59 protein-coding genes (1 of these 59 running past the window's edge) are annotated in these 55,442 nt (G+C 53.4%); 27 read left to right on the top strand and 32 right to left on the bottom strand.

What is annotated here, in order from left to right:
- Window positions 1–916, top strand: the 3' portion of a protein-coding gene (gene mfnA, locus F7C11_RS02020) for a tyrosine decarboxylase MfnA (RefSeq protein WP_297090429.1). The gene continues 245 nt to the left of window position 1, outside the view; 916 of the gene's 1,161 nt are visible here — the last part of the coding sequence; its start codon lies off the left edge, out of view; the stop codon is at window positions 914–916.
- Here mfnA and F7C11_RS02015 read toward each other — a convergent pair.
- Both F7C11_RS02015 and F7C11_RS02010 read right to left on the bottom strand, forming a co-directional pair.
- Window positions 906–1,766, bottom strand: a complete 861-nt coding sequence (locus tag F7C11_RS02015; RefSeq protein ID WP_297090427.1) for a cation diffusion facilitator family transporter — start codon at window positions 1,764–1,766, stop codon at window positions 906–908. The genes mfnA and F7C11_RS02015 overlap by 11 nt on opposite strands.
- Window positions 1,767–2,233: 467 nt before the next feature.
- The gene (locus tag F7C11_RS02010) at window positions 2,234–3,220 is read right to left on the bottom strand and encodes a sulfotransferase (protein ID WP_297090425.1); all 987 of its coding nucleotides are present in this window, start codon (window positions 3,218–3,220) and stop codon (window positions 2,234–2,236) included.
- A gap of 115 nt (window positions 3,221–3,335) precedes the next feature.
- Between F7C11_RS02010 and F7C11_RS02005 the strand changes: the two genes are divergently transcribed.
- Together F7C11_RS02005 and F7C11_RS02000 are read left to right on the top strand one after the other, a co-directional pair.
- Complete coding sequence (locus tag F7C11_RS02005; RefSeq protein WP_297090423.1) at window positions 3,336–4,343, top strand: glycosyltransferase family 2 protein; 1,008 nt, start codon at window positions 3,336–3,338, stop codon at window positions 4,341–4,343.
- Window positions 4,344–5,210, top strand: a complete 867-nt coding sequence (locus tag F7C11_RS02000; protein WP_297090421.1) for an alkaline phosphatase family protein — start codon at window positions 4,344–4,346, stop codon at window positions 5,208–5,210.
- On the opposite strand, the gene F7C11_RS01995 is transcribed toward F7C11_RS02000, so the two are convergent.
- Window positions 5,175–6,101 (bottom strand): glycosyltransferase family 2 protein, encoded by a 927-nt coding sequence (locus F7C11_RS01995; RefSeq protein ID WP_297090462.1) that lies wholly within the window; start codon window positions 6,099–6,101, stop codon window positions 5,175–5,177. The two genes, F7C11_RS02000 and F7C11_RS01995, sit on opposite strands and share 36 nt — an antisense overlap.
- Before the next feature lie 69 nt (window positions 6,102–6,170).
- Between F7C11_RS01995 and F7C11_RS01990 the strand changes: the two genes are divergently transcribed.
- From F7C11_RS01990 to F7C11_RS01970, 5 genes are read left to right on the top strand one after another with little or no spacing between them, the layout of a single operon-like run.
- Window positions 6,171–7,454 carry a UDP-glucose/GDP-mannose dehydrogenase family protein gene (locus F7C11_RS01990; protein ID WP_297090419.1) on the top strand — a complete coding sequence of 428 codons (1,284 nt, stop codon included), beginning with the start codon at window positions 6,171–6,173 and terminating at the stop codon, window positions 7,452–7,454.
- Window positions 7,451–8,329 carry a UTP--glucose-1-phosphate uridylyltransferase GalU gene (gene galU, locus F7C11_RS01985; RefSeq protein ID WP_297090417.1) on the top strand — a complete coding sequence of 293 codons (879 nt, stop codon included), beginning with the start codon at window positions 7,451–7,453 and terminating at the stop codon, window positions 8,327–8,329. Before F7C11_RS01990 ends, galU begins: the two co-directional genes overlap by 4 nt.
- The gene (locus F7C11_RS01980) at window positions 8,322–9,224 is read left to right on the top strand and encodes a glycosyltransferase (RefSeq protein ID WP_297090415.1); all 903 of its coding nucleotides are present in this window, start codon (window positions 8,322–8,324) and stop codon (window positions 9,222–9,224) included. The genes galU and F7C11_RS01980 overlap by 8 nt, the downstream gene beginning before the upstream one ends.
- A gap of 50 nt (window positions 9,225–9,274) precedes the next feature.
- On the top strand, window positions 9,275–10,408 hold the full coding sequence (locus F7C11_RS01975; protein ID WP_297090413.1) for a site-2 protease family protein: 1,134 nt from the start codon (window positions 9,275–9,277) through the stop codon (window positions 10,406–10,408).
- Between the two features lie 47 nt (window positions 10,409–10,455).
- A complete protein-coding gene (locus F7C11_RS01970) occupies window positions 10,456–11,424 on the top strand; it encodes a TIGR00269 family protein (protein ID WP_297090411.1) in 969 nt (322 codons plus the stop codon).
- Here F7C11_RS01970 and F7C11_RS01965 read toward each other — a convergent pair.
- The gene (locus F7C11_RS01965; RefSeq protein ID WP_297090409.1) at window positions 11,392–12,138 is read right to left on the bottom strand and encodes a hypothetical protein; all 747 of its coding nucleotides are present in this window, start codon (window positions 12,136–12,138) and stop codon (window positions 11,392–11,394) included. The two genes, F7C11_RS01970 and F7C11_RS01965, sit on opposite strands and share 33 nt — an antisense overlap.
- A gap of 147 nt (window positions 12,139–12,285) precedes the next feature.
- On the opposite strand from F7C11_RS01965, the gene F7C11_RS01960 reads away from it, so the two are divergent.
- The gene (locus F7C11_RS01960; protein ID WP_297090407.1) at window positions 12,286–12,900 is read left to right on the top strand and encodes a hypothetical protein; all 615 of its coding nucleotides are present in this window, start codon (window positions 12,286–12,288) and stop codon (window positions 12,898–12,900) included.
- Between the two features lie 4 nt (window positions 12,901–12,904).
- Window positions 12,905–13,201, top strand: coding sequence for a transcriptional regulator (locus F7C11_RS01955; RefSeq protein ID WP_297090405.1), 297 nt, complete (start codon window positions 12,905–12,907; stop codon window positions 13,199–13,201).
- On the opposite strand, the gene F7C11_RS01950 is transcribed toward F7C11_RS01955, so the two are convergent.
- The 3 genes from F7C11_RS01950 to pcp form a co-directional block, all read right to left on the bottom strand.
- Complete coding sequence (locus F7C11_RS01950; RefSeq protein ID WP_297090403.1) at window positions 13,198–13,806, bottom strand: hypothetical protein; 609 nt, start codon at window positions 13,804–13,806, stop codon at window positions 13,198–13,200. The genes F7C11_RS01955 and F7C11_RS01950 overlap by 4 nt on opposite strands.
- Before the next feature lie 27 nt (window positions 13,807–13,833).
- On the bottom strand, window positions 13,834–15,798 hold the full coding sequence (locus F7C11_RS01945) for a DUF460 domain-containing protein (protein ID WP_394354835.1): 1,965 nt from the start codon (window positions 15,796–15,798) through the stop codon (window positions 13,834–13,836).
- Window positions 15,799–15,876: 78 nt separating this feature from the next.
- A complete protein-coding gene (gene pcp, locus F7C11_RS01940) occupies window positions 15,877–16,479 on the bottom strand; it encodes a pyroglutamyl-peptidase I (protein WP_297090401.1) in 603 nt (200 codons plus the stop codon).
- Between the two features lie 60 nt (window positions 16,480–16,539).
- Between pcp and F7C11_RS01935 the strand changes: the two genes are divergently transcribed.
- Both F7C11_RS01935 and F7C11_RS01930 read left to right on the top strand, forming a co-directional pair.
- Window positions 16,540–17,652 (top strand): NAD(P)/FAD-dependent oxidoreductase, encoded by a 1,113-nt coding sequence (locus tag F7C11_RS01935; protein WP_297090399.1) that lies wholly within the window; start codon window positions 16,540–16,542, stop codon window positions 17,650–17,652.
- 9 nt (window positions 17,653–17,661) lie between these two features.
- Window positions 17,662–18,012 (top strand): ASCH domain-containing protein, encoded by a 351-nt coding sequence (locus F7C11_RS01930; RefSeq protein ID WP_297090397.1) that lies wholly within the window; start codon window positions 17,662–17,664, stop codon window positions 18,010–18,012.
- A gap of 165 nt (window positions 18,013–18,177) precedes the next feature.
- Here the strand turns inward: F7C11_RS01930 and F7C11_RS01925 are convergent, their stop codons facing one another.
- Window positions 18,178–19,674 carry a carboxypeptidase M32 gene (locus F7C11_RS01925; protein ID WP_297090395.1) on the bottom strand — a complete coding sequence of 499 codons (1,497 nt, stop codon included), beginning with the start codon at window positions 19,672–19,674 and terminating at the stop codon, window positions 18,178–18,180.
- Window positions 19,675–19,832: 158 nt separating this feature from the next.
- On the opposite strand from F7C11_RS01925, the gene F7C11_RS01920 reads away from it, so the two are divergent.
- The gene (locus F7C11_RS01920; protein ID WP_297090459.1) at window positions 19,833–20,666 is read left to right on the top strand and encodes a carbohydrate kinase family protein; all 834 of its coding nucleotides are present in this window, start codon (window positions 19,833–19,835) and stop codon (window positions 20,664–20,666) included.
- Here the strand turns inward: F7C11_RS01920 and F7C11_RS01915 are convergent.
- The 5 genes from F7C11_RS01915 to F7C11_RS01895 form a co-directional block, all read right to left on the bottom strand.
- Entirely contained in the window at window positions 20,663–21,085 is a 423-nt protein-coding gene (locus F7C11_RS01915) for a hypothetical protein (RefSeq protein WP_297090393.1), read from the bottom strand. The two genes, F7C11_RS01920 and F7C11_RS01915, sit on opposite strands and share 4 nt — an antisense overlap.
- Window positions 21,082–22,308: a DUF58 domain-containing protein gene (locus F7C11_RS01910; RefSeq protein WP_297090457.1), complete on the bottom strand. Its 1,227-nt coding sequence runs from the start codon at window positions 22,306–22,308 to the stop codon at window positions 21,082–21,084. The genes F7C11_RS01915 and F7C11_RS01910 overlap by 4 nt, the downstream gene beginning before the upstream one ends.
- A gap of 78 nt (window positions 22,309–22,386) precedes the next feature.
- On the bottom strand, window positions 22,387–23,340 hold the full coding sequence (locus F7C11_RS01905) for a MoxR family ATPase (RefSeq protein WP_297090391.1): 954 nt from the start codon (window positions 23,338–23,340) through the stop codon (window positions 22,387–22,389).
- Entirely contained in the window at window positions 23,309–23,758 is a 450-nt protein-coding gene (locus F7C11_RS01900; protein ID WP_297090388.1) for a hypothetical protein, read from the bottom strand. The genes F7C11_RS01905 and F7C11_RS01900 overlap by 32 nt, the downstream gene beginning before the upstream one ends.
- Window positions 23,748–24,608 carry a DUF4129 domain-containing protein gene (locus F7C11_RS01895; RefSeq protein ID WP_297090386.1) on the bottom strand — a complete coding sequence of 287 codons (861 nt, stop codon included), beginning with the start codon at window positions 24,606–24,608 and terminating at the stop codon, window positions 23,748–23,750. The genes F7C11_RS01900 and F7C11_RS01895 overlap by 11 nt, the downstream gene beginning before the upstream one ends.
- A 69-nt stretch (window positions 24,609–24,677) precedes the next feature.
- Between F7C11_RS01895 and F7C11_RS01890 the strand changes: the two genes are divergently transcribed.
- Window positions 24,678–25,172: a DUF2118 family protein gene (locus F7C11_RS01890; protein WP_297090455.1), complete on the top strand. Its 495-nt coding sequence runs from the start codon at window positions 24,678–24,680 to the stop codon at window positions 25,170–25,172.
- A 9-nt stretch (window positions 25,173–25,181) separates the two neighbouring features.
- On the opposite strand, the gene F7C11_RS01885 is transcribed toward F7C11_RS01890, so the two are convergent.
- Complete coding sequence (locus tag F7C11_RS01885) at window positions 25,182–25,475, bottom strand: hypothetical protein (RefSeq protein WP_297090384.1); 294 nt, start codon at window positions 25,473–25,475, stop codon at window positions 25,182–25,184.
- A 134-nt stretch (window positions 25,476–25,609) separates the two neighbouring features.
- Here F7C11_RS01885 and F7C11_RS01880 point away from each other — a divergent pair, with 134 nt between their 5' ends.
- Window positions 25,610–26,107: a peptidylprolyl isomerase gene (locus F7C11_RS01880; protein WP_297090453.1), complete on the top strand. Its 498-nt coding sequence runs from the start codon at window positions 25,610–25,612 to the stop codon at window positions 26,105–26,107.
- Here F7C11_RS01880 and F7C11_RS01875 read toward each other — a convergent pair.
- From F7C11_RS01875 to F7C11_RS01855, 5 genes are read right to left on the bottom strand one after another with little or no spacing between them, the layout of a single operon-like run.
- Window positions 26,084–26,986, bottom strand: coding sequence for a type II secretion system F family protein (locus tag F7C11_RS01875; RefSeq protein WP_297090382.1), 903 nt, complete (start codon window positions 26,984–26,986; stop codon window positions 26,084–26,086). The two genes, F7C11_RS01880 and F7C11_RS01875, sit on opposite strands and share 24 nt — an antisense overlap.
- 5 nt (window positions 26,987–26,991) lie before the next feature.
- On the bottom strand, window positions 26,992–28,056 hold the full coding sequence (locus F7C11_RS01870) for a type II secretion system F family protein (RefSeq protein ID WP_297090380.1): 1,065 nt from the start codon (window positions 28,054–28,056) through the stop codon (window positions 26,992–26,994).
- 10 nt (window positions 28,057–28,066) lie between these two features.
- Window positions 28,067–29,929 carry a CpaF family protein gene (locus F7C11_RS01865; RefSeq protein ID WP_297090379.1) on the bottom strand — a complete coding sequence of 621 codons (1,863 nt, stop codon included), beginning with the start codon at window positions 29,927–29,929 and terminating at the stop codon, window positions 28,067–28,069.
- A gap of 6 nt (window positions 29,930–29,935) precedes the next feature.
- Window positions 29,936–30,916, bottom strand: a complete 981-nt coding sequence (locus F7C11_RS01860; protein ID WP_297090377.1) for a hypothetical protein — start codon at window positions 30,914–30,916, stop codon at window positions 29,936–29,938.
- A gap of 10 nt (window positions 30,917–30,926) precedes the next feature.
- A complete protein-coding gene (locus tag F7C11_RS01855) occupies window positions 30,927–32,378 on the bottom strand; it encodes a DUF515 domain-containing protein (RefSeq protein WP_297090375.1) in 1,452 nt (483 codons plus the stop codon).
- A 77-nt stretch (window positions 32,379–32,455) separates the two neighbouring features.
- On the opposite strand from F7C11_RS01855, the gene F7C11_RS01850 reads away from it, so the two are divergent.
- Genes F7C11_RS01850 through trm14 form a run of 3 tightly spaced genes read left to right on the top strand, consistent with a single transcriptional unit; the run spans window position 32,456 to window position 34,922 of the window.
- Complete coding sequence (locus F7C11_RS01850) at window positions 32,456–32,788, top strand: TIGR04076 family protein (protein WP_297090373.1); 333 nt, start codon at window positions 32,456–32,458, stop codon at window positions 32,786–32,788.
- Window positions 32,745–33,818: a GTPase gene (locus F7C11_RS01845; protein ID WP_297090371.1), complete on the top strand. Its 1,074-nt coding sequence runs from the start codon at window positions 32,745–32,747 to the stop codon at window positions 33,816–33,818. The genes F7C11_RS01850 and F7C11_RS01845 overlap by 44 nt, the downstream gene beginning before the upstream one ends.
- Window positions 33,819–33,824: 6 nt before the next feature.
- Window positions 33,825–34,922: a tRNA (guanine(6)-N2)-methyltransferase gene (trm14, locus tag F7C11_RS01840; protein ID WP_297090369.1), complete on the top strand. Its 1,098-nt coding sequence runs from the start codon at window positions 33,825–33,827 to the stop codon at window positions 34,920–34,922.
- 30 nt (window positions 34,923–34,952) lie between these two features.
- On the opposite strand, the gene F7C11_RS01835 is transcribed toward trm14, so the two are convergent.
- The 4 genes from F7C11_RS01835 to F7C11_RS01820 all read right to left on the bottom strand — a co-directional run bounded on the left by F7C11_RS01835 (window position 34,953) and on the right by F7C11_RS01820 (window position 38,643).
- Window positions 34,953–35,471, bottom strand: coding sequence for a cell division protein (locus F7C11_RS01835; RefSeq protein WP_297090367.1), 519 nt, complete (start codon window positions 35,469–35,471; stop codon window positions 34,953–34,955).
- A 4-nt stretch (window positions 35,472–35,475) separates the two neighbouring features.
- A complete protein-coding gene (locus tag F7C11_RS01830; RefSeq protein ID WP_297090365.1) occupies window positions 35,476–37,227 on the bottom strand; it encodes an OPT family oligopeptide transporter in 1,752 nt (583 codons plus the stop codon).
- Between the two features lie 348 nt (window positions 37,228–37,575).
- Window positions 37,576–37,920 carry a hypothetical protein gene (locus F7C11_RS01825; protein WP_297090363.1) on the bottom strand — a complete coding sequence of 115 codons (345 nt, stop codon included), beginning with the start codon at window positions 37,918–37,920 and terminating at the stop codon, window positions 37,576–37,578.
- A 45-nt stretch (window positions 37,921–37,965) separates the two neighbouring features.
- A complete protein-coding gene (locus F7C11_RS01820; protein ID WP_297090451.1) occupies window positions 37,966–38,643 on the bottom strand; it encodes a fumarylacetoacetate hydrolase family protein in 678 nt (225 codons plus the stop codon).
- A gap of 90 nt (window positions 38,644–38,733) precedes the next feature.
- Between F7C11_RS01820 and F7C11_RS01815 the strand changes: the two genes are divergently transcribed.
- The gene (locus F7C11_RS01815; RefSeq protein WP_297090449.1) at window positions 38,734–39,696 is read left to right on the top strand and encodes a hypothetical protein; all 963 of its coding nucleotides are present in this window, start codon (window positions 38,734–38,736) and stop codon (window positions 39,694–39,696) included.
- Between the two features lie 3 nt (window positions 39,697–39,699).
- Here F7C11_RS01815 and F7C11_RS01810 read toward each other — a convergent pair whose 3' ends face one another.
- Together F7C11_RS01810 and F7C11_RS01805 are read right to left on the bottom strand one after the other, a co-directional pair.
- On the bottom strand, window positions 39,700–41,448 hold the full coding sequence (locus F7C11_RS01810; RefSeq protein ID WP_297090361.1) for a M1 family aminopeptidase: 1,749 nt from the start codon (window positions 41,446–41,448) through the stop codon (window positions 39,700–39,702).
- Between the two features lie 131 nt (window positions 41,449–41,579).
- Window positions 41,580–42,686, bottom strand: coding sequence for a hypothetical protein (locus F7C11_RS01805; protein ID WP_297070526.1), 1,107 nt, complete (start codon window positions 42,684–42,686; stop codon window positions 41,580–41,582).
- A 116-nt stretch (window positions 42,687–42,802) separates the two neighbouring features.
- On the opposite strand from F7C11_RS01805, the gene F7C11_RS01800 reads away from it, so the two are divergent.
- Complete coding sequence (locus F7C11_RS01800; RefSeq protein WP_297090358.1) at window positions 42,803–43,045, top strand: hypothetical protein; 243 nt, start codon at window positions 42,803–42,805, stop codon at window positions 43,043–43,045.
- A gap of 63 nt (window positions 43,046–43,108) precedes the next feature.
- Here F7C11_RS01800 and F7C11_RS01795 read toward each other — a convergent pair whose 3' ends face one another.
- The gene (locus tag F7C11_RS01795) at window positions 43,109–44,263 is read right to left on the bottom strand and encodes a tryptophan--tRNA ligase (RefSeq protein WP_297090356.1); all 1,155 of its coding nucleotides are present in this window, start codon (window positions 44,261–44,263) and stop codon (window positions 43,109–43,111) included.
- A 254-nt stretch (window positions 44,264–44,517) separates the two neighbouring features.
- Here F7C11_RS01795 and F7C11_RS01790 point away from each other — a divergent pair, with 254 nt between their 5' ends.
- Window positions 44,518–44,670 carry a hypothetical protein gene (locus F7C11_RS01790; RefSeq protein WP_297090354.1) on the top strand — a complete coding sequence of 51 codons (153 nt, stop codon included), beginning with the start codon at window positions 44,518–44,520 and terminating at the stop codon, window positions 44,668–44,670.
- An 11-nt stretch (window positions 44,671–44,681) separates the two neighbouring features.
- Here F7C11_RS01790 and F7C11_RS01785 read toward each other — a convergent pair whose 3' ends face one another.
- Entirely contained in the window at window positions 44,682–46,094 is a 1,413-nt protein-coding gene (locus tag F7C11_RS01785) for an acetate--CoA ligase family protein (protein ID WP_297090447.1), read from the bottom strand.
- A gap of 202 nt (window positions 46,095–46,296) precedes the next feature.
- On the opposite strand from F7C11_RS01785, the gene F7C11_RS01780 reads away from it, so the two are divergent.
- The 5 genes from F7C11_RS01780 (at window position 46,297) to F7C11_RS01760 (ending at window position 50,643) form a co-directional block, all read left to right on the top strand.
- Window positions 46,297–46,872 carry a winged helix-turn-helix domain-containing protein gene (locus F7C11_RS01780; RefSeq protein ID WP_297090445.1) on the top strand — a complete coding sequence of 192 codons (576 nt, stop codon included), beginning with the start codon at window positions 46,297–46,299 and terminating at the stop codon, window positions 46,870–46,872.
- A gap of 24 nt (window positions 46,873–46,896) precedes the next feature.
- Window positions 46,897–47,202 carry a DUF211 domain-containing protein gene (locus tag F7C11_RS01775; protein ID WP_014788876.1) on the top strand — a complete coding sequence of 102 codons (306 nt, stop codon included), beginning with the start codon at window positions 46,897–46,899 and terminating at the stop codon, window positions 47,200–47,202.
- A 1-nt stretch (window position 47,203) separates the two neighbouring features.
- The gene (locus F7C11_RS01770; RefSeq protein ID WP_297090351.1) at window positions 47,204–47,761 is read left to right on the top strand and encodes a transcriptional regulator; all 558 of its coding nucleotides are present in this window, start codon (window positions 47,204–47,206) and stop codon (window positions 47,759–47,761) included.
- 145 nt (window positions 47,762–47,906) lie between these two features.
- Window positions 47,907–49,280 (top strand): alpha-amylase, encoded by a 1,374-nt coding sequence (locus tag F7C11_RS01765; RefSeq protein WP_297090349.1) that lies wholly within the window; start codon window positions 47,907–47,909, stop codon window positions 49,278–49,280.
- Between the two features lie 187 nt (window positions 49,281–49,467).
- Window positions 49,468–50,643 (top strand): hypothetical protein, encoded by a 1,176-nt coding sequence (locus F7C11_RS01760; RefSeq protein ID WP_297090347.1) that lies wholly within the window; start codon window positions 49,468–49,470, stop codon window positions 50,641–50,643.
- Here F7C11_RS01760 and F7C11_RS01755 read toward each other — a convergent pair whose 3' ends face one another.
- The 4 genes from F7C11_RS01755 to F7C11_RS01740 form a co-directional block, all read right to left on the bottom strand.
- Entirely contained in the window at window positions 50,644–52,086 is a 1,443-nt protein-coding gene (locus F7C11_RS01755) for an NAD(P)H-hydrate dehydratase (RefSeq protein ID WP_297090444.1), read from the bottom strand.
- Between the two features lie 32 nt (window positions 52,087–52,118).
- Window positions 52,119–52,508 (bottom strand): hypothetical protein, encoded by a 390-nt coding sequence (locus F7C11_RS01750; protein WP_297090345.1) that lies wholly within the window; start codon window positions 52,506–52,508, stop codon window positions 52,119–52,121.
- A gap of 44 nt (window positions 52,509–52,552) precedes the next feature.
- Complete coding sequence (locus tag F7C11_RS01745) at window positions 52,553–52,810, bottom strand: hypothetical protein (protein WP_297090343.1); 258 nt, start codon at window positions 52,808–52,810, stop codon at window positions 52,553–52,555.
- Between the two features lie 75 nt (window positions 52,811–52,885).
- Window positions 52,886–53,437: a [protein ADP-ribosylglutamate] hydrolase gene (locus tag F7C11_RS01740; RefSeq protein WP_297090442.1), complete on the bottom strand. Its 552-nt coding sequence runs from the start codon at window positions 53,435–53,437 to the stop codon at window positions 52,886–52,888.
- A 137-nt stretch (window positions 53,438–53,574) separates the two neighbouring features.
- Here F7C11_RS01740 and F7C11_RS01735 point away from each other — a divergent pair, with 137 nt between their 5' ends.
- Window positions 53,575–54,399, top strand: a complete 825-nt coding sequence (locus F7C11_RS01735; protein WP_297090341.1) for a hypothetical protein — start codon at window positions 53,575–53,577, stop codon at window positions 54,397–54,399.
- On the opposite strand, the gene F7C11_RS01730 is transcribed toward F7C11_RS01735, so the two are convergent.
- Window positions 54,396–55,442 (bottom strand): amidohydrolase family protein (locus F7C11_RS01730; protein WP_297090339.1); only part of this gene is annotated, 1,047 nt, incomplete at its 5' end. The two genes, F7C11_RS01735 and F7C11_RS01730, sit on opposite strands and share 4 nt — an antisense overlap.

Here is a 55,442-nt window from a genome sequence, read left to right as displayed (position 1 = left end):
GAAAGGCTACGGGCACATAGTCTCCGGTGGCACTGAGGCCAACATCCTGGCGGTGCGGGCCTTTCGGAACATCGCCGGGACCGAGAACCCCGAGCTGATACTCCCTGAGAGCGCCCACTTCTCCTTCCTGAAGGCGAGCGAGATGCTGGGGGTAAAACTCGTCTGGGCGGGGCTGAGGAAGGACTATTCGGTCGATGTTAAGGACGTCGAGGCCAAAATCACTGACAACACCATAGGAATCGTCGGCATCGCCGGCACCACCGGGCTGGGCGTCGTCGACGACATTCCAGCTTTGAGTGACCTGGCCATCGACTATGGCCTTCCGCTTCACGTGGATGCTGCCTTCGGGGGGTTCGTGATACCTTTTGCGAAGGAGCTCGGCTACGATCTTCCCGACTTTGACTTCAGGCTGAAGGGCGTGAAGAGCATAACCATAGACCCCCACAAGATGGGGATGGTGCCCATTCCTGCAGGGGGAATAATATTCCGGGAAAAGAAATTCCTTGAGGCGATAAGTGTCCCCGCCCCCTACCTGGCCGGCGGAAAGGTGTGGCAGGCGACGATAACCGGAACCAGACCGGGAGCAAGTGCTTTGGCTGTCTGGGCGATGATAAAGCACCTCGGGTTCGAAGGCTACAAGGAGGTCGTGGGAAAAGCGATGGGGCTGAGCAGATGGTTCGCCGGGGAACTGAAAAAGATACCCGGCGTTTATCTCATCAGAGAGCCCGTTCTCAACATAGTGTCCTTTGGAACCAAAAACCTTGAGGAGGTTGAGGAGGAGCTGAAGAGGCGCGGCTGGGGCATAAGCGCCCACAGGGGCTACATAAGGATAGTCATGATGCCCCATGTGAAGAGGGAGCATCTGGAAGAGTTCTTGGAGGATTTGAGGGCGACTATTGAAGGAATTACTTCGTGACCCCCTTGATGTCCACGTGGACGAAGGCGACCTCCACCTCGGGCAGCCTCTCTATGCGCTTCTTCACATCCTCGCTGATGTCGTGGGCCTCCTTCAGCGTGAGCTCGGGTGGAACCTCGATGTGGAGCTCAACGTGGAGCTTATTTCCAACGTAGTGCGCCCTTAAATCGTGGACTCCGAGGACATTCGGGACACTTAAGGCGGTCTTCTTTATCCTCTCACACACCTCAAAGGGCGGAGCCTGCCCGGTCAGGTAGCCGAGGTTTGTCAGGATTATATCCAGTGCGACCTTCACAAGAAACAGGGCCACAACGAGGCCTGCCAGGGAATCCCCGTAGCCAAACCCAAACCTCTGGGCCACAAGCCCCACGAGAACGGCCACGCTGCTCAGCGCGTCGCTCCTGTGGTGGTATGCGTCCGCTATGAGTATCTGGCTGTTGAGCTTCTTTCCAACGTAGACGGAATACCTGAACATGGCCTCCTTGGAGAGGATGGACAGAACCGTGACGCCCAGCATCAAGGAATTGACCTGGATAGTGCCTCCGTGGAGGATACGGTAGACGGCGTCCCTTCCTATCTCGTAGGCGACTATGAGGAGCGCCTCGCCGATTAAGAACGCCACCAGAGGCTCGAAGCGGGAGTGGCCGAAGGGGTGACTCCTGTCCGGCGGTTTGGAGGATATCCTTATTCCGGCGTAGCCTATGACGCTCGTTATGACGTCGCTGAGAGAGTGGACTCCATCAGAGATTAAGGCTATGCTGGAATACATTAGTCCCACGATGACCTTGATGATAGAGAGCACCACGTTCCCCATTATGCTGACCCATATCGGCCTGTATATCTCCTCCACTGTATCACCACTATTTTGTGCATATGCACATAATATTTAAACCTTGCTGTCTCCCCTTCAGGTCTTTAACTTTATTAGGTTTTCCAATTTTGTTAGGCTAATCTAATTCAAGGGACATAAAAATGAGCGGAGCGGTCAGTCCGTCACTCCATCATCACGAGCCTCAGGCAAGGCTGAAGTCATCATCCCGGAAAAGGTAGGGGATGGGCCTTAAAAGGGTTGCTCAGCGATCACCTTTCCTTCCTCATCAATCGGTTCGCCCATCACTCATCATCGCAGGGGGAGATTGGAAGAGGGGCTTAAAACGGTTTCCAAAGCTTCCGATCGGAGCTCATGATTGGACTTTCTCATATACTATCTTGGAGTGGCTTTGAAAAAAGACATAACTTTCGATACTATCAGGGGAAGTCCAGGTATAAACCTGGGACAATTAAGAAAGTGCTATCCTGTTTTGCTTTGTAATTTGCCTAGATTTTTACTCCCCATGATGCAAGAGAATCGTAATCAGGTTCAGGATGCTCGTCGTAGAAATCCAAGCCAAACCAGGAGATAATCTCGAGTATTCCCCTGACTTGCCTCTCACTAAGCTTTTCGCGCCATTTTATAAGCTGCCTGGGAGTACCTATGTAATCCTTTCCATAGGTCTTCCTAGTTACTTTGCTGGGCGTTTTTATCCGCTTTACGGCCTCCTCTGGCACTTCCTCTCCGATGTACCCAAAAATTGCCCCCAGCTCCTCCTCTGGATTCACAACGAGACGCTCATAGATCACAGTGTACCATGGATACGGCTTCTTAGAGGCCAGAGGAATGTAGTTTTCAAAGGCCCAGATAGCGGCCAGACGCTCTATCTGGGAATTGATCCCTCTCAGACGCGTGACAAGCTCCTCATTCTCCGCAAGCTCTGGAACCTTGTTAACCTCATTCAGGAGCTGATCCACGGTTATCTTCGAGAAGAAGCCCGTGGCGAGCTGGGAAGCTATCGTGGCGCAGGGATGTCTGATTATGAAGTAGGTAGCCCGCAGATTGAACGTGTTTGCTATCCATGGAAGCATTGTGTTTGCTCTAACAAACTTAACAACGAGCTTGGATGCCTTGAAACGGCGGATTATGGTCCCCAATCTAAGGTACTGCCTGTGGGGGAATTGGGCTCCCACCCGACCGGTAAAAACCTTCCCCAAATATGCCCTCAGCTTCGGGTAGTCCTCCTGTGTGGGAACGTAGGGGTCGTAGGGTATGCCAAGCTTCCTGAACTCGGGATACCATGAGGGGTGAAATGGCTCGAAGATGGATTTATATTCTGGAATGGACTCTAGAAGCTCCATAAGCCACGTGGAACCAGAACGGCGAGTTCCAGAGATTACTATGGTGTCCTCGATTCTAAAATCGTGTAGGTGCGCGGTGATTAAATCGAGGGTGTAATTGGTTCTAGAGGCGAGGAACGAGAGCGGTCCCATCAGCTTTTTCCCTCCGATACACTCGAAACATGCGTTAACGGGGGTTACTTAAATAGTTTGCGACATCCGCTTAGCTATCTTTTTAAATTGTTCCAAGGTTCTCATTTTGATAGTGATGTCCATGTCCGTATCAGTTATCATATCAACACTCTACAAACGTCCCAGAGAGTTCAAAGAGTGCCTCGAGTCCATAATTGAACAGACAGTCCGCCCCACAGAGGTTATCATCATCAACGGTAGCTTCGATGGTTCATGGGAGAAGATGAGGGAGGAGTTCGAGGACATCTTCAAGAAAATGCGAGACGCCGGAATCGCCGTGAAGCATATTCCCCTCCCGGGTGCCAGCCTACCCCATGCCAGGAACACGGGAGCAAAGCTCGGAAAGGGAGAGATACTTCTCTTCCTCGACGACGACGTCGTTCTTGAGAGAGACTACATAGAGAACCTCATCAAGGTATATGAAAAATACTCAAACGCCATGGGTGTTCAGGGTTTTATAACCAATAGAATACGCCCAAACAACCTGCTCATCAGGTTTGGTTTTCTGAAGTTCCTCTGGTGGCTCCTCCAGCGCGGCTACTACGAGGTCGATGTTCACAAACAACTCCCTTCAATCTTTGAGGTTCTCCCCCACCGTGTTACCAAAGTGATAGGGCGAGAGAGCTTCAGCGGAACGAACATGTCCTATCGGAGAGAAGTCTTTAAAACTCTCGAATTCGACGAGCGCCTCAAGAGGTATGCAATAGGAGAAGACAAAGACTTCTCATACCGAGTTCACAAGCTATTTCCGGGTTCGCTCTACCAAACCCCTCACGCAAGGCTAGTGCATCAAGAAGCTCCAGCGGGAAGGCTCCCATCAAAGCAGTTTGAAACTATGAAACAGGTTTATCACCTCTATCTGTTCTACAAGCTCTTTGAGCAGAACCCCAAAAACAAGATTATTTATATTCTTGGCAGGATTGGAGATCTCCTGCTTCATTCTATACTCTTCATGAGTTCCGACTTCAAGAAGGAGAAAGCTCTCAAGAGTATTTACATGATTGAAGCTATGTGGATTGCCCTCTCAAACCGAAATAGGATTAAGAAGGGGGATATAAACTTCTGGTGGAAGGAGGCAAGTTAAATGGAGAGGATAATCATACTGGGAATAGACGGACTGGAATATAAGTTTGTAAAAGAGTGGGATTTACAACACATCAAACAGACAACATATTCAAAAACTGATCTTTCTGATTTTGAAGTGATAGTAACACCGCCAATATGGGCCGCAATGCTTACTGGAAGAAAAATACCTGAGATCGAAGAGCCGTTTGTAAAAAGAGAGAAAATGATAGCAAAAGAGAGCAATATATCAAAAGTTAAACCCCCGTGGTATGTAAAACTCGGAGCCAAAATCCTCCCCCTCCCGATACGAAAGAGGCTCGGAGACCTCATGGCACCCAATCCATTTGAAAAGACATACGACTACCTCCTCAGGACGAAGAAGTACAGAACCATGTTCGACTACTTTGACAAGACTTGGACAAACGGCATCCCATCCTACGGAAGGAACGTTTCAACCCCAGAGGTAAAGGCAGCGATGGCGGAAGCCGTTAAGGGCAATCTAAAGCCTCTCGTGGAATACGCGATGGAGACATATGAGCAGGATAGAAAGGCCCTCTTTGAGGCGCTTGAAGGAGATTACGAGCTTATTTTCTGGTACACCCCCTTCCTTGACGAGATTTCTCACTTCTACATCAGGAAAAAGCTGAAGCTGATGAACATATACTTTGACGTGAACAAGCTTGTCAGAGATGTCTCAGAGAAGCTGGACGAAGGTGATGTGCTCTATATAATTTCAGATCACGGGATGGAGCCCATACCAGGGGATCCACGCGGTGGGGACCACTCTGACCACGGCTTTTTCAGCAGCAATACTGGGGAGGTTATAAAGAAGCCTCAGGATCTTTTCAAGTTAGTAGTCAGCAAGTCCAAAATACATCATCCCTAAGACCTTCCGGATATTACTACACACACTCATATCTTTCCTCGCAAATTCCCTTATTTTTTTTGAAATCATGGGGTTCTCGTGTTGAGAAAATGCTGAAAAATATCCTACAAGCAACCCACTAGCCTTTGTGGGATTATCAAAGAGAGCCATAAACAACGCTCGAAATAGAATAGATACGGGTTCAACACCAAGATGATAATTGGCTCGGCCCTGGCGGAGGTATGCTCGAAAGAAACCGCCTCTACTCTGGGTGGGTCTTAGCTGGACAGCTATAGCATCTATAACCTGGCCAATTTCCCACCCGTTGAGCCGCGCAAGATAATTTGAGACAACGTCGGGAGTATAAAACCGGCGGTATCCACCCACATCGTTGAAACACTCTCTTCGAAACAGCCGGGGACTACCCCTTGGGTGCTTTGGGTTAGTTTTCTCCCAAAAAATTCGCTTTCCATCAGGGCTTTTTAGGTAAACTCCCCCACTGGCTATTCCCATGGAGGGATTCTCATGAAACTTGATCATGAGTTTTTCAAAAAACCTTCTCTCAAGAATAAAATCCGCATCTACCACACCAATATAGCCGTAGGGAATGCCGTTCTCACGTGCAAGCCTCTGGACAACGTTAAAACCTGCCCTTACAACTTCGGAATATCTCATGGTAGGGTCATATTCGTGAAAAGAATCCCCCATAGTATGGCCAACTATCCACTCGTACTCATGTTCCAACTGTTTGATAATCTCGGGAGTTTTATCGATACTATTATCATTAACAATAACCCACAGGCGAGGTTGGATGGTCTGATTAATAACACTCCTGGCAAGCAGAGGAAGGTTTTTTTCCTCATTTTTCGCCGGTGTTACCAGTATGTAGCTTCGAGTTTTCATGCTTCTCATGCTCAATCAGAAAAAGAAAGCGCATGAAGTTTATAAGGTTCACTTTCCCTATTCTCGTGGTGGTCATTGATGAGAATTTCCATCATAGGCTCCGGTTACGTGGGCCTCGTCACTGGCATGGGCTTCGTCAAGCTTGGGAATGAAGTCATTTTCGTGGACGTTGACGAAAGAAAAGTTAAAATGATAAACAATGCTAAACCCCCAATCTACGAGGAAGGCCTCGAAGAACTCATGAAAGAGTTCAAAGGCAAGTACCACGCTACCATGGGCTATCATGAGGCTATCTTAAACTCGGACGTGACGTTTATAGCAGTCGGGACACCCTCCAGAGAGGACGGTTCAATCGACCTCAAATACGTTAAAGAAGCGAGCAAATCAATTGGAGAAGCCCTTCAAGAGAAGGAAGACTATCACGTGATCGTCGTCAAGAGCACTGTCCTTCCGGGCACTACAGAAGAGATTGTAAAACCTATTCTCGAAGAGTATTCAGGGAAAAAATCCTTCGAGGACTTTGGTCTGGCGATGAATCCCGAATTCCTGCGCGAGGGAGTAGCGTTGAAGGACTTTCTCAACCCAGACAGGGTTGTAATCGGAGTCGAGGATGCAAAAACGAGAGGAATTCTTGATGAGCTTTACGCCCCAATTAACGCCCCAAAACTCTTCACTGACATTAAAACCGCCGAAATGATTAAGTATGCTTCAAACGCTTTCCTAGCGACAAAGATAAGCTTCGCGAACGAGATTGGGAACATCTGCAAGAAACTTGGAATCGACTCGTGGAGGGTCTTTGAGGGGGTTGGACTTGACCATAGGATTAGCCCGCACTTCTTCAAAACAGGAATCGGCTGGGGTGGCTCGTGCTTCCCAAAGGATATGAGGGCACTAATCAGAAAGGCTGAGGAACTGGGAGAAGAACCACTCATTCTCAAGGCGGTTGTAGGGGTCAACGAAAGACAGCCACTCAAGCTGATAGAACTCCTGAAAAAGCATGTTCCAAACCTGAAGGGAAGAAAAATTGGAGTCCTTGGTCTGGCATTCAAGCCAAATACTGACGACGTGAGGGAAACGAGAGCCTATGTCATTATCAAGAAACTACTTGACGAAGGGGCTGAAGTAATAGCCTACGATCCTCAAGCAATGGAGAACTTTAGGCGATTCTATCCTGATGTTGGCGAGAAAATCGAGTACGTCAACTCCTCCGATGATGTCCTCAGGGATACTGACGCTGTTCTGATAGTCACAGAGTGGAGTGAGTTCGAGGAGCTTGATTACTCGGAGAAGATTGTCATCGATGGTCGCCGGGTGAAAGCTGCAGAGAAGGGTGCAAAAATTTACGAGGGGGTGTGCTGGTGAAGGTTAAGAAGGCGGTCATTCCTGCCGCTGGCCTGGGAACAAGAATGCTCCCAATAACAAAGTCGATGCCCAAAGAAATGCTCCCCATAGTTGACCGTCCCGTTATTCATTACGTTGTCGAGGAAGCTATCAAGTCAGGAATCGATGATATCCTCATAATTACCGGGAAAGGCAAACGCGCAATTGAGGACTACTTTGATAGAAGCTTTGAGTTGGAGTACTACCTCAGAGAAAAGGGAAAAATCGAGGAACTGAGGCAGATTGAAGAAATCGGTGAAATGGCAGACATTCACTATGTCCGCCAGAAGAAGCCGCTAGGACTTGGAGACGCTATACTCCACGCCGAGAAACACGTGAACGGAGAACCCTTCGCTGTTCTCCTTGGAGATGATATCATAATAAGCAACAAACCCGCGATAAGGCAGCTGATTGAAGTCGCAGAAAAGAAGGACTCACCGGTTGTAGGGGTAGAACACGTCCCTCACGAGCTCGTTGGTAAATATGGAATCCTTGATGGGGAAAAGATCGGGAATGATCTCTACAGGATAAAGGATCTTGTGGAAAAACCCGCTCCGGAAGAAGCACCAAGCAACATTGCGATAATCGGTAGGTACGTTTTAACACCAGATGTGTTTGATGCTCTTAGAGAGACGGCCCCCGGGAAAGGGGGTGAAATACAACTTACCGATGCTCTCAGAACCCTTTTAAATGAAAAAGAGATGTTCGCAAGGATGATAGCGGGGAAAAGATATGACGTTGGGAGTAAGGTGGGATTCATAAGGGCCAATATCGAATTAAGCCTCACAAGGAAAGAGCTGCGGGATAAGATAATCGGACTCATGGAAAGCATTCTCCAGGAGGTTCGGGATGAGTAGGCCGGAGGTCTCGGTAATAATCCCGACGTACAATCGGGCCCATCTGCTCAAAAGGGCTATAAAAAGCGTTCTCAGACAGAGCTTCGATGATTTTGAGCTGATAGTGGTAGATGACGCGTCCCCAGATAACACGCCGGAGGTTGTCGAGAGCATAGACGATGGGAGGATCAGGTACGTACGTCTCAAAAAGAATTCTGGGGGTCCCGTGGCAAGGAACACTGGCATTAAAAAGGCCCGGGGGAGATTCATTGCCCTTCTCGACGACGACGATGAGTGGCTTCCCCATAGATTGGAAGTTCAGATCAAAAAGTTCGAAGAACTCGGGAGAGAATTTGGGGTGGTTTACGGCGGCTTCTACTACATATCCCAGCAAGACGGACGGATACTTGGGAAGAGGCTGCCGCAGTTTCGGGGGGACGTTTACAAGCAATTTCTGAAGGAAAATTTCGTGGGGAGTCCAACCCTTCTCATAAGACGAGAATGCTTCAAGAGGGCAGGGCTCTTTGATCCTAAGCTCACAAGCTCCCAGGACTGGGATATGTGGCTCAGGATAGCTAAACACTACAAGTTCGACTATGTAGATGAGATAGTTGCAAAGTACTACGTGCACGGGAGGCAGATATCGTTTAACATGAAAAAATACATACCCGGGAGAGAGAGGTTCATCCACAAGCATCCTGACATCAGATGGAATCCAAGGATACTGAGCATTCACCTGAGCCAGATGGGGTTGTTGCTTATCCTCGGAGGAAGCCCTGGTAAAGGGTTGGAATACTTAATACAATCTTTTGCAATGTCACCTCTAAACCTGGATAACTACAGAAAACTTACAGAGTTGGCTATTGACTCACGTTCCATTGAGTATATAAAGAGGATACTACACTTCAGTAGGTAGCGCACTACATTTTTAAACCCCCACCAAAAAGGCTCTATTAGGTGACCCAAATGAACAGTACCCTCATCACAGTAATCATTGGTATCGCGGCGTTCTGGATCGTTCTCTACGCCCTCTTCGGGAGAAGGGAAGAGAAGGAAGAGGGCTTGACGGTTGACCTATTCGTCGCCATGTGGCGCACAAAACGTCTTCTAGGCTTTATAGATAGCATCGCAGGGAAGGCCAGGCGCTTCTGGAGGGCTTACGGTGATGTGGGAATAGTCCTGGGCTTCGCGGGAATGGCCTACGTATTTTATGCCCTCCTCAAAACTGCCATGAAGACCGTTCAAACAGGGGGAGAAAGCAGTGGCGTTCAGCTGGTAATCCCCGGGGTAACGATACCCCTCTGGTACGGCCTCATTGGGCTTGCCGTCGTTATGGTCGTCCACGAACTGAGCCACGGGATCGTTGCGAGGGCAGAAAACCTGCCCCTCAAATCCGTCGGTCTGGTTCTCCTCGCCGTAATACCCGGGGCATTCGTAGAACCGGATGAGGAAGAACTTGAAAGGGCGTCCCTTCGCTCAAGGCTTCGCGTTTATGGGGCGGGTTCGCTGGCAAACGTCGTAACAGCCATCCTTGCGCTCCTCATAATAAACTTCGCAATAACCCCAGTTCTCCAGCCAGCGGGGATACTCGTCTCCGGCGTTCTTGAGGACAGCCCGGCCTTCGGCGTCCTCCAGCAGGGCGACGTTATAATAGCCATGGACGGAGAGCAGATAACCGACATGGAGAGCTTCATAAACTTCATGAACACGACCAAACCCGGGCAGCTCGTGACGCTCACGGTGCTCAGAAACGGGGAGGAGATAAACCTCCAGCTGAAACTGGGGGCCCACCCCGAGGACCCGGAGAAGGGCTACATCGGGATATACCCCGCACAGCACGTGGTCTCAAAGATAGGCTATGAGAACGTGGTGCTGCCGCTGTTCTTCGCATTCTACTGGATATACGTGCTCAACCTGGGGATAGGGCTGATGAACCTCTTCCCGCTGGTGCCCCTCGACGGAGGCAGGATGCTCGACGACGTCGTCAAGACCTACCTTCCGGAGAGGATTGCCAAGCCGGTGAGGTACTTCACAATAGGTGTCGGGCTGTTCCTTTTGGCACTCAACCTGTGGCCAGCACTGGTCAATCTTGTGGGCTGAGCCCAACTTTTTTAACCCCTCTTTTTCCGGCCTAAATGGGTGAGCGGATGAAGTGCTCAAAGTGCGGAAGGTCAGCCGTCTACCACGCACGCTACACCGGCAGGTACTACTGCAGGAAACACTTCAACGAGATGGTGGAGAAAAAGTTCAAGGAGACCGTTAAAAAGTACCGGCTCATAGAGAAAGGCGAGAGGATAGCCGTCGGTGTGAGCGGCGGAAAGGACAGCGTCGTCCTCATGCACCTTCTCGCGAAGCTCCGCGAGAAGTTCCCCTTCGAGCTGGTCGCGATAACGATCGATGAGGGGATAGCAGGCTACAGGCCCCCGAGCGTTGAGATAGCAAGGAGGAACGCGGAGAAGCTGGAGATAGAACACCGGATATATTCGTTTAAGAACCACATCGGATTTTCCCTGGATGAAACGGTCGAGATAATGGGAAGCTTTGAGAAGGGCGAGAGGGTCGGTGCATGCTCCTACTGCGGCGTCTGGAGGAGGTGGCTGCTCAACTACGCGGCGAAGGACGTAGGAGCGGACAAGCTGGCCGTCGGCCACAACTTGGATGACGAGGTTCAGATGTTTTTGATGAACATCATGAGAGGAGACATAGCGCGCCTGGGGAGAACTGGCCCATACTACGAGGAGATTCACCCGGAGCTAGTTCCAAGGATAAAGCCCCTGCGCGAGATTCCCGAGAAGGAGATAGTCCTCTACGCTATCCTCAACGGCATAGAGGTCGATTTCAGTGAGTGCCCCTACGCGGTGGAAGCTTTTAGGGCCGAGATCCGGGACTGGATAAATGAGATGGAGGAGAGGCACCCGGGGACGAAATATCAGATACTGAGGAGCTACGATAAGCTCTTCCCGCTCATAGCGAAGACCTACACGAAGAAAACGAGCGAGCTCAACAGGTGCAGAATCTGCGGACAGCCCACAACGGGCGAGATATGCAAGGCCTGCCAGTTCAAACTGCAGGTGGAGGAAAAATCAGAGAGGCATAAGCACCACGCGTCCCCCTAAAATCCTGAACCGGTACTGGCTCTTCAGCGGGTTGAAGTCGGGCAGGGGGGATTTTCTTATCACCATTCTCTCCTCAAAGGGAGCATCGGGGGAAACGAACTCGATCACGTACTGACTGTACAGCGATACCCAAGAGACCAGCTTTTCGGAGGCCCTGCCCTTGTTCAAGAGAAAGATATTGAGGGGCCTCTTTCTTCTCTCGGTGATCCTTGCCCTCTCCTTCTCGGCCATGAGTCTCTGAAACGTCGAGATGAAGTTCTCCGTGCCGAGCAGGAAGGCGAGCCCATCGATGGTGACATCGATTCCGACGGGACGTCTGTCTCCAATACGCTCCCCCAGAAGTCTGCGGTACACCCGTTCATACTTTGGAAGAAACGTCCCGGGATCCATGTTAGAGGTGTAAATAAACCCCTGAGAATATTCCACCCCATAGAAGGAAGAGAACAGGTCTACAATGGCAAGATTTCCCCCTTTTCCTTCAGCTTCCACGTCAAAATTGACCGCCTTCAGTTCCATAGCCAGTGCCGAAAATGGGAGAACCGAATCGATGATGACCCCGAAGTCTCCCAGCGCTATGCGGTTTTTTAGTATCTCAAAAGCCAGAGCCCAGCCCTTTGAGTACCTATCGTAGACGATGAGGAGATTGCTGTCCTCCAAAAGGCCGCCCCCAAGCGCCTCGTCAAGAACCTGGATTCCCGTGCTGAGAAGCTCCATAGCATCACCACCAATCCAAGATAAACGGTTACCCTGTATTTAATAGTATCTTCACATCCCGGCATCAAAGGTACCGAATGATTCTGAAACCCAGAGAAACCCCACCCTATAAATAATCCGCCGCCATATTCTTGGAGGGTGGAAAGTATGGAGGAAGTTAGGGAGCTGAAGGACGTGCTGGAGAGGGTTGAAGGCAAGCTGATAGCGGCCGGAAAGATGTACGGGGCGATGAACTTTGGGGCATGGCTTTCTGTGATGCTGTTCTACTACACCATCATAGGCGTGTTCAAGCCTTCCTGGCAGTTCAACCTTGTATACTGGCCCGTTGCCTTCATCGCCGCCATGGGGTTTACCGGAAAGGTATGGAGGCGGCTCCAGAGGCTCGGACGGATTACGGGGAGGAAAGCAGAGGTCTCGACAACTGGAGGGATTCTGATAACCCTGGCCTGGATCACGGGAATAGTCCTCGGGTGGGGAGTTATACCCGGAATGCACCTCGGGGTCAACGCAGAGGCGAGCATGGCCGTTGGGTTCCTGAGTTTCATAGCATTCTCGGTCTTCGCGATGTGGCTGGTCTTTGCCAAATACGGAGGAATCGAGCGTGAGATAGTCCCAGCGTTCCTCATTCCGGCCATGGGGGTACCCGTCGCCAGGGGCATGGAGTCCGGGGCAATGGCGTGGGCAGGCTTCCTCGTTGGTCTGGGGTTCTCGCTGGCCGTGTTGCTCTACATCTACTCGGCCTTCAAAGCGATAGAGCGGTGAGACCATGGAGGCCATCAGGGAGCTGACGAAGAACCACACTCTGGGCAATCCAATAAGGCTCGCCATAATGCTCTACCTCCTGCCCAGGGAGAGGGTGCTCTTCAGGGACCTCCTCGGAGTTCTCGACGTCACCCCCGGCAACCTGGATTCCCACCTTAAAACCCTTGAAAGGGCCGGCTACGTTGAAATCTACAAGGTTATAGCCGACAGGCCCAGAACCGCAGTGAGGATAACGGAGAAAGGGGCCGGGGAAACGGCTGAGTACCTCCGGACCCTCAGGGAGATCCTGAGCAGGGTCTAATCAGACAGCTCAAACGGGTACCCTTTTCTCGCCACCAGCCAGAGGCCAGAGAAAGCCCCCAGAGTGTCCATGACGACGTCCCTGAGCTTGTTGAGTGTGCTCTCTTGTATGAAACCTATACTGCCCTCGCTGAGCTTTTCTGCGATTTCCCACCCAAGGGCAAGGCCGTAGAATATCAAGAAGGAGTAGAGGATCACCTCCCTCCGGGATATTCCAAAGCCCTCCCTTGAGAGACCGCTGAGAACCTCTGCTATCATCAGCCAGAGGACCAACCCTCCGAGGAAGTGGCTTATCATGTCGGCGTTTCTCCACTCCCTGTGAAACAGGTCGTAGTGGGTGAAGGGGACGTTCACGAGGCTCACATGAACGGCCAGGAATATCGCCAGTATCATGACGGTCCTGACGTTGAACAGGGGCCCCAAAAGGGCTCCGATGACGCCCCGGGGAGGCTTAAAAGTGCGCTGAACCAGCATTAAGCCCACAAGAAGCCCCATAGTCCACAGGGTTCTGAGTACGTGATCCACCCTCCGGTAGTAGAGCCCGGTAAGGAATCCCACGAAGATGATGCCCGTGGCAGTCAGGGTCACCTTAACCTCGGTCTCCATGTAACATCAACTCCAGAAGGAGGCCGGTCAGGGCTTCCGGCTCTCCTCCGCCGCCTTCCTTTTCAGCTCCTTCAACCTTTCCAGCCTGTACTCCTCAATGAGCCTCAGGAACTTCTCGGCCTCTTTTTCCCGGTCCTCCTTCTCCCACTCCGCCAGAAGCGTCTCTATGGCCCGCTCAAGGGTCTCCCGTTCGACAACAGCGAACTCATCAACACGTTTGACGTCGAGTTCATCGCCCGTGAAGAATGGGACGTGCGCTTCCCTGAGAACCTCTCTGACGGACTCGGGCAGTGGCTTTTCCGTTATCAGCGCCCGGATTCCCTTCTCAACCAGCTCCTCCGCTATGGCCCTCCCCGCACCGGCGGGGTTCACCACGAACAGAACATCGCCCCGCTTTACGCCTATCTCGCGCTCCAGCTTTTCGAGCTCGCGCCAGCTGAGGACGTTCATGACCTTCAGGGGGACGGCAGAGCCCCTTATCTCCACCACGTTCATCCTCTTCACGTGGACAAGGTCCCTGCTCAGGCGCTCTATGACGGCCTTGGCCTCGCGGAGCTGCTTCTCAAGAACCTCTATGCGCTTAACCTTCGCCTCAAGCTCCCTCTCGCGGAGAACCTTCTTCCTGACCTCCTCGTCGTAGTCAGCTATGCGTCTCTCAAGCCTACCTATCGTCCTCCTCTGCTCCTTTATTATCTCTCTCAGTTCGGCGTTTTCCCTCTCAAGGAACTCTACCCTCCTCTCCAGCTCGCGGATGCGCTTTATGTAGGGCGTGACATCGACACTCGGCCTCTCCTCTGGTGCCTCTTCCTCCTTTGGCCTTTCGCGCAGTGTAACTTTCTGCATGGCCTCCCCGAGGTTGTAACCCTGAATGACCAGAGCTTTTATCTCGTCGGCTTTTCTCGTGAGTCCCGCCTCGCGGAGTTTGGAATCAACGTGCTCCAGCTTGGGCTTCAGGCGGAGATAGGCCTTGTAGGCCGCCGCCAGAGCATCCCTCTGGTGGTCGTCGTCAACGCTTACCCCGAGGTTCCGCAGGAGTTCGTTCTTCTCCTCAACGCGGAGGCTTTCCCTGGGGACAAAGAGGTTGGCCTTGAAGGAGCGGGCTATTTTTTCGACGAACCCCGGGGCGGGGTTTACATCGGTGGCAACGATGACCGGATGGCCAACGTCGCTTATGAACCTAAAGACCTCGCCGACAGGCATGTTTCTCTCGCTGTGGAGCGCCACTATGCGACCGCTCAGGTCTATCGCCGCTATACCGACCGTTATCCCCGGGTCTATGCCCACTATGATGCTCCTCCTCTCGTGTATAGCCTCCTCACCCCTCAGGGGAGTGAACCCGAGCTCGGCCCTTTCAACCGGCTGAATTCTCACCTCGACGTCCCCGCCGCGCGCGGGCTTTATCAGCCCCATGAGCTCCTCCCTGCTGGCATAGACCCTGAACTCCCCCTTGGCCAGACCGTAGTCTTTCTCCTCAACTTCCAGGTCGAAGGGAATGTTAGCCCTCCGCAACCTGTCCTCTATCTCCCGCACCTTGTCCCTTACAAGGTTGTGGACGCGCTTTCTATAGCGATCCTGGCTCCAGCCGCCCTTGCCGTGGCTCCTTCCCCGGGTGACCTTGATAACCACCTCGTCCTCGAAGGCAAGAACCTCGTAGCCAACCCCTTTGCTGGCCAGCAGGGCAGAAAGCTTGGCCTCCTCGTAGGGGTCGAACCTGTCTGTTGTCCTTATCCCGTGCTCCCTCGCGAGGCTCTGGAGGCTTCTCTGCTCACCCGGCCTTCCAGTCACCTGGACGAGCTTCGTTCCGCCCGGAAGGGCCCGAAGGAACTTCCTGAGGTCGTCACCGAGCTCGGTAACGCTGTCCATGGCCACGATGTCCGGCCTCTTGCTCTGGATGAAACGGATCAGCCTGTAGAGGGTGAACTCACCCTTTCTCTCAAGCCGTCCATTGAACCAACTCACGACGGCAAACCTTTTGGGGTTCTCGCTTATTATGTCCACTCCGAGGATTAGAATAGGCCTCACCCTCTGGGGGTTCTGTAGGAAGGTTGGAGGGGCCACTTAAAAAGCTTATCAGCCCCTCAGGGAAGTCTCAATGGCGACCTCGATGGCCTTCCTTATCGTTTCAACGGCCATTGAAGGCCGCGGCTTTTCAAGAGCCTGCTCGTGGCTGAAGGGAACGTGGATGAAGCCCGACCTGGTCTCCATTCCGGCGACGGCTATCGTGTGGAGCGCCGTGAACATAGCTGCATTGCAGACGTAGGTTCCCGCGGTGTTGGAAACCCCAGCGGGTATTTTCGCGCCCCTCAAAGCCCTCACGATTGTCTTTATCGGAAGCGTTGCAAAGTACGCCGCAGGAGCGTCCTCAAAGACCGGCTCGTCCTCAGGAGCAAAGCCCTCGTTGTCGGGCGTTTTGCTATCCATGACGTTTATCGCAACGCGTTCGACGGTTATGTTCGGCCTCCCGCCGGCCTGCCCGGTCAGGATAACCACTTCGGGCCTCTCCCCAACGATGAGCCGGGGGAGTATCCTTCTGACGCCGTTGAAGGTCACCGGGAGCTGGTGCTTTACTATCTCGGCCCCACCAATCTCGTCCGGAAGCCCTGAAACAGCTTCCCAGGAGGGGTTTATCTCCTCGCCGCCAAAGGGCTCAAATCCCGTCACGAGCACTTTCATGGTACCACCGGAAAGGTTAGGTTTTTAGGTTTTAAAACGCACTCCCCCCGGTGGGTGAGAATGAGGTACGACGTTCTTATCATCGGGGCCGGGCCGGTTGGCAGCTACCTCGCCAACCTGCTCGCGAGGGAATTTAGTGTGGCGGTTGTGGAGAGAAAGGGCTCCTTGGGGGGAAAGGCCTGCACCGGCATAATAGGGGCCGAGAACTACGAGAGGCTTGGCCTTCCGGAGAGCGCAGTTTTAAACAAGCTCCGCGGGGCGGTTTTCTACTCCAGGATACAGAGCTTTGAGATAGAGAGAAAATCGCCCCAGGCATACCTCGTGGACAGGAAAGCCCTTGAGAGGTGGCTGGCAGAGAGAGCCGTCAAAAAGGGTGTGGACTACTATATGGCGACCACATTCCAGGGATTCAAAAATGGAAAGGCCGTCCTCCAGAGGCTCGGAGAGAGGATCGAGATGGAGGCGGATTTCTACATCGGGGCCGACGGCGTGAACAGCACTGTGGCGAAGGCGATAGGGGCTCAAACGAAGGCGGAGTTTCTGAGCGGTTATGAGACCGAGGTGGTTGGGGAATTCAAGAGGGACTTCGTCGAGGTCTGGGTGAACAGGGACATAAACCCCGAGTTCTTCTTCTGGGTGGCTCCTGTTAGCGAGAGCGTAGCCAGGGTAGGGACGTTCGGAAGCCTCGACGCCTTCCACAGGTTCCTGAAGATAAGGATGCTGAAGCCAACCTCGATAGTCGAGTTCAAGAGCGGAAGCGTCGGCTTCGGGGTGAGGAAGCCCTGGGTTAAGGGCAACGTTGCGCTAGTCGGCGATGCGGCGCTTCAGATAAAGCCCACCACCGCGGGGGGAATAGTGTACGGGATGTACTGCGCCCACGTCCTCCGGAGGGCTCTCCTCGATGGAAGGCTCCGGGACTATGAGAAGGGCTGTTCCTTCGTCAGGAAGCAGGTGGGCTTCGGGCTCCGCTTCAGGAGGGTGTTCCTCGGCATGAGCCAGGACGACATCGAAAAGGTCTTCGAAGTCCTTGGAAGTCCTGAGGCGAGAGAGATAATAGAAACCCAAGCGGATTTCGATGACCACGTGAAGACCGCGAAGGCAATACTTAAGAGGCCAAAGCTCCTCGCAAGGCTGATAAAGATAAGCCCCGCCATAGTCAGAACCCTCCTGTGAGGTGGTTGGATGGCAACGTGGAAGATGGGTCTCCAAGAGGAGTATCTTAAGGCCATAGCGGAGGGAAGAAAGAAGGTCGAGGGTCGCTTGTACGACGAGAAGAGGCAGGGGATAAGGCCCGGAGACACGATAATCTTCGAGAACAAGCTCATGTGCGTGGTGAAGGACGTCCGCGTCTACTCATCTTTCAGGGAGATGCTGGAGAAAGAGGGTCTTGGGAACGTTTTGCCGGGTGTGGAGAGCATAGAAGAGGGCGTGAAAGTTTACAGGCGGTTCTACAGCGAGGAGAAAGAAAAGAAGTACGGCGTTGCGGCGATAGAGGTCGAACCGGTGGGGTGGGTGGGGGAGCCGCTCACCTAGCGAACCCCTCAAACTCCCTCTCAATCTCATCGATACGCTTTTTGGCCGCCATGTATTCCCCCTAGTCATGTATCCCGAAGATAACATCAAAGCGTAGCCGTTGTCCGCGTTGAACCTCGGTTTATCTTTCTTCACTAAACGAACCACCCAAAAAGGAAGGAAAATTCAGAGGTACCTCTCCTTCACCCAGCGGATGAAGTAGCTCGGGTCGAGTTCCTCGCCGATGGAGTTCTTCAGGAGCTCCTTCGGTGGATAGATCGAGCCGTACCTGTGGATCTTCTCGCGGAGCCAGGCCTTCATCGGCCCGAAGTCCGCACTGGCGATGTGCTCTTCCACGTTAATATCCTTCTTCATGTGGTAGTAGAGCTGGGCCGAGAGGAGCGTTCCTATGCTGTAGGTCGGGAAGTAGCCGACGGTTCCATGCGCCCAGTGGATGTCCTGCAGAATTCCCTCGGCGTAGCTCTTCGGCCTTATGCCGAGGAGGCTCTCCATCTCTTCGTTCCAGAGCTCGGGTAAATCCCTCGCCTTGACGCCCTCGTTGAGCATCATCCTTTCGAGCTTGAAGCGGAGCAGGATGTGGAAGTTGTAGGTGACGACGTCTGACTCGGTCCTGATGAAGTCCGGGCGAACCATGTTGAAGTACAGGTAGACGTCCTCAGGAGTGTAGTTCGCCATGAAGGGCAGGTTCTCCCTGAGAACGGGGTGTATGAGCTCCGCGAACTCCATGCTCCTTCCAACGATGTTCTCCCAGAAGCGGCTCTGGCTCTCGTGGATTCCGAGGGAGACGCCGCCGGCAATCGGACTGAACATGAACCTCTCGTCCTGCTGAAGCTCGTAGAGCGCGTGACCGAATTCGTGGACGGTGCTCAGTATAGTTCTCCTGAAGTCGTAGCCCTCATACCTGGTGGTTATCCTGACATCGCGGATACCGAACTCCGTCGTGAACGGGTGGGCAGAGACGTCCAGTCTCGCGCGAACCCCAAGCGGATAGCCAAACTTCTGGAGTATCCATACGTTTACGCGCTCCATCCACTCCCTCTCGTACTTCTCCTTCTCAAGCGGGTGGCTCCGGGGAACCTTACCCTCCTCCATTATCCTCTCAAGGAGGGGTTTGAGCTCCCTCTCAAGCCTGTCAAACATCCTCTCAACTTCTTTGGTCGTCAGTCCTTCCTCGAACATGTCGAGGAGCGCATCGTAGGGCTCGTCCTCGTATCCGAGGTAATCAGCCGCCCTCTTGGCGAGGTCTATGATCCTGTCCAGCCAGGGCTCAAACTTGGAGTAGTCGTCGCTCCTCTTGGCCTCCTCCCATGCTTTGGTCGCCTGGCTCGTTACCTCACTCATCTCCCTGAGGAACTCCGGCGGGAACGAGCGGCTTATCCTTATCGAGCGGTCGAGAACCCTGACAACGCCCCTCTCGTACTCGTTGAGGCCTTCTATGGATTTAGCCTTCTCCACCAGCTCGACGAACTCCGGCTTGAGGAGGAACTCCTGGCTCAGGACGGAAAGCTCGCCCTGGGCGACGCTCCTCTCAAGTATCCCCTCCTTGGGCATGTTGACCTCCATGTCCCAGCCGAGGACGCTCTGGGCGTGGCCTATGGCCCAGATGCGGCGGTATCTCGTAAGTATCTCCCTGACTGTCTCGTTCTGGAAGACGCTTTCCATGGAAATCACCCCGTTTTCTTTGATAAAATCTCCCTCTTCGGCGCTTTTAACCTTTTCGATGTTCATCTAAACGTGTGGGTAGAAGCCGATTACTCAGACCGGAAATTGCTTAAAGGGGTTGGCACAAGTCTGTGAAAAAGCAGGTGTTGGTGATAATCATGAAGCTTGACCTGGCGGTGCTCGGTCACGTCTCAATAGACCACATCAGGTTTCCGGGAAGGGATGAGATAATCTACCCAGGGGGTGCGGCCGCGGCCGTGGCTACATCCGCCGCTTTAGCGGGAGCGAGGGTCGGCCTGATAACCAAGGTGGGCGAGGACTTCCCAAAGGAATGGCTCAAAAAGCTCTCGTCCGTTCTTGACGTCAGGGGCGTTCAAATCCTGCCCGGCAAAACGATTCACATATACATGATTTACCACGAGGACGGGAGCGTTGACGCGCCCGTTGAGATGGGTGTTGCCCGGAACATGGGCGAGACCCCAATTCCCGAGGAGTACATGGATGCGGGCCTGTTCCATATAGCCCCGATTCCACCGGAAGAACAGCTCAAGGCCCTAAAAAGACTGGAAGGTAAGATGGTAAGCCTCGATTTTAACCCTACCTACATGGAGGACTACAGAGAGAGAACCGACCTCATGAGGGAGATAGTGTCGAGGGTCGAGGTGATATTCCCCAACGAGAGGGAAGCGTTGACGATAACCAGGGCCCCAACGGTGGAAGAGGCCGCCAGAAAGCTCCACGAGTGGGGAGCGAAGCTGGTTGTGATAACACGTGGCGAGAGGGGGGTTCTGCTCTACGACGGCGAGTTCAGGGAGTTCCCGGCTCTTCCGATAAGCGAGGACGAGATAGTCGATCCCACCGGTGCGGGGGATGCCTTTGCGGGCGGTTTTCTGGCGATGTACTCCAGGGGGAGAGGGGTTGAGGAGTGCGTTAAAAAAGGGCTGGAGATGGCGAGAGAAGTGCTGAAAAAAACGGGGAGCTGGAGCATCTAAGACGCCGCAGACCATATAAAGAGGTACAGCACCACGAGGAGCAGCGCCGCCAGTGCGGTCACTTCAAACCTCGGGAGTGCCGGGGAGAGCATCGACATCAGCAGATAGGTCGGAAAGGACATCGCCACCGCCGCTATCAGGATGAGATAGTGTTCCCTCGGGGCGCGCTCCCTGTCCAGGTAGCCCATCTCAATGGCTAGGACTGCCAGCACCATCACCGTGAGGCCATAGAGGCCTCCAGTTCTCGTATAGATGAGGAAGGCCGACGTTGCCAGCAGGAAAAGCACACCCATGAAGTACCACTGGACGGCCATGAGCGCCAGGGGGATCAGCAGGAGCGTCCTGATATCACGCATCCCAAGGAGTACAACGAGGGGAACCAGCGGTACGAGGGAGTAGAGCCTTCTCTTAATCCTCACAGCCCAACCACCTCCGCTACCGCAGCCTCAAGGGGCTTTCTGACGTCCCAGTCTATTATGATCCCGTAGGCCGACATCTTCATCAGCATCGCCCTCCTCTGGAGGGTTAAGAGCTTCACTGCCAGCTCCTCCTCGCGGCTCTTTGGCCTGGAGGCAGTGTAGGGGTTCGGGCTTATGACAACTACTCTGTAGCCGTACCTGGCCATTATTTTAAGCGCCTCCCGGCTTTCCTCTGTTAGGAGGGGGGAGAAGTACAGGAGCTGGGCTTTTGGGGGAAAGCGCGCTTTTATGAGGTGTTCGACCTGATAGGCTATCATGTTGTTCTTATCGGGTTTCGCCGTGCTCAGGAAATCTATGCACTTGAAGAAGTGCCTCTTGCCGTAGTCAATGCGAACCCAGAGCGGAACGTCTTCCGCAAGCAGGAGGCCAAAGCTGGTTCCGTTGTTGAGGGCGTTGAGCATCAGTGAAGCGGCCGCCCTAACCAGGTGGTCGAAGACAGCACTGCCGGTGTAGGAGGCATCGACGATGAAGACGACATCGACCTTGCGCTCGCTCTCGTACTCGTTGGCCATTATCCTGCCCGTTCTCGCGGTGGCCTTCCAGTTTATTATCTTAAGAGGGTCTCCGGGCTGATACTCCCTGATCGCGTGGAACTCAACCCCCTCCCCCACCCTCGGCGAGGGAAGCGGACCGACCGTTATTTTGGTTCCTCTTGTGGAGTAGGGCGTTGGAACGTCAGTGATCATTGGAACGCCCACTATCTCACTGTAGACGTCCACCTTTCTGTCAATCCTGAAGAAGCCAAATGGGTCGCGGTAGCTCAGTCTTACCCAGTTGAACTCGTGGATTCCGCGCTTAACCCGAACCCGGTATCTTATCTCCCTCTCATCCCCAGGTCGAAGGGAAAGGACGTGCTCCCTGTGTCCCTCCACCAGCTCCAGGCCAGGGGGGATGTCCTCGGTGATCTTCAGGGTGGGTATCCTCTCGTGGGACTTGACCCTGAGGACTATCTCAATTTCAGTTCCCTCAAGGAAGCGGTTGTGTGGGATCAAGCGCTCTATCTCGACGTTGAGGCGTGGTTTGAAGAAGAACACCGCTATAAAGATGAGCCAGATTATCGGAAGCGTCAGATACACCAGCTCCCAGCGCAGGAGAAGGAAGGCGAACATAACGATGAGCCAGAGGGCTATGAGAACCTCCTCTGCCTTCTCCGTTGGGAGCATCTTGTCCGTGGGCGCCTCTTCCTTCTCCTCAACGGGGACAGTGCCGTAGAGCGGGGGTTGGGCCTGCACCTTTTCACCTCACTCAAACTTGGGAACCGGAACGCGCTCGAGGAGCTTCGCCATTATACTCTCCTGGCTGACCTTCGTGTACCAGAGCTCTCTCTTCAGGATGAGCCTGTGGCTCAGCGCCGGGACTGCGACGGCCTTTACGTCGTCGGGAATGACGTAGTCCCTGCCCTCAAGTGCGGCATAGGCCCTGGAGAGCTTGAGCAGGGCAAGGCTTCCCCTGGGGGATGCCCCAACCTCTATCTCCTTCTTGTCCTCCCTCGTTGCCAGGACTATGTCGGTTATGTACTCCAGGATTGCGTCGCTGACGTAAACGTCCTCTATCGTTCTCTGCATCTCGACGACCTCCTCTGGAGTCAGGATGGGGGTTATATCGACCTCCTCCTTCTTTCTGGCCATCCTCCTCCGGAGTATTTCAATTTCCTCACCCCTGCTGGGATATCCAACGCGGAGCCTGACGAGAAATCTGTCGAGCTGTGCCTCCGGGAGAGGGTAAGTCCCCTCCTGCTCTATCGGGTTCTGGGTGGCCACGACTATAAACGGCCTCTCCAGCTCGTAGGTGTTTCCCTCAACGGTAACCTGCCTTTCCTGCATGGCCTCAAGCAAAGCGGACTGGGTCTTGGGTGGGGCACGGTTGATCTCATCGGCAAGGAGTATGTTCGTGAAGATTGGGCCCTTCTTAAACTCGAACTCAAGGGTTTTCTGGTTGAAAACGCTGACGCCCAGAATATCGCTGGGGAGAAGATCCGGCGTGAACTGAACGCGCTTGAACCTGACCCCCAAGGCGGTCGCAAAGCTCTTTGCCATGAGAGTCTTGGCGAGGCCAGGCAGGTCTTCTAGGAGTATGTGTCCATCGGCCAGAATTGTCGTCAGTATGAGCTTCAGCACCTCATCCTTTCCGACTATGGCTTTCCTGACCTCCTCAAGGACGGCATTACCCTTGGAGCTTACCTCTTCTATCTTCATATAGATCCTCCTCCACAATTTTTAGAGCCCTTTCAAGGTTATCGAGAAAATCCCCCTCCGAACGGAGGGCCTTAATCGCCTCGTTGGGTTCGGAGGTGAGGGAGTGAAAGGCCTTGTCATAATCATCGGAGAGCATGGCGTATATTCCGGCTATCTTCTCCTCAAGAAGGGAACGGGCGACCTTCCCTTTCTTGGCGCGTTCTATGAGGGTCACCATCCTTTCGATGTCGGTTTTTCTTTTGACCCTAAGCTGGCGCTTTCTTTTGGGGAGGGGAACCCGTATCTCAAAATTAAAGAGGATAAAGGCCAAAAAGCTGCCCAGAATCAGGACGGCCAGCCATCTAACCATGTACGATCCCGCGATTATAGCGATGACCAGGGGGATCGTGGCTATTGCGAGGGCATAATTAAACTTCATTCACACCCCTCCTCATCGTGCGATAAACTTCCAGTGCCCTCTCGGCATCCTCCCATGTTATTTTTTCGGGGGCATATTTTGCCTTTTCGAAAAGCCGGGTCAGTTCGATGAAAGCGTCGTGCATGTACTCCACATGCCTGACATGTTCCCAGTGTGTCCAGCTCTCCTCGTAGGGGACACCCAGGTAGCTGAGCCAGAGAACGGCGTTCTTGTATATTCCCACAATGGCCTCTCTTGGGTTCTCGAACATCTCAAGACCGAGTTCATCAAGTTTTTTATCAAACAGCTCGGCCCGGAGCTTCATCTCCCTACGCTCCTTTTTCCGCAGGTAATCCCTGTACTGGATCACGGCAAGGTATGCAAAGACCGCTATTGCCACAAGGAGAACCGCATATAGGATGTACTGGGAGGGGAGGGAGCGCCCAAACGTCGATGCCGGCGGGGTGTTGTTGTAGTAGGCGGGGGATTGGGTGGTGGACTGAAGGGGAGGAGAACCGTTCACCGAGCCGTTCAATGCGGTGGTGTTGTTTGACGGGAATCCGGGGGAAGAATTCGTTTGAATCAGGTACAGAACGAGAGCGATTCCCAGTCCCCCCACGGTCATCATGATGTACCGGACGAGAAAGCCCGTGCCCTCAGAGTCAAGCCTCCGAAAGGGATCCCTCCACCCAAGAAGGACGCCCACAATAAGGAATAGCCCGACTATCGCGAGAACAATAAGAAAGACGCCGGCCCAGGGAGCAGAACTGCCCCTCGATAGGTCTGAGGTAGTTGCATTCTGAGTAGCCATCAGCATCATCAGTGAAAACAGCAGTCCAAAGAGGGCCAAGAATTTTACCCTGGTGGACATTTTTATCAGAGAGTTTGGAGAGGGCAGGTTTAAAAGCTTTTACCCCCAGGTAAAGGTCAGGTGATGACGGTGGAGAAGGTTCCAAGGCTTTACGTTGAAGCTCCCCCCGAGGAGTGCATTGAGGGGAGAGAGGCAATAAAAGACTGCGTTATCATCAGCGGGAACGTTGAGGTGTGGCTGAAGAGGGGTGAAAAAGTTCCAGACTTCATCGATGTGGAGGGCCCCAAATTCCTCGCGAAGGAAGTTTACGACAGGTTTTATCTCTACGTTGATAGAATTGAGGGTAAGCTGCTCAAGGATGCGGTTCTGGTCCTCCCAGATGGAAGAACGAGGATATACCTGAAGAAGGGCGATGAACTGCTCCTGCTCCCGGTGGAGGGATATACGAAAACCCTGATAGCGAACGTCGGGAACAGGGTGAGAACCGGCGACGCCTTCGCGGCGGTAACCACGAGAAAGGGGGAGGTTCACTACCTCAAGCCCCCCAGGACCGGGACGGTCGTGTTCATAGACGAGGTAACGAACAGGCCGCACTACGTTTACTACATCCTACCCGAGGAGTAGGTCCTTTCTTTACCCTTCCATCCCAACAACCATCGCGTCTATGCTTGACTTGAGGGCCAAGATTATTCCGTCTAGGGAATCCATGCCCTTGAGGGTTCTTGTGTGCTTGGCGCTTGTTATTATCAGCGACCACCTGAACAGGTTTTCCTTCACCTCACGGCTCTGGAACATGGCTATGAACCTCTCGCCGTCCTTTGAGACCTCGACTATCTCAACATCAGTATCTCCGAGTTTCGTGGAATAAACGTCTCTGACGGTGAGGTCGCCGTATTCCTTCCGAAGAATTTCGGAGAGATGTCCCATGATATCACCCATTTTTAAATGGTGTGACGTTCTTTATATAGTTGCCGTGTTTATCGTTCAAAGTGGAAAAACACCAAAACCGTTATAAGGCGCCGGGTCAAGCCACCATGAAGAGACTTTTGGAGTTGAAGGAAATGAAGATCGAAGCTGGAGATTTTGTGGTGTTCCACTACGTGGGCAGATTTGAGAACGGTGAAGTTTTTGATACCAGTTACGAGGACATCGCCAAGGAAAACGACATATACGTTGAGGAGAGGGAGTACGGTCCCCTCGGGGTCAACGTCGGCGTTGGTGAGATAATTCCCGGCCTTGACGAGGCCCTCATAGGCATGGAGATAGGGGAGAAGAAGACGGTCACCGTTCCTCCGGAGAAGGCCTACGGAATGCCCAACCCGGAGCTCGTTATTGATGTTCCCGTCTCCGAGTTCACCAACGCAGGCCTGGAGCCGATTGAAGGGATGTACGTCATGACCGACTCGGGAATAGCCAAGATAGCGAAGGTCGGTGAGGAGAGCGTCACCCTCGACTTCAACCATCCGCTCGCGGGGAAGACCCTCATCTTTGAGGTAGAAATAGTGGACATCCAGAAAGCTAAAGAGGAAGAGGCCTCAAGCGGCGATGTTGAGGCCTGATGCGCCCTGGAAGACCGCTATGCCCATCACCATAAGCAGCAGGCTGTATTTGATGCCTGCTGAGTATTTCCCTTCTCTTATGACACCTATTCCCAGACCTGAAACTATTGCCTGAAGGGCAACGAAGCCCAGAAGTATGGTTCTCACCGTCTCGACCGGAAAGGTCACGTTCCCCGTGCTCATAGCGAACATGACCTGGGCCACTATCCCCAGGATGAGAGGCCCTATGAATCCGCTGGTTATTATGAAAAACATGACCTGCATACCGGTCGAGGCTTTCCTCTCCTGCTTTATCCTGAGTATTTCCCTCACATCGTTTCCCACGTAAACCAGAACGTCGCTCATTGGTGCACCCCTTTCAAGGGCCTCAATGATTATCATCATGGAGCGGTAGATAACCGGGGACTTCATGTTCCTGATCGCAAAGGCGCGGAGTGCCTCGGCGGTTGGGCGACCTTTCTTTATCTCGGAGACTGTCTTCTTGAACTCCTCTGTCAGTGCCCCAAACTTTGCCGTCGTCAGCTCTTCCAGAGCCTCTGAGAAAGAGATGCCTGCCCTAAGGGAGCTGGCCAGGTAGAAGAATGCATCCGGAAGCATTTTTTCCATCTCATCTATGCGCTTAGTGATCCTCCAGTAGGGATATCCAAAGGCCATCCCAGCAAAGAGGGCTACGAATGCCACCACTGCGTAAACAAGTGTGGAGAACAACTCAACGACGAGAGCGCCTATTATTCCAATCAGCAGTGACACTATGAGGTACTCGGCGGCAAGGAAGTTTATACCTGAAGAATATATGAAGACCTCATATCGTCTCATCCAGCGCTTGGGAACTATTCTCTCGACGATTTTTATCAACGCTGAGGACAATCCACCGGCCATCACTGTCACCTCGGCTCTCCTTTCTTGATCATGTTAACCACTATAAACGACAGTGCCGGGAAGGCAAAGAGCAGTATAACCGCCAGGGTCTCAGGGGGCAGTATAAGCTGCTGAGACATCACTGAGCCGGCGAGTATTCCAACGACAAACATTGTGGGCATGACTATAGTCATGAACATGTAGATGAAAGCTATACCATTAACCCTCTGGACATACTCCACCAGTTTCATTCTGTATTCGAAGGCAAAGTCCTCCGCCAGCTTGTAGAGAATCTCGGAAAGGTTTCCACCGAACTTAATTGCCCTCAATATCTGCTTGACGACGCGGCTGACGTTTTCTGAACCCATCTTCTCATCGAACTTTGTAAGGGCATCCTCAAAGGACGAACCAGTTCTCATATCCCTCAATATGAGCTCGAACTCCTCGGAGATGACGCCATAATCTGCACGGGCAACCGAGAGCAGGGCCTCGGAGATACCAACGCCCGCACTCAGGAGGGACGCCATGTGCCTCAGGGCGTAGGGCATGGCTCTCTCTACCTCAACAACCCTGCGCTTCCAGACCATCCTCGGGTAGTACCTCATGTACATGAAACCGCCCACAAAACCCAGGAATCCTACCAGGGCAGACATATCAACCGGAACGTACAGGAGATATGCAAATAGAAATCCAAAGATACCGGCAAAAATCGCCACCGCGAGCATCAGGGCGACATATTTTTCCTTGGGCATTAAGATACTTGCCCTGTAGAGATCCTGATCAAGCCCCCTCAGCGAGTTCGTGAGCGCCTCCACGGGCCCTTTGAAGTAGCGGAGCACGGTCTCGGCAAGCCTCTCAGAAAAGGGTTTCTGTATCTCCTTCTTCCTCCATTCAAGCATCTCCTCGATTTCCTTTTCCTTCTCTGTCTCAGTCTTTTCTCTCTCAATCTCTTTCTGGAGCTCCTTGAGCGCCCTGAGCCTTTCCTGAACACTCTTTCCCTGTGGAATTCTCCTTATGGGCTTTTCCGCTACCTCGACAGTCTTTCCGCCTAGGCGTTCCAAAAAGTCGGTGATGGCTTTAACGACGCCCACGATTATCACCCTAGATTATATTCTTAATCTGTCTGCTGGTTTCGATGCTACTCTCTACCTGAATTTTCTTCAGCAGTGCCTCCTCGTCTATGTAGAACTGTCTTATGTAGTACCCAACCTTCTCTATGCTCCTTATGCCCTTTTCTATCATCCAGTCGAGGATTATCTTGCGCTTCTCCTTCTCGAACTCAAGTTCAGATATGCTCATTCCGGTGTGGTGGGCAAGTGTATTGAGAGTCCTACTGGGAACACCCGTGGGTATAAGCTCGTCCTTCGCGGGATCATACTTGTACAGCTTGTTCAGCTGGACGCTTTCTCCTTCTATACCAGATATCTCTGCAATCTCAGTAATGCGCCTTATGGTTCCCTTCTTCCTGCTGTGGAACCTCACCTGCATTATGATTATGTCAAGGGCAGGTATCATTATCTTTGGAACATTCATCGGGGGGCTCTCAAGACGGACTATGGTTTCCCTCGCGCTGTTGGAATGGATGGTTCCCATACATCCATCGTGACCCGTGTTCATCGCAGTGAACATCGTCCTGGCCTCGGGGCCACGAACCTCACCGACTATGATTCTGTCGGGACGCATACGGAGGGTGTTCTTCACGAGGTCGTCCATCGTGATTTCTCCCCTGCCCTCAACGTTGGGCGGCCTTGTCTCAAGCCTGATCCAGTGCTCAACCGGGAGCTGAAGCTCGGCGGTGTCCTCTATTGTAATAACACGCTCGCTTGGAGGTATAAACATCGCCAGGGAGTTCAGGGTGGTCGTCTTTCCGGAACCAGTACCCCCCGCCACGAGAACGTTGGCAGGTTTAACTCCAAGGCCATCTACAAATATCCAGAGGAGGGCAGCTATGTCCGTGTTCATTGTTCCGTATTTTATAAGGTCAATTATCGTGAGCGGGTCTTTCTTGAACTTACGGATGGTTATGGTGGGACCGTCGAGGCTGATCGGAGGTATTGTGGCGTTTACACGACTTCCGTCCGGGAGACGTGCATCGAGGAGCGGACTCTGCTGGTCTATTCTCCTCCCAACCTCCCTGGCAATGCGCTCTATTATGTTGAGTATCTCCTTTTCCTCCGGAAAGATTATGTTGGTCTTGCACATGTTAAAGCGCCTGTGCCAGACGTACACGGGCCTGTTTGTTCCGATAACCATTATTTCCTCAAGGTTGTCGTCGCGGACGAGAGGATCGAGCTTACCGTAGCCGATCATGGACTGGACTATCATCTCTGTGAGAACCTCAATCCTGCCCTCTGAGAAATGGGGGGCCTCTTCCTTGATCATCCGCCTGACGGCGTTCATGAAGACGCGTCTGCGCTCTTCAAGGTCAGGGAAGGCGCTTGGATCTATCTGGAGTTCAGTTATCGCCCTGTCTTTTATTCTCTTGAACAGCTCTTCCTCCTCACGGCTCAGCTTGGGGAGGCGTATCTCATATATGGGAACGGGCTCACCCTTTACACGGAGTATGCGAACGTTTCCGTATGCATCAAGAACCTCGGCCTTTCCGGCATAGGTGGCCTCCTCCGAGCGAATCGAAGAGCCCAGTATGTCCTGAAGGGTTGAAGGGGGTCTTGGCTTGGGAGCGGGCTTGGGTTTTTTGGGAGGAGTCTTCTCCTCCTTGACAAGTATCTCGCCCAGGAGATCCGCCCCGGTGGGCCTGCTGGTTATCGCCTCCTCAGGGGAAGGACGGCTGAGGATCTCCTCAAGATCGATACCTCCCTCTTCCCTCACAAAAGGAAGGTGCTCCTCCTCTTCCTCCTTTTTCTTGTCCTTCTTGAGCACGTTCTCAAGGAGGTCATCCTCTCCGTTCAGTATCTCATCAATCCACGAGACGGTTTCCTTCTTCTTTTTCTTCTCGTCCAGCACCAACGCTCACCGCCCCTCAGTCTTCCAGCTAACGTGATAGGTTATATCAACACCTCTGCCCATGAATATTATCCAAACCGGGAAGTCGAAGCCTGCCTGTTCGGGCGGTTTAAGCTCCGGGACTCCAACAGATACCCCGCTTATCAGGGTGTTTGAAAGCTGGAACATCCCGGGCATTGATGGAAGAGGCTGTGGCTGGGTCTTCTGGGGTGGGTTGAGGCCCTTGTACTTCCAGATGAACTCCTCCATATAGTCTCTGTAGGTCATCGTGTAGTTCGGGGTGAAGTCGGTCATGTTTGCCCCATCGAAGATGACAGGTATCGCAGCTGCGAAGAAGGTGTTGAATATCCCGGCATCGTTTGGAACGTTGGTCAGACGGAAGGTCACGTCTCCCTCATATCTGAGGATTTTGATGTGCCCATCGATAATCGGGAACATGCTCCTCATGTAGATAACCTTCGGGGTGTTTATAAGCTGAGGATACATTACACCGCAGCTCAAAACGCCGATATCATCAAGATCCTGAACGACTCCGCTGACGCTGCTTCCGTTGTACTCAACGGAGGTTATCTTGGCGGAGTCGCCGCACACCGTCTGGTAATCGACGGTCGGAATTATGTACGAGTAGTGGGACGTTATTCTAAAGTTGACAACAACGGTTTCATACGGCATTATCCAGAATCCAGTGTAGTAGTTCAGGGTCGTTCTCTGAACGTTCGAGATATTGTGGACAACGGTATCTCCCGAAAGGAAGGCCCGAACGCTCTCACTGTTATCCAGCCTGTAAACGGTGAAGTCATAGCGAGGGTTTACAACGATGAACTTGGGGAAGGGGGCGGTGTTGACCATAGTCACGTTTAGATTTATCATAACCTCCCCCATGACCCCGATGTTGTTGTAGGTGTCACCGGGGAGGGTGTACGTAGCTGCGCTGACTAGAGATGCGGCTAACAAAAGAATAAAGAGAGATGCTGTGAGGCGCTTCATTATGATCACCTCATGTTGCGACCTTAGCGATGTACAGGTACTGCTGGTTGGAGAGTATGTCCGGCACGAATATTGAGGGCACCTTTACTATTATCAGGAACTGGGTGTTCGGGTCGAGCACGAGCATGCCAGATTCCTTCTCAAGGTCGACTATCTCCCAGCCGTACGCCCTGAGTTGCTCCTTGACGTCCTCGCTGGCCTGTATCTTGCCGGCCGCGATGGCCTTAAGGATCTCGGTGAGGTCAACGGTGTAGCTGTAGCTGGCGGATGCGCTCTGGCTGGCAGTCTGGGAGTTGGTATATATGTCGCTAATGGCCTGTCCGTTGGTTATGGAAGTGTCGCCCGGCGTGTACTGGGTGTTGTGCTGCTCGGAGTACTGGGTGGATGAGGTGGTGCTCGATGAACTCGTCTGGCTCTGAGCCTCGTTGACGGATATGGTTCCGGCCTGGGTCGGCAGGAGAACAAGCTCAACGTAACCCTCGTTGACTATCTCTTTGAAGGGCGCGTTGGTCGCGTTCTTGGCGAATATCATGATCTTGTCTCCCGGAGCAAGGAAGGCGCCGTTTATCTTGTCCCTTGAGAGGACGAGGGCGATATCAACGAACTCGACCTTGTAAACCTTGTACTGGATGAGCTCCCTATAGTCGAGTATGCCTCCGAGGATGGATTTGGCCTCGGCTTTGGTGACTATCTTCTTGACGTTGTCCCTCTCAAGGATGACGTTCTGGGTCGGGATTGTGTCAATGACGTAGTAGTAGTACTCCCTCCAGAGCTCTAGTAGATACGGGTCGGCGTTTACTGCATTGACCTGCTGCTCACTGGTGGCGCTCATGACCTGTTCTTCGAGGCTGTTCAGGGAGTCAATGACCTTCTTCTTGAGGTTGTCCGGCAGCGGCATGGCGAGAAGCTGGCTGAACTGAGCCTCGATCTGGCTTATCTTCTCCTTCTTGGTCTGGTTGAGCTGACGCTCCATTTCGAGGCGCTTCTGCTCCTCAAGATATGCCTGGTACTGGTTCCACGCCTCCTGATAGGCAGCTTTAACGTCTATCGATTGAACCTCATCAACAGTCTGGGCAGCGTTTATCTTTCTGATTAGCTCATCGCGGGCGTTCTTCCCAAACGTCGTGTTCATGAGCTCACTTCCGGGCTTAAAATAAGTGTTGACCTCGGCGAGCTTTTTGTTCTTGGCCTGGGTGAGTTCCTGGGCAGCACGGTTTTCCATGTAAATGTAAGCCCCTATAGAAATTATCAAAATCACGATTATGACGATTGATGCACCAATGAGAATACGTTTTCTCCTTTCTCTCTCCCTGATACTGCCCACGGGGCGGGGCTTTTTAGGAGGTTTCTTGACAGGGGGCTTGGCCGTTTTAGGGGCCTCAGGCTCTACGCTGGCTTTACCCAGCTCTCTAAGGCGGCGGATTTTCGCCTCGATATCCTCGGACACGTTGAGCACCACCATCAATCGTTATCATAACCAGCTTCTTATGTCGAATAGTTTTTTGAACTTCAATCTTTATTTAGGTTTCGGTGAGATGTATGGAGCGGTTAGAGATTAGAGTAATAAAAATCCGGGGGAAATGTCCCGTTTTTAGCCCCGGGGACAGAATAGTGGTCGAGGGTGCAGAGGTCAACCTGGACGAAACCGACGCCATATGCACCCATGCCTTCGCATCGCTGCTACCGTACATAGTTGCGCTGCGAAAGGGTATTAAGCCCAGCGAACTAGGGCTTGGCAGGGGGGAGAAAGCTTATGTCCAGTGCCTTGACCCCGGACCGCCCTACACGGACGGCGGTACGGTAATCTTTGAGATAACGGTGGTTAGAGATGAAGCAGAGGAAGGCGTGGAGGATAGTAAGGGAGGTAGTTGACGAGGCCGACATCATAGTCGAGGTAGTCGATGCAAGGGACCCGATAGGGACGAGGAACAGAAAGCTTGAGAGGCTCGTCCAGGAGGAGGGCAAACCGCTCCTCATAGTCATGAACAAGGCCGATTTGGTGCCGAAGGAGTGGGCCGAGGAGTACAAGCGGAAGAGCGAGATTCCGGTCGTCTTCATAAGCGCTAGGGAGCGGAAGGGGACGGGAATCCTGAGGAAGGAAATAAGAAAGCTCGCAAAACCCCTGCTCGACGAGAGGGGGAAGGTTAAGGTCGCCCTCATAGGATACCCCAACGTTGGGAAGAGCACGATAATCAACACTCTGAAGGGCAAGAAGGCCGTCGGCACCGCCCCAATACCCGGCTACACAAAGGGAAAGCAGCTGATACGGCTCAGCAGGAAGATATGGCTTTTGGACTCTCCTGGCGTTGTTCCAATAGACGACTTCGACGAGCTGGTCATCAAAGGAGGCTTTCCTGCAGACAAGATAGACGAACCCGTCAAACCCGCTTTGAAGCTCATCTCACGCATCCTCGAAACGAGGAAGGAGGCAATAACCGAGAAGTTCGAAATAGATGGGTTCGAGAGCGAGGAGGAGATACTGAGAAAAATCGGCGAGAGGAGGGGCCTGATAAAGGCCGGGGGCGAGGTCGATATCGAGGAGACGGCGAGGTGGTTCCTGAGGGAGTGGCAGACGGGTCGCTTTACCCTCTTCGGAAGGGAGGAGAAAAGGGAGGAAGAATTTACCTGGGACTTCGAGGACGTCCTGGACGGGATTGAGAAGGACCTGCTCCTAGACCCAAGGAGGATCCTCTGGAAGTACGGAGACGAGTTAAGGAAAAAACTCGACAACCGGAAGCGCGTTGGGATACGGGAGATAGAGGGGTTCACAGTTGGGATAGCGACCGGTTTTAAAAAGTGCGACGGCGGGATAAAGCTCCTCGAAAGGCTCACCGGCAAACACGTTCTGGCGAGCGAGTGCTTCGGGAAGAAGTGGAAGGGTGTAGTGGTAATAATGGAGTGATGCGGTATGAGGCTTTTGCTGACGACCTCACAGGGGATTGAGGATTTAGCCAAGGCCGAAGTTGAGAGTCTGCTCTCCGAGCTGGGAGTTCCGTTTCGAGTGGAGGAAAGGCCCCTCAGCGTTGAGGGGAGGGTTCTGGCAGAGGTAGGCGAGGCCTTCTACACCGATGAAAAGGGACGGAAGAGGGAGCTGAGCGTTCCAACCTATCTGAACGAGCGTTCAAGGCTCCTCCACCGTGTAATAGTCGAGATGGCCAGCGAGAGGTTTGAGGGAATCGGCGACGAAGAGCCCGAGAAGGCGCTGAGGAGGATAGAGGAGTTCATCTCAGGGCTTCCTGTGGAGCAATACGTCAAAACCAGCGAGAGCTTCGCCGTGAGGAGCTTCCGAAAGGGCGAGCACAGGATAACGAGCCTCGACATTGCGAAAACAGTTGGAAAGGCAATCTTCGACCGCCTCTCCCGCTTCGGAACGCCGAGGGTCAACCTCGACCACCCCGCGGTTATTTTCAGGGCCGAGCTGGTAGGCGAGGTCTTCTTCCTCGGGATAGACACGACGGGAGACAGTTCCCTCCACAAGAGGCCGTGGAGAGTCTACGACCACCCCGCGCACCTAAAAGCGAGCATAGCGAACGCACTGATAGAGCTGGCCAAGCCGGACGGGGGCTCTTTCATAGACCCATTCTGCGGCTCCGGGACGATTCCAATAGAGCTCGCCCTAAGGGACTACTCAGGAAGGATAATCGGCCTTGAGAAGTACCGCAAGCATCTGCGTGGAGCTGAGATGAACGCACTCTCGGCGGGGGTCTTGAAGCGGATTGAGTTCATCCTCGGCGATGCCACCAGGCTGAGCGAGCACGTTGAGGACGTTGACTTTGCCGTCAGCAATCTCCCCTACGGTTTGAAGATAGGAAGGAAGAGCATGATACCGAGGCTGTACTCGGAGTTCTTCTCGGAGCTGGCGAAAGTCCTTGAGAAGCGCGGCGTCTTTATAACGACCGAGAAGAGGGCGATAGAGAGGGCCATAACCGAGAACGGCTTCGAGATCAGGCATCACAGGCTCATAGGGCACGGAGGGCTCATGGTGCACACCTATGTGATAGAATAGCGAAAAATCCAAGGGAAGAAAAAACAGGGCTCAGACCCTCAGGGCCTTAACTGCACTGAGGGTCTCTTTGAGGTCTTCATAGCCGTAGCGGAGGTATTTCCTTCCCTCTTCTTCGTAACCGTCGGCGAAGGCGCTCCAGGCCCTGTTGAGGGCCCTCTCGCCCCTGCTGAAGATGCTCATGATCTTTCCGTAGGTCATGAGGCCTTCAATGCGGAGCGGCTGGGCCTTCTCGGCGAACTCGTCGAGCTCCTCAAGTATCTTGGTGAGCTCGGCGTGGGCCTTCTCAGCCGGGGCGTCGAGGACCTTCTCAAGCCTGGCCAAGGCGTCGCCAAGGAGCCTCTCAAGCTCCCTGACTCCACCGGTTCCGCTCTCGGCGGCCCTGTGGAGCTCCTCCCTCGCACCCTGTCTCCTGAGGAGTATTCCCGCTCCCATCACCACGAGGGAAGCTGCTAAACCGCCCCACATTGGCGGTATCCTGGCGGCGGTTATTGAACCAGCTATGAGTCCGGCTGTGAGGAGGACGTTTCCGATGAGCTTCTTCATTTCCATCACCTCACGGGTGGAGCACTCCGAGCACTGTGAGAACCGCGAAGAGAAGGGTCATCGCGGCCTCACCGACCATCAGCCCCGCTGCCACTGGGAGGACCTTCTCGGTTATGAACTCGCTGCCCTTCTTCCTCTTGGCTATCTCATGGACGATACAGCCAAGTCCGTAGGGCAGGATGTAGAGCATCGGCAGGTACATCGACAGGCCGACGAGGACGCCGAGTCCCGGTATTCCGCTCATCGAGAGGGCGAAGCCGAGGATTCCGCCGGCGATGAACTTGTCCACCGGGACGTTGCCGCCGAGAATGGCCTCAACCATGGACTTGAGGGCCATCGCCTGCGGTGCCGGGACGGCCTCATTTCCTATGCCGTAGGCCTTCCAGATGAGGCCGACGACGGTGAGGGCTATTATCGGGCCGAGCCAGGCGGTGAGGAGCTCGACCTTCTGCTGTCTTGAGGGAATACCGCCGACGAGGTGGCCGGTCTTGAGGTCCTGCATCATGTCCGCTGCACCGGATATGGCGACGCCGACGGTGGCTCCGAGGAGTATGGTCAGCGGCACCTGCTTCCCCGTGAGGTAGAGGAGTATCATGACCGACACGAGGGAGAGGCCGGAAACCGGGCTCCAGTCGGTCATTCCGGTGGACATTGCCACGAGCAGCGAGGCGACGAATATCCAGGCGACACCGACGAGGGCTGTGAGCAGGCTCCTGCCGATGCCGAGGTTGCCGAGCCTGTAGGTGGTGGCCAGAAGAAGGAGGAAGGCCAAAGCTATTCCCGCGTAGAGGTACTTGATCGGGAGCTCCTCGTTCCTGCCGGTTCCGAGCTTGCTCGCGTTGGCTATGCTCCTGAGGGCGACTATGATGACCGGCATCGAGAGTATGAGGCCGGCTATCGAACCGCCGAGGAGCATACCGATGCCGAGGGGCCTGGTCATGTTGGCGTAGACGAAGCCGCTGATCGCGCCGCCGGTCACGTCGCTCGGGAGCCAGCCGAGGCTCTTGACTATCGGGGTTATGATGTAGTAGGAGAGTATTCCACCGGCGAGGACTATGAGGCCGTTCCTTCCGGTGATGAGGCCCATACCGAAGACCATCAGCGAGAGGGCCATGGCGAGGCTGACCCAGTCGGGGAGGTGGAGCATCGCGCCGAGGTCAACGTACTCCGGGATGACCTCCGGGAGGCCGAGCACCGGGAACTGCTGGATCAGGTAGACGGCCGCGCTGACGGCCATGCCGAGGAAGAGCAGCCTGGCCTTCTCGATTCCGCTTCCCGGGGTCTTGAGGACGGTGGCAACTGCCGTACCGGTCGGGAAGCGAAGCCTGTCTATCTCGATCATCTGCTTCCTCAGGGGGATGATGAAGGTGATTCCCAGTATCGCCCCGGCCGCGGTGGCGAGGAAGAAGTAGGTCGTGTTTATCTCCTGGTGCAGGCCCATGATGTAGAGCGCCGGTATGGTGAAGATGACTCCCGAGACAGATATGTTGACTGCCGAAGCTATGGTCTGGACGATGTTGTTCTCGACGACGGTTCCCTTCTTGAGGATTCCCCTCAGCACACCCCAGCCGACGATGGCCGCTATGGCCGAACCGCCGGAGGTGAAGCCCATTATCATCCCAGCGTAGGTGAAGCTGGCCGCCATAAAGGCGCCCCAGATGACACCGAGGATTACCGCAGCGGGAGTTATTTCGCGGTAGGTCTCGTCCGAATCCTTACGCTTCCAGGTCGCTTCTCCAAGCTTCCAGTTGGCGTCCGCCATCTCCCAACCTCCTGTACGGTTATGAGCATTCATGTCCACGTGCCTGCAGGACGTGCAATCCTTAGATATCGCCCTTTTCCAAAATATAAAGTTTTTCAGACCTGCAAAGGTCAAGAAAGCGAAGATAAAACCAGGAACGGGTCAAAAGAGACTCTTATGCCGTTTTTAGTATCAGCATGAATAAAAGTTCATCAGTAAGATGAACAGGTGAACACTAACGCACATTACGACATTGAAGTCTCGAAGGGCATTTGCCTGGCAGTTTAAGGGTTCGAACGATTGTCAATGGAAGTTGGAAAACCTGAACAAATTTGGAGAAAGGGGGAGGAAAAACGAATGAAGCCGCCATCAGCGACCCCGGATCTCGATGTCAAGAACCGCCTTCCCGTCACCGGAATTTCTGATGATGACTTTCCACTTTCCCTCCGGGAGCTCAACGGCGGTGTCAACTTTCTTCACCATCCCAAAGTCCTTCAGGACGCCGTTATCCCCGGCTATCCTGACCTCAATGGGGACATCTGAGGTTATCTTAACCGTCAGGTTCACGGGGCCGGAAAATGGGTACACCAGTTCGCTTCCTGGGGAGAGTGTCTGTCCCCTGGAGTAAACGAAGTTCCCGCCCTTCAAACAGCCGGCCGAGAACACCGCCGCAGCAACCAGAACGAGGAGGAGGGGAGCGAAACGCCTCCGCATCGTACCACCCACAGAAGTCACAGAAAAAGAACTTAAAAAAGTTTCTCAGCAGAGTATTGACTCCTCGGCCAGAACGTCCTCTTCAAGCTTCCCTATGCCCTCTATCCAGGCCTCCACCCTATCACCGTGCCTCAGCGGGCCAACCCCCGGGGGGGTTCCGGTCGCTATTATGTCACCCGGTTCGAGGGTCATTATTCCCGAGACGTACTCGATTATCTCCGGGATTTTGAATATCATCTCGCTTGTCCTTGCGAGCTGTCTAACCTCTCCATTGACCCTGAGGCCGAGTTCAAGGTCATCGATGTTTAACTCGCGCCTGTCAACGACCCTCGGGCCGACCGGGGCGAAGGTGTCGAAGCCCTTCGAGACAGTCCATGGAAGGCCCCTCCGCTTGGCCTCCCACTGCAGGTCTCTGGCCGTTACGTCCAGCAGAATCGTGTAGCCGAGGACGTAGTCCATAGCCTTCTCGGCCGGAACCCGCTTTGCGCGCTTTCCGATTATCACCGCCAGCTCGACCTCGTGGTGAACCTCCCTGCTCTTTCTCGGGAGGATTATGGCCTCGTTTGGACCTATGAGCGAACTCGGCGGTTTGAGGAATATCACAGGCTCCTTCGGCACCTCATGCCCGAGTTCCTTCGCGTGCTCGGCGTAGTTTCTTCCAAGACAGACTATCTTGCTGGGCCTCAGCTCATAAAAACCGTCGCGGAACGGAAGGCGAACCATCTCCAACACCGGTGAGGGTTGGGGTTCGGGGGTTATAAAACGCTCGCAAAGGATAATAACCATGACGCCGAAGTTTCACCGGTGAACCCGATGAGAGTCGTCGTCCTGAAGGAGAGGGGAAGCACGGTTGCGCTGGCCGTCCTGGGAATCTTTACGGTACTGTTCATGGCGATTCTCGCCTTTGTGCTCGTCAGCGTATCGGAGGGCAGGCTGCTGATCACGGCGTTCTTTGCGTTCTTCCTGCTGATAATGTTCTCCGGAATTTACGTGCTGATGAAAAAGCGGAGGGAGTACAGGCGTGCCGAGAGCTTTGCAGGCCTATCCGGCTTTTCCGGCTCGGAGGTCACTTTTCCAGAGGAGCTTGAGTTCGAGGTCGGAACACTGGAAATGAGGGGCTACTGGGTCGGGAGCGGAAGGAACAGGAGCTACCACGTGGAGAGGAAGTTCATCTCCAAGGAGAAGAAGAGGGCTCCACGGGCTCCCTTCATGGACTCACCGTTCAAGGTGGCCGTTTCCCCAGACGGAACCGGCTTCGTAAAGGCTCCCGCCGTGAGAATAATCGACGAGCTTTACAAGAACATAATGTTGCTTTTCTTTACCGACGAGGGTGAGGTCAGGGGGAGCGGCACGGTAACCGTTGCCACGGAGAGCGACTCCGCCCAGGTGAACTATCGTGGAGAGGGGAAGTTCATAGCCGGAACGGTTTACTCCACCCTCACAAAGGCTAGGCGCGTAAAGGTGGCCCTTACTTCGAAGGGCTTTGAGTACGAGAAGGTCGTCGGAAAGGGCGGGAGCTTCGAGTTCCGCGAGAGAATGCTCCCGGAGGAGAAGGTAACGATGGTATGCTCTTACCTCACGGTAACGCCGAAGATGGTCGCTGAGTCCCTCGGCGGAGGAACGATACTCCTCGGCCACAGTGAGTTCATAATCAGGGGCATCCTGGACATAAGGCTGAGACCAGACGTTAGAGCAGAGGAGACGTTCAGAGTAGAGCTGAAAGGAGAAGAGACCGGGGAAGAAAAGGAGTTCGAGGGGGAGTGGGGCGTGTTTTAGCCCCTAATTGACCTCCACCTCTATCCCATCGACCTCGAACTTCCGGTTTACGTTGGCTATCCACTCATTCGGGTCAATTACTATCATCACCGGCTTTGCCTCCAGCGTAATATCTGCGCTTCCAAGACCATTCTCCACCCTGACGGTCATGTCCACGAACTTGGCATTCTCCGTAACCACTCTAACCTGAACGGGCATCGTGAAGTTGCTCCTGTCAACGAGTTTAAAGACGAGCCTGTACGAACCACTCTCGTTGGTCACGGTAAGGTTCTCAACGGTGTAGTCCGGTAGCAACGTTGAGTTGAACCATTCGCTGAAGAACCAGTCGAGGTCTTCCCCAGAAACGTTCTCAAAAATCCCCTCAAGATCGGTCAAGCCACACTCTGTCCCATGGCACCGTATTAGGGCCTCGTGAAGTCCTCTATAGAACGTTTCGTCGCCGAGGACGAACTGGAGGGAACGGAGGGTAAATGCTCCTTTAGTGTACAGCACCGTGGATACGTTGCGATTCCTCAAATCCAGCAGGTTCTCTGACATGGCATCGTGGATCGAGATCGACCTCCCATATTCGACGACGAACTTTTCATTTAGCTCCAGGTACGTATTAAAGCGAGCAGGTATGATACGCCTCATGGCAAGGGACTGCAGGTAGGAGGCAAAACCTTCGTTGAAATACTTGAAATCCGCGTATCCAGCGAACCAGATATGGGCGAGCTCGTGCGGTATGGAACCGGTTCTCTTGCGGACGATGAGCTCGATGCCACGCCTCTCACCTATGACGACCGAGTTGGTGCCGTGTATCATAAAGGAGCCCATGAAGTCGGGGTTAACCGCTAGATGTATGTCGCCAAAGGGCCTGAGTCCAGTGACATTGACGTAGGTTTCAACGGATAATTTTATGATATCCTCCAAGTACTCCCAGTAGCGTGGGCTGTACTGTCCATTGGGGATATAAACAGTCACGTTGATGCCCGCCGCGGGGACTTTCTTGACGACCACCGGGCCGTCGTTGATGAAGGAGCCAAAGAGGAGTTGAAGGAGATTTTCACCGCTCAGCGTTCCAGAACCGTTGAAGGCCCCAAAGCCAGGCACCACAAGGGTGTATCCCTCGGGCAGGGAGTACGTCATGTTGAGGCCCACCGGCTCGGCCCCAATATCCCACCATGTGAGGGGCGAACCCGCGTATTGCTCAGGTAGGTCGAGAAAGACCGGGTATTTCAGCGAGTACTTTATCTCTCCACGGAGGTCTTTCCTCGATGAATTGAAGCGTATCTCATAGACCGTTAAATAGCTCCGTGTTATCGGACGGCCAAAAGCCTCTTCAAAGAAAATCCTGCCCCCGCTGAGGCGGGAGAGGTCAACGGGAACGCCCTCAATCGTCAGGTTGAGCCTCAGAACATCAGGGTCGTCGGGAACGCCGGTGAGGGCAAGATAGATGACGTTCTCCGAGACGTTTGAAAGAACAAAGTCGTAACGGCCCCTGATCGTGCTCCCGTCGTACTCGATGGTGAGGTTACCCCGCTGGATCGCGGTGGGGGAGTAGATGTTATCGAGGAGCGGACCGCCCTCGTCCATGCTCAGGTTTTCTACGATTGGGTTTTCAGGGTAGATTATAGAGAAATCCGGGGATTCCTCTGGAGTTCCGGTCGTCAATGGACTGGAAGATGCCGTGTCCGTCTGGGAAGTGCCCCCAAGACAGCCGCTCACGAGAACCACGATGATAAGAAGGAGCGCCAAAGAGCCCTTCCTCATTTTTACGCACCAGTAAAAGTTAAACCTCCAGGAGTATAAAAAGGTTTTGATGGAGGATTAAAAATCCGACCCACTCTCTTCATCACCCCAATAGAAGAACGCCCGAGGGGGTAAAATGGAATTAGAGACAGTCACTTTACCCGTTTCTCAAAAACTTTTATCACCCATTCCCTTTCACTTACAAGTGGTGGATTTTTCGAGAATTCAACCACGAAACGAGAAGTATCACCTATTTTCTCCGTTCTCGTGGAAAGATAGAACTTACAGCACTCTTCAAACCCCATAGACTTCAGGAGTTCTCCCATAGCTGATGAAACAGATCTAACTTGAATAAGCTTCACCTCAGGGTATTTTTTAGGGAGCTCTTGAACCAGTGTCTCAAAAGCAGTAGCAACCTTCTCATCATCGTCTTTTGTCAAAAATGGATTTGGGGACAGATCAAAGATAATAAGCCGAGAATCTTGGACGAAGTACCTAACGCCCAGGATATAATTCGAAAGCTTTGGAATGCCACCGTCGCCATAGTGAATACTGGCACACCTGAATTCGTTTCCGCCGTAAAAAATCTCTAAAAGTTTGTTTTCTATCTCCGTTTTGGCCTTCCTTCGAGCCACGTATTCCACCCATCGGGCGTTCTCAAAGAAGCTACATGAATTACCCTCAAGTGCAATGAAAAATTCTCCGCCAGGATACTCTTCATTTAGCAGTCTAAGCTCTTGGTCGTGCCTCAGTGAGAACACAGCCCCATATAGGGGAATGGCATAATCTAGGAAAGTTTTCCAATCAAACTTTCCCAAGAAGCCTGTAATTCCCTCAATCCAGTCGATACCGAGAAGAACGAGATAAGGGCAGAACTTATAGGGGAGCTCTGAAAATTCAAACTCCTGCTCTTTGGAATCAGCGAGGTGTTTCAACGCATTAAGTTTCTCACGTAACGAGTGAAACTCCTTCCAGCACCGGATAATCGCCTGAGCCTTTTCAGGATTCAATATAAGCTTGTATGGCTTTTTCCTCCTACCCGTTCGAGGAGAAGCTCTGTCTTCGGGATGCTTGGCCAAAATCTTCAGGCGCACAAGTTCATTCAGAATTCTTCGAACAGACTCTTCTCGTACGTCAAAATCGAACTCCCTTTTAAGTTCTTTGGTGACGTTATATATGGTGAGCTCATCCCCACGTTCTGCCAGTTCTATTATCTTCTCGGCAACTTTGAACCTATCAATCTTCGCTGGCCGTCCCATAAACTGTCCCCGAGTATCTGTCAGGATATTCACAAAAAAGCGTTTTCTTTTGAGAATACTCACTTATAAAGTAAAACGTCGAATGTTAAATTGAAAATCTGAAGGGGGCGATCCCAATGGGAAGAAAAGGTTCCAAGCCCATGACCTGGGACGCAGCAAGGAGGATACAGAGCGCCGTCGACAGCGGGAGGGCAGTCTCTGCCGACGAGGGGTTCAAGAGCAGGGCCATGAGCGCCGCCGCGAGGAACTCGAAGAACGACGAGAAAGACTTTGAGGATTTCGTGGTCGACTTAATTTTAGAAGCACAGGACGATGGGACGGATGTAGATGACATTTTTGATATAGGCAACTGGTTTTAATTATTTGAGTTATTTGTTGCTCATTTTTATTTTTGTTTAAAAAGACAAGAGGTAAAAGTGTAATTATTCTTTCAGCGCCTCCGGGATGCTCTTCTCCCACTGCTCCCTCGCCAGCTCACCGGTGTACTTGAACTTCTCGACCTGCTTCTCGGCCTCCTTGCGCTTCTTCTGGTGCTCGGTGAGGAAGTCCTGAACCTTTTCTATGAGATAGCGCTTGCACTGGCCGCAGAGGAGCTCGCCGTTTTTACAGGCGTGGTAGCGCTCCATGAGCTTCTTGTCGTCGGGCTCGAAGAATATCTCCAGCCACTTGAACACCACACACTTCTCGGGTTCACCGCCCTTCTCGCGCTGCTCTCTGGCGGTTGCCCTCCCGCCGGTCAGGGCGTACTTCCATATCTTCCTGCCCGCCTCCTCGGGGTCGTCGGTGAGATAGATGGCCGTCTCAGGCTTGCTGGCACTCATCTTACCCTCAAGGCCCATAAGCCCGGGCACGAACTTGCTGTGGATCGCGGCGGTCTTGTAGTAGCCCAAACTTTCCGCGAAGTCCCTCTGGAGCCTCCAGTAGGGGTCCTGGTCTATTGCAGCCGGGATAAGGCAGCGCTTCTTCTCGAAGAAGGTCGGGGCGGCCTGTATCGCCGGGTAGAATATCATTCCTATCTTGCTCTGGTCGGTGAAGCCGAAAACCGCGCGAGCCATCGAGTAGTTTATCTTCTTGGCTATCGGGATGGCCATCTCGTATATCTTCGTGAACTCGCTGTCCTGGAAGATGAACGTCCTGTCCGGGTCGAAGCCGACGGCTATGATGTCGAGGATGTTGTCGTAGGCCCAGCGCTTGGTGTCGTCGAAGGTGAGCTTTTCCTTGAAGAGGAACTTCTCGTCGTCGGTTATTTGGACGTAGAGGTTGACCCCGAACTTCTCCTGGAGCCACTTGGTGGCGAAGAACGGGATGATGTGGCCTATGTGCATCGGGCCGCTCGGGCCCCTGCCGGTGTAGAGGAAGAAGCCCTTTCCGGCCTCGTAATCCGCTAAAACCTTGTCGTAGTCCCTGTGGGAGAAGAAAAACCTCCTCCTGAAGTAGATGGGCAGTTCACTCTTCGTTAGTTCTGAGGTTTTCTCTATCAGCTCGTCCGTGAGGGGGCTGGTTCCAAACTCCTCTATCAGCTTCGCGTAGTCAACTACACCCTCAACGTCCCATGGGGTGACCTTAAAGTCGTCCATTCAAAACACCTCCATTTCCAGTGGAAACGAAACTCATGGCTAAGCCGGGGCAGAAGAGCGGGGTTTCACCAAGGCCAAAAACGACCACCGCGCATGGGAAGAGAAATGTAAGAAGGGGATTTAAAGTTTTCCATTATTGCAAAAACTATAATCATGATTTATATAATCGTGCTTAGAGAATTTATGAAAAGGCGGAAAGAACTACTGGGAGACTCCAGAAGAATTCTGAACCTCCTTGAAAAAAGGCCGAACTTGTGGGACTCAGGGACTACGAAAAACACTTTGGGATAGTCGCGAAGAGGATAGAAGGGAAGGGAGAGCTCGAGTTGGCGTTTGACCTGAGGGATTTTGAAGCTCTCCTGCTTGGCGAGGGAACAGGCAAAGGGAGGGAGAATGCCGAAGGCTGAAAGAAAGACCATCAAAGCCGCCCGTTCTCCCTCAGCCATTCACCGTAGCGGACGAGGGCGTAGACAGCATCGACGCCGTCCTCGACCGTCTCGTAGACGGGAACACCGGCTTCCTTCTCTATTCTCCTGGCCATCCTGTGCGGGTAGTCTCCACCCGGAGCGACAAAGACTATCGGCTTGCCGTACTCCCTCATTCTCCCCATCGCCTCGACGATTCCCTCGTCCAGAGCCGGGCTCTGGAAGAGCGCTATGACGACGAGAACGTCAACGTTCGGATCTTCGAGTGTGTAGCGCATGGCCAGCTCATAGCGGCTCGACGGGGCGTCGCCGATTATGTCAACGGGATTCTTGTAGCTCATGTGCTCGGGAAGCTCCCTCTTCTCTATAGCCCCCCTGAACTTCTCGTTGGTCTCCTCGCTCAGTTCCGCGAGCTTCATGCCGCGCTCAAGCAGGCCGTCGCTCATCATGACTCCGGCTCCACCGCCGTTGGTGACTATCGCCACGCGGTTGCCCTTGGCCGGCTTCTGCATCGCCAGGGCCTTGGCGTAGTTGAAGAGCTGGCGCATGCTCTTGGCGCCGAGAACGCCCGTCTGCTCAAAGGCAGCCTCGTATATCTTGAATGACCCGGCGAGTGAACCGGTGTGGCTCGCGGCGGCCTTTGCCCCGGCCTCGGTCCTTCCGGCCTTGAGGATTATGATGGGCTTCTCAAGGGTGACCTGCCTGGCGATGTTGAAGAACTTCCTTCCGTCCTTGACGCCCTCGATGTAGCCGGTTATGACGCCGGTCTTCTCGTCCTGGCCGAGGTATGCTATGAAGTCGCTCTCATCGAGGTCGGCCATGTTGCCGAGGCTGATGAACTTGCTCATGCCTATCTCGTGGTTGGCCGCCCAGTCGAGAATGGCGGCTCCAAAAGCACCGCTTTGACTCATGAAGGCTATCTTTCCAGCGGGCGGCCTTGCCTGCCTCTCCGGCGGGTTGAAGTTGCAGTCGAAGCCGTTCTCAAGGTTGGTGACGCCGAGACAGTTGGGGCCGACGAGCCTGATGCCCCACTTCCTGGCCCTCTTAACGAGTTCCTCCTCAAGGTCGGCCCTTCCGGCCTCCTTGAAGCCAGCAGAGATCACGACGGCACCCTTAACCCCTTTCTCACCGCACTCGTCGATAACATCTGGAACAAACCTGGCAGGAACCGCTATGACCGCGACATCGACCTCATCCGGTATCTCCTTAATGCTCCTGTAAACCGGGAACTTCTTTCCGTTGACCTCGACTTCGCCACCCTTGACGTTGACGGCGTAGACCTTCCCATCGAATTTGAGCGTTATCGAGCGCATTATCGAGTTTCCTATCTTCCCGGGGACGTTTGACGCCCCAATGACAGCGACGCTCCTTGGATAAAACAGGAAATCGAGCTTTGGAGCCTCCATCTTGTCCACCTCCGAAGGTTTTTCGGGAGACCATATTTAAGCCTTCCTCCACAGATGGGTACATCCGGGAAGACTGGATATTTTGTCCAGCACGTGTTCTAAGGGGGCATGGAGTTTACGTATATAAACCTACCGGGAAGCAAAAGGGTTATATGCCATAACGTTCAAAAAACCATTAGAACGTTTAAATTGGGTGGTGGAAATGGCGAAGGTGAAGGTCATAACAGACCCGGAGGTCATAAAGCTGATGCTTGAGGACACAAGGAGGAAGATCCTCGGACTGCTCCGCAACAAGGAGATGACCATCTCCCAGCTCAGCGAGATACTGGGGAAGACGCCCCAGACGATATACCACCACATCGAGAAGCTCAAGGAAGCCGGCTTAGTCGAGGTCAAGAGGACGGAGATGAAGGGCAACCTCGTGGAGAAGTACTACGGAAGAACGGCCGATGCATTCTACATCAACATGTACCTCGGAGACGAGGAGCTCCGCTACTTCGCCCGCTCAAGGCTCAAGATAAAGCTGGAGATATTCAAGGCCCTCGGCTATGAGTTCGACGGTGAGGAGCTGCTTGATGTTATGGACAGCCTCCTGGCAAAGGAGCACGAGTACAAAACAGAGATATCCAAGGAGATAGAGGCCAACGAGGAGGCCCTCAAGGACTTCTCTAACGAGGACATCATTCACGCCATTGAGTGGCTCGCCATGGCGAGGATGGGGCGCGATGATGAGACTCTTGCGCTCCTGAGAAGGCTGGGAGAAATACTTAAAAAATGATGCAGAAAGGAGAAGCGATGGGATATGGCGAAGGGGATACGACTTCTAGTGCTGGACGTGCTTAAGCCGCACCAGCCCATGGTGACGGAGCTGGCACTCGGACTCAGCGAGCTTGAGGGCGTTGACGGCGTCAACATAACCCTGGTGGAAATAGACAAGGAAACGGAGAACGTCAAGATAACGATGGTCGGGGACAACCTCGACTACGACGAGATAGTCAGGACCATCGAGGAGTTCGGCGGGGTCGTTCACAGCATAGACATGGTCGCGGCCGGAAAGAAGATAGTTGAGGAGGGTGAAACTCCCCAGGACAAGCTGGAGGAGTATTGAGTTGAGGGAAGTTCTGATTATCACTGAACCGGAAAAGGTCAAGGTTCTCTCCGAGGAGACACGCTTTAAAATTCTTCAACTGCTCAGAGATCGCCCCATGACTATCAACGAACTCAGCGACGCCATAGGGAAGGACAGGACGACCATATACCGGCATGTGAAGATGCTCGAAGCCGCCGGCTTAGTGGAAGAGCTGGAAATCCACGGGAACGAGAGAGTCTACGGAAGGGCAGCCAGGATATTCCTCATAAAAGCGGATCCCGATGAGCGCATCGAAGAGTTCAGACAGGCTTACCTCCAGGTGGAGGCAGAAAAGCTGGTGCAGATTTTGGAAAAGGCGGGATTCAGGATAGAGGACAGGGAGACACTCAAGAAACTGGCGAAGGAAGTTCTAAACGAGATAGAGCTCAACTCTCAGCCAATAATCAAGAGGATATCCCAGGCCGACGTTGACCTCACGGAGATAGAGCTCTTCCACCTCCTCAACATGCTGGTCTTCCTCCAGAGCTGCGAGCTCTGTGAAAAGGCCAAGAAAGTGAAAAAATTGGTTGGATTCTAACTTTTTTACTCCCTTAATATGAAACATGACGTTTCGTTTTTGGCTCTGATTATGATGAACAATTACGCTCTTCAATGTACATTAACGATAAAGCTTAAATATTTCACCATCGGTGATATATTATGACCACCCGGTGGTGATTGCCATGGCCAGGAAAGTGTTGGTTGCACTTCTCGTACTTCTGGTGGTTCTCAGCGTCTCGGCAGTTCCTGCAAAGGCGGAAACCCTTGAGAACGGCGGCGTCATAATGCAGGCCTTCTACTGGGACGTCCCAGGGGGCGGAATCTGGTGGGACACCATAGCCCAGAAGATACCCGACTGGGCGAGCGCCGGAATCTCGGCGATATGGATTCCCCCCGCGAGCAAGGGCATGAGCGGCGGCTATTCGATGGGCTACGACCCCTACGATTACTTCGACCTCGGTGAGTACTATCAGAAAGGAACCGTTGAGACCCGCTTCGGCTCTAAACAGGAGCTTGTGAACATGATAAACACTGCCCACGCCTACGACATGAAGGTGATAGCGGACATAGTCATCAACCACCGCGCCGGCGGCGACCTGGAGTGGAACCCCTTCGTGAACGACTACACTTGGACGGACTTCTCAAAGGTCGCATCGGGCAAGTACACCGCCAACTACCTCGACTTCCATCCCAACGAGCTGCACGCAGGCGATTCCGGAACCTTTGGAGGCTACCCGGATATCTGCCACGACAAGAGCTGGGACCAGTACTGGCTCTGGGCCAGCCAGGAGAGCTACGCCGCCTACCTGAGAAGCATAGGGGTTGACGCCTGGCGCTTCGACTACGTCAAGGGCTACGCTCCCTGGGTCGTCAAGGACTGGCTGAACTGGTGGGGAGGCTGGGCCGTCGGCGAGTACTGGGACACCAACGTCGACGCCCTCCTCAACTGGGCCTACTCCAGCGGTGCCAAGGTCTTCGACTTCCTGCTCTACTACAAGATGGACGAGGCCTTCGATAACAACAACATCCCGGCCCTCGTGGATGCGCTCAGGTACGGCCAGACCGTCGTTTCACGCGATCCCTTCAAGGCGGTGACGTTTGTAGCCAACCACGACACCGACATAATCTGGAACAAGTATCCAGCCTACGCCTTCATCCTCACCTACGAGGGTCAGCCGACGATATTCTACCGCGACTACGAGGAGTGGCTCAACAAGGATAAACTCAAGAACCTCATATGGATACACGACAACCTCGCGGGAGGGAGCACCGACATAGTCTACTACGATAACGATGAGCTCATCTTCGTCAGGAACGGCTACGGGAGCAAGCCGGGCCTTATAACCTACATCAACCTCGGGAACAGCTGGGCTGGCAGATGGATCTACGTTCCGAAATTCGCGGGCTCGTGCATCCACGAGTACACCGGCAACCTCGGCGGATGGGTCGACAAGTGGGTGGACTCAAGCGGCTGGGTCTATCTTGAGGCACCCCCGCACGACCCGGCCAACGGCTATTACGGCTATTCCGTCTGGAGCTACTGCGGCGTCGGGTGACGCCTTTTCTTTCAAATTTCCGTGTCAAATCCCTTCAGCAAAACTGGCACTTTTCTCCCGCATGAGAATCACAAACTCCAATAACCCAACCACTAGATCACCATAACATTTAAATGCTCCCAAAACATACGACGGGCAGGCTTAGCATTAATACTCACATCGATTTAAATTCATCAGGGGATTAGAAATGAACAAACGGCTCGTCTTTATCTTCATCATCATGACTTTCGTCGTTTTGCTCGCCCCACCAACCAAAGCGGACAAGGTAACCATGGATATGCACTGCATACCAAACCCCGTTGAACCAGATAACGCCGTGATTTGTGATATAAACCTAAAACTCTCCAATCCAAACGACACGGCCACCCTTAAACTCGAGAAGGTGTACCTTGATAACAAAGAGATATGGCCCGAAGGGCCACCTCCGGGAACCGTAACCGTGCCGTCCCCCTCACTCGATCTTAATCCCCACAACGTGGAAGGGTCGATAACCATAACTCTCACGTTCAATCATGAAATGGCCGATCACTATTTTGGAAGGCCAGTGATAGGGAACTACCTAGACAAATTTGGGGGCAGGGAATACTTAATCACCGTGAAGATCGACGGCGTGTCCAGTCCCATTTCAACCCAAGTAACTATTAAAGAAGATATATGGGCCCCCATCAGAGAAGTACTGCTGTATCTGCTGTTCCTTGCAATCTATTTGGGTATAGTAAACATACTCTCCAAGGGAGATACTATCCACGGGCCTCTAGTTTTGATTACATTTTCAGGACTTGTAGGGGTTTGCATAGCAAGAATTGGAAGCGGCCTCCAGTGGGATTTAAAGTACGGATATTGGCCTCCAGATATTCCCTCGCTCATTCTCTTGATCCCAATCGCGGCAATTCACGTTTTTGCTTACAAAGGAGATCAAAAGACTTGGAAACCAATTTCAACGGCCCTACTGTGGTCCCTCATGATAACAGCGACAAAATACGGATCCAACAGCGATGTAGTTGTTGTAGTGCTCTCATTAACCCTGTGGGTGGTGATGGAGCTGGTAGATATTACAAGTAGGGGAGCAGATGCAGGTAAAAAGACCCTAATCTCGTTGATTATCGCCCCATACACGGTACCAATCTCTTATTATCTCTTGATGAGAGTTTCAGAATTTACATTCTGGATAATCTCCCTTCTCATTCTTGCCGTCGGGAAGTTGCTGGTAACAAATGTGGCCTACTCTCCCAGAGAAAAAGAGCACCTGGTATTGATGTACCCAGCCATGATCGTGCTGTTTACGGTGAGTCATTCACTGTACTCGCTGGCCTACAGTGTCCCCCTGCTTGGGATAACCCTTCTCCTCTGGAAGGTGGAATAATCAGAACTCCACCACCCACCTGACCGCGTGAGGGACTTTTTTGGCCACCTCCAGTGCGGTGAAGTTCTCCCCGAGTTCCTCCTTCACCATGTCCCCTGCCAAACCGTTCAGGAATGCCCCAACGGAAGCGGATCTTAACGGTTCGTTGCCGAGGGCGAGCAGAGCACCAACGAGGCCGGCCAAAACGTCCCCGGTCCCACCGGTCGTCATGCCCCTGTTCCCCGTCCTGTTGTACTTCCATGTTTTTCCGTCGCTGATGATGTCGTATGCTCCCTTAAGGAGTATCACGCCACCTATTTTCTGCGCCTTTTGCATCACGAGTTCGGCCTTCTCAGTGAGTGAACCCGCTGACTTCACGCCGAAGAGGAGCTTGAATTCGCCGGCGTGGGGGGTTAAAACGAAGGTCTTGCCCTTTAGAACGCTTAAATCCTCGGCCACCGCCTTTAGACCGTCGGCGTCTATGACAAGCGGCTTCTCACAGCGTTTCACGAACTCCCGTACAAAAGCCTTTGTTTCCTCCCTGGGGCCGATTCCCGGGCCGATGACGACGGCATCGACCTTTTCCGCGAGCCTTAAGAGTTCTGGGACGTGTTCCGGCGCGAGGTTCCTTTCCCCCACAGGACGGAGGATTAAATCGGGGTCGCTTATCCTCCTCGCTGAATACTCGGGCATCGCCAGATAAACGAGGTCCACCAGATAGGAAGCGGCCTTCGATGCCAAGTATGGCGCCCCGAAGTAGTCCTCGCTACCACCGATTACGAGCAGCTTCCCGTTCTGCCCCTTGTGCTCCCCTCTCTTCCTCAGCGCGAACTTGGCATCGCCCGGCCCGACAAGGTAGTAGAGCTCCTTCGGATAGCCTATCTTGGCTATTACCCTCTCGAAGCCCCCGTACTCCTCCTTGTCCCACTGGAAGGTTACGGCAAAATCCGCTCTGACGTGAACCGCAGACGGATAGCCGCTCGGCAGGTCGACACTGACTATCTTAGCCTTTCCGGCGTACTCGTTTATCTTCTCTATCGCGGAGCGTATCGGTTCGCGCGGCTCGCCTTTAGTTCCGGCTCCGAGGAGGGCATCGACGATGACGTCGTAAGCGCTCAGGTCAAGGGGCTCTATGTAGGCGGAATCCTTGAGAACCCTGATCTTCACGAAATCGAGAGCCTTGAGTATATCCCAGTTGTGTCTCGCTTCCTCACTCCTTATCTTCGCCTCATCGCCGACGAGGAAGAGCGTAACGTCGTTCTCGAAGCTGAGGTGCCTAGCAACGACGAAGCCGTCGCCGCCGTTGTTGCCGGTGCCGGAGAAGACCGCTACCTTCAACCCTTTGCCGAAGCGTTCTTCAATGGTTCGAGCGACGCCGGCCCCGGCGTTCTCCATGAGCTGGTAAGGTGAAATCCCGAGCCACTTGGCGTTGATGTCCCAGATGTAGACGTCCTCGATTCTCATGAGCACCACCGGAGAAATTTCAAACTCAAAGGTTAAGGGGTTTTCCATGGGCGATGTGAGGTTAGGACGAGGAGCAGGCCAGCGGGGGCCGTGATGTACCCCATCAGGGGCAAGAGGAGAATCCCACTTTCTCCGCTCTCAACTGCCGCGTAGGGGAACTCAAAAACGATGGCGGCCATAAAATAGGTGAGAATTAGACCGAAGGGGAACTGCCCTCGTCTGAGGGCAACCACGAGGTAAGCCTCAATGATGCCCATGATTAAGGGGTAGCACAGGACAACGATTCTGGGGAAATGCAACATGAGAGGGGCGTTGTAGAAGAGCACCATGCCGAGAACCGGGTCGAGGAGCGTGACGAAGCGAAAGCCCAGCCGGAACAGTAGGAGTAAAGGCAGCCATAGGGGAGGTTCATTTGTTCTCATTTCTGCCGTCGGAGGAGTTTTAAGCCCGGAGATGCCAGCACCCCCTACTCTCCCTTCTCCCTCGACGAAACGTACCACAGGAGGGCGAAGAAGAGCACCGAGACGGAGAAGACCATCACGAGCATGTCTGCGCTGTAGATGGGCGGAGTTTGATGGAGGAAACTCGAACCGCAGAGGCCCTGGGCACACGCCACCTTTCGAATCGCGTAGTAGAGCACCAGAAATCCGGACACGAAGAACACGGTAAACCAAAGAAAGAGAATTCTCACGAGTTCCTTAAGTTCCCCGCAGGACATTGGCATTCCCAATATATCTAACGCCCCGAGGTTATATAATTTTCCATGATGGTGCGTGTTAAGTCAAAAGGGAAACGGCCCTCAGGCCGAACCCACAGCCCCCAGAGCGGCTCTGTAGGCATCCTCGGAGTATAGCACCAGATAAACCTTCTCCACGCTCCTCGCTTTCTTCCCGAACTCCTCAACGACCTCCTTGAAAGTCCTCACGACTTCCTCAAGCGGGCAGCCGTAGATGCCGGCACTTATGGCCGGGAAGGCTATCGTTTTGACGCCGAGCTCTTCCGCTTTTCTCAGGGCCCCGAGAATGGCCTTCCTGAGCTTCTCTTTCTTGCCCCCGTCCCAGACGCCACCGCAGTAGGGTCCAACGGTGTGTATGACGTGCTTAATCCCAAACTTCTCAAGCCTTAATGCCGGCGTTACAACGACCTCGCCGTGCTCGATGTAGTCCTTTCCGAGCTGCTCGCGCATTTCCTCCTTGCTTATCCGAATGTACTCCCTCACATCTCCAGCCGCTGCTTTCGCTATCGCGTAGGCGACACCGCCGCCGTGTTCGAGGTACTTATTGGCCGCGTTCACTATGGCCTCGGCCGGGAAGCGGGTTATGTCACCGCGGACGATCTCGAAGGAGACCATCGGACTCACCGTTTCTGGGATTACTCAGGAGGGATTTAACCCTTGCGCGATTCGTTACTATGATTTACCCTACTGCAGATACAACTTCCAACAGTAACATTTAAAAAGGCCCGGACAAACCCCATTGGGGTGATTCCATGGACGCATTCAATGCCATTGGAACAGCCTTCAGAACCATATCCGAAGAAAATAAAATCTGGCGGGTTCCAGTAGTCCTGACTGGAATCTCGATGGCCGTACTCACGGTTCTAGGTATCGGTGACGATGCTGAACTAATCGCGTACAGGCCCGATGTCGCGTGGGAAATAGCGATTCCACTAGTCCTGCTGGCACTGCTACTACGAATCCCAACGTTCTATTACCCAACGATGGCATACAAACACAGATTCAACGGAGAGGACATCAACGAGGGGAAACTCCTCAGGGAATCGTTCATCGGAGGTCTAAAGGTCATTCTGATTTCAATAGTCTATGGACTCTTGGCAGGCTTCATAGCACTTCTCCTGCTCATCCCGGCGATCTTTCTCTACCTGATTCTACCGGAACCGGTAAGCTACGTAGTCGCGGCGATACCAGCGATACCCGCGGTTCTGTTTGTACTCGGCCTCATAGCAATGATGGTTCCCGCCTACATCTGGACTGAAGACTTCAGCGCGGGGATGGACATCATAGGGGCGGCATGGGATGAGAAAAAGGAGACGATGGTCTACGGTTTTCTGCTGATGCTCTCAGTTGTTGGAATCGTCGCGGCGGCCGGCGGGATCGTCCTGATGATATCGTGGATGGGGGGAGGAGCCATCACAGCACTTGTCATTGGGTTCATAGACGGTGCCCTGAGCGAACTTGCAAACACCTTGGCAAACGTTTCAGGGGCGGAGATGTTTGTGAGACTGACCGGACGGCTTACATGGAGAAAAAGAGACGAGGTAAGTGTTGACCCCGACCTGCTGGCCAGCCTCTAAGCCAGCTTCTCTATAGTTTTTTCAGCATCAGCAAGGATTTTCTCCTCGTCGAGCGTGAGAACCTCGCGGTCGAGCATGAGGATTTTTCCGTCCACGATAGTTGTCTCGACGTCGTTTCCGCTGGCAGAGTAGACTAGGTGGCTTATCACGTTGTTCACCGGCCGAAGGTGGGGCCTGTTGAAGTCTATTATGGCAACGTCCGCCAGATAGCCCTCCTTTATCACTCCAGCCTTGATTCCCAGTGCCCTTGCACCGTTTACTGTGGCCATCCTGAAGACCGTCTTGGCATCCGCCACCGTCGGGTCGAGGTTGTGAACCTTGTGGAGCAGAGCGGCCAGCTTCATCTCGTCGAGCATGTCGAGGTTGTTGTTGCTCGCCGCCCCGTCCGTGCCAAGGCCGACGTTAACTCCGGCATTCAGGAGCCTCTGAAGGGGCATCACCCCGCTCGCAAGCTTCATATTGCTTGCCGGGTTGTGGGCCACCGTGATGCCGTGCCTCGCGAGGATCTGTATGTCCCTACTGTCGAGCCAGACGCCGTGGGCTATTATGACGTCGCTCCCGAAGAAGCCGATTTCATCGAGGAGAACGACCGGGCTTTTCCCGTAGCGCTCGCTTATCTGGCCTATCTCCACCATTGTCTCGCTCACGTGGATGGTTATCAGCTTCCCGTGCTCGTTCGCCAGCTTCCTTACCTCCCTGAGCAGGGCTATCGAGCAGGTGTAAGGTGCGTGCGGCCCAAAGACGAAGTGAACCCTGTCAGAGTTAAGGCCCTCTATGAACTCCATCGTGCGGAGGGCCTCCTTTATTTCCTTCTCGGTCTTCTCAGGGTCGCCGAGGTCTATCATACCGTAGGAGAGGTAACCGCGAAGGCCAGACTCAAGAACAACCTCGGCAACGCCGTCCATGAAGAAGTACATGTCGAGGAACGTCCCGGTTCCGGACTTTATCATCTCCAGCGCGCCGAGGTAGGCCCCGACCTTGGTGTATTCGCGGGTTAGCTTCGCCTCCCTCGGCCATATGTGGTTCTGGAGCCAGTCCATGAG

The sequence above is a fragment of the Thermococcus sp. genome (assembly GCF_015521605.1).
Lineage (GTDB): Archaea > Methanobacteriota_B > Thermococci > Thermococcales > Thermococcaceae > Thermococcus.
This window is presented reverse-complemented; position numbering and strand designations above follow the sequence as displayed.

Bases quoted from the DNA above. Each gene is read 5' to 3' on its own strand.
- F7C11_RS02010 (WP_297090425.1), bottom strand. From the start codon at position 3,220: ATGGGACCGCTCTCGTTCCTCGCCTCTAGAACCAATTACACCCTCGAT.
- F7C11_RS02005 (WP_297090423.1), top strand. From the start codon at position 3,336: ATGTCCATGTCCGTATCAGTTATCATATCAACACTCTACAAACGTCCC.
- F7C11_RS02000 (WP_297090421.1), top strand. From the start codon at position 4,344: ATGGAGAGGATAATCATACTGGGAATAGACGGACTGGAATATAAGTTT.
- F7C11_RS01995 (WP_297090462.1), bottom strand. From the start codon at position 6,101: ATGAGAAGCATGAAAACTCGAAGCTACATACTGGTAACACCGGCGAAA.
- F7C11_RS01990 (WP_297090419.1), top strand. From the start codon at position 6,171: ATGAGAATTTCCATCATAGGCTCCGGTTACGTGGGCCTCGTCACTGGC.
- F7C11_RS01980 (WP_297090415.1), top strand. From the start codon at position 8,322: ATGAGTAGGCCGGAGGTCTCGGTAATAATCCCGACGTACAATCGGGCC.
- F7C11_RS01975 (WP_297090413.1), top strand. From the start codon at position 9,275: ATGAACAGTACCCTCATCACAGTAATCATTGGTATCGCGGCGTTCTGG.
- F7C11_RS01970 (WP_297090411.1), top strand. From the start codon at position 10,456: ATGAAGTGCTCAAAGTGCGGAAGGTCAGCCGTCTACCACGCACGCTAC.
- F7C11_RS01965 (WP_297090409.1), bottom strand. From the start codon at position 12,138: ATGGAGCTTCTCAGCACGGGAATCCAGGTTCTTGACGAGGCGCTTGGG.
- F7C11_RS01960 (WP_297090407.1), top strand. From the start codon at position 12,286: ATGGAGGAAGTTAGGGAGCTGAAGGACGTGCTGGAGAGGGTTGAAGGC.
- F7C11_RS01955 (WP_297090405.1), top strand. From the start codon at position 12,905: ATGGAGGCCATCAGGGAGCTGACGAAGAACCACACTCTGGGCAATCCA.
- F7C11_RS01950 (WP_297090403.1), bottom strand. From the start codon at position 13,806: ATGGAGACCGAGGTTAAGGTGACCCTGACTGCCACGGGCATCATCTTC.
- pcp (WP_297090401.1), bottom strand. From the start codon at position 16,479: ATGAAAGTGCTCGTGACGGGATTTGAGCCCTTTGGCGGCGAGGAGATA.
- F7C11_RS01935 (WP_297090399.1), top strand. From the start codon at position 16,540: ATGAGGTACGACGTTCTTATCATCGGGGCCGGGCCGGTTGGCAGCTAC.
- F7C11_RS01930 (WP_297090397.1), top strand. From the start codon at position 17,662: ATGGCAACGTGGAAGATGGGTCTCCAAGAGGAGTATCTTAAGGCCATA.
- F7C11_RS01925 (WP_297090395.1), bottom strand. From the start codon at position 19,674: ATGGAAAGCGTCTTCCAGAACGAGACAGTCAGGGAGATACTTACGAGA.
- F7C11_RS01920 (WP_297090459.1), top strand. From the start codon at position 19,833: ATGAAGCTTGACCTGGCGGTGCTCGGTCACGTCTCAATAGACCACATC.
- F7C11_RS01910 (WP_297090457.1), bottom strand. From the start codon at position 22,308: ATGCTCCCAACGGAGAAGGCAGAGGAGGTTCTCATAGCCCTCTGGCTC.
- F7C11_RS01905 (WP_297090391.1), bottom strand. From the start codon at position 23,340: ATGAAGATAGAAGAGGTAAGCTCCAAGGGTAATGCCGTCCTTGAGGAG.
- F7C11_RS01900 (WP_297090388.1), bottom strand. From the start codon at position 23,758: ATGAAGTTTAATTATGCCCTCGCAATAGCCACGATCCCCCTGGTCATC.
- F7C11_RS01895 (WP_297090386.1), bottom strand. From the start codon at position 24,608: ATGTCCACCAGGGTAAAATTCTTGGCCCTCTTTGGACTGCTGTTTTCA.
- F7C11_RS01885 (WP_297090384.1), bottom strand. From the start codon at position 25,475: ATGGGACATCTCTCCGAAATTCTTCGGAAGGAATACGGCGACCTCACC.
- F7C11_RS01880 (WP_297090453.1), top strand. From the start codon at position 25,610: ATGAAGATCGAAGCTGGAGATTTTGTGGTGTTCCACTACGTGGGCAGA.
- F7C11_RS01875 (WP_297090382.1), bottom strand. From the start codon at position 26,986: ATGGCCGGTGGATTGTCCTCAGCGTTGATAAAAATCGTCGAGAGAATA.
- F7C11_RS01860 (WP_297090377.1), bottom strand. From the start codon at position 30,916: ATGAAGCGCCTCACAGCATCTCTCTTTATTCTTTTGTTAGCCGCATCT.
- F7C11_RS01855 (WP_297090375.1), bottom strand. From the start codon at position 32,378: ATGGTGGTGCTCAACGTGTCCGAGGATATCGAGGCGAAAATCCGCCGC.
- F7C11_RS01850 (WP_297090373.1), top strand. From the start codon at position 32,456: ATGGAGCGGTTAGAGATTAGAGTAATAAAAATCCGGGGGAAATGTCCC.
- F7C11_RS01845 (WP_297090371.1), top strand. From the start codon at position 32,745: ATGAAGCAGAGGAAGGCGTGGAGGATAGTAAGGGAGGTAGTTGACGAG.
- trm14 (WP_297090369.1), top strand. From the start codon at position 33,825: ATGAGGCTTTTGCTGACGACCTCACAGGGGATTGAGGATTTAGCCAAG.
- F7C11_RS01835 (WP_297090367.1), bottom strand. From the start codon at position 35,471: ATGGAAATGAAGAAGCTCATCGGAAACGTCCTCCTCACAGCCGGACTC.
- F7C11_RS01830 (WP_297090365.1), bottom strand. From the start codon at position 37,227: ATGGCGGACGCCAACTGGAAGCTTGGAGAAGCGACCTGGAAGCGTAAG.
- F7C11_RS01825 (WP_297090363.1), bottom strand. From the start codon at position 37,920: ATGCGGAGGCGTTTCGCTCCCCTCCTCCTCGTTCTGGTTGCTGCGGCG.
- F7C11_RS01820 (WP_297090451.1), bottom strand. From the start codon at position 38,643: ATGGTTCGCCTTCCGTTCCGCGACGGTTTTTATGAGCTGAGGCCCAGC.
- F7C11_RS01815 (WP_297090449.1), top strand. From the start codon at position 38,734: ATGAGAGTCGTCGTCCTGAAGGAGAGGGGAAGCACGGTTGCGCTGGCC.
- F7C11_RS01810 (WP_297090361.1), bottom strand. From the start codon at position 41,448: ATGAGGAAGGGCTCTTTGGCGCTCCTTCTTATCATCGTGGTTCTCGTG.
- F7C11_RS01805 (WP_297070526.1), bottom strand. From the start codon at position 42,686: ATGGGACGGCCAGCGAAGATTGATAGGTTCAAAGTTGCCGAGAAGATA.
- F7C11_RS01800 (WP_297090358.1), top strand. From the start codon at position 42,803: ATGGGAAGAAAAGGTTCCAAGCCCATGACCTGGGACGCAGCAAGGAGG.
- F7C11_RS01795 (WP_297090356.1), bottom strand. From the start codon at position 44,263: ATGGACGACTTTAAGGTCACCCCATGGGACGTTGAGGGTGTAGTTGAC.
- F7C11_RS01785 (WP_297090447.1), bottom strand. From the start codon at position 46,094: ATGGAGGCTCCAAAGCTCGATTTCCTGTTTTATCCAAGGAGCGTCGCT.
- F7C11_RS01780 (WP_297090445.1), top strand. From the start codon at position 46,297: ATGGCGAAGGTGAAGGTCATAACAGACCCGGAGGTCATAAAGCTGATG.
- F7C11_RS01775 (WP_014788876.1), top strand. From the start codon at position 46,897: ATGGCGAAGGGGATACGACTTCTAGTGCTGGACGTGCTTAAGCCGCAC.
- F7C11_RS01765 (WP_297090349.1), top strand. From the start codon at position 47,907: ATGGCCAGGAAAGTGTTGGTTGCACTTCTCGTACTTCTGGTGGTTCTC.
- F7C11_RS01760 (WP_297090347.1), top strand. From the start codon at position 49,468: ATGAACAAACGGCTCGTCTTTATCTTCATCATCATGACTTTCGTCGTT.
- F7C11_RS01755 (WP_297090444.1), bottom strand. From the start codon at position 52,086: ATGAGAATCGAGGACGTCTACATCTGGGACATCAACGCCAAGTGGCTC.
- F7C11_RS01750 (WP_297090345.1), bottom strand. From the start codon at position 52,508: ATGAGAACAAATGAACCTCCCCTATGGCTGCCTTTACTCCTACTGTTC.
- F7C11_RS01745 (WP_297090343.1), bottom strand. From the start codon at position 52,810: ATGCCAATGTCCTGCGGGGAACTTAAGGAACTCGTGAGAATTCTCTTT.
- F7C11_RS01740 (WP_297090442.1), bottom strand. From the start codon at position 53,437: ATGGTCTCCTTCGAGATCGTCCGCGGTGACATAACCCGCTTCCCGGCC.
- F7C11_RS01735 (WP_297090341.1), top strand. From the start codon at position 53,575: ATGGACGCATTCAATGCCATTGGAACAGCCTTCAGAACCATATCCGAA.